Source organism: Xanthomonas sp. XNM01, from assembly GCF_014851915.1.
In the GTDB taxonomy this organism is placed as follows: domain Bacteria; phylum Pseudomonadota; class Gammaproteobacteria; order Xanthomonadales; family Xanthomonadaceae; genus Pseudoxanthomonas.
In genome coordinates, this window is the sequence record NZ_JACVAP010000001.1 from 1,521,207 (window position 1) to 1,574,989 (window position 53,783).

Annotated in this window: 56 protein-coding genes (2 of these 56 cut by a window edge); 28 read left to right on the forward strand and 28 right to left on the reverse strand. The window is 71.1% G+C overall.

The genetic code is table 11. The annotated features are described in order from the left end of the window. The 6 genes from IB242_RS07020 to IB242_RS07045 form a co-directional block, all read right to left on the reverse strand. Positions 1–2,409: the 5' portion of a PAS domain-containing protein gene (locus IB242_RS07020; RefSeq protein ID WP_192277371.1), read on the reverse strand. It extends 762 nt beyond the left edge of the window; the window shows 2,409 of its 3,171 coding nt (coding positions 1–2,409); it begins with the start codon at positions 2,407–2,409; its stop codon lies off the left edge, out of view. 81 nt (positions 2,410–2,490) lie between these two features. Next, on the reverse strand, positions 2,491–2,631 hold the full coding sequence (locus IB242_RS07025; protein ID WP_192277373.1) for a hypothetical protein: 141 nt from the start codon (positions 2,629–2,631) through the stop codon (positions 2,491–2,493). A gap of 111 nt (positions 2,632–2,742) precedes the next feature. Then, positions 2,743–3,627: an SDR family oxidoreductase gene (locus IB242_RS07030; protein WP_192277375.1), complete on the reverse strand. Its 885-nt coding sequence runs from the start codon at positions 3,625–3,627 to the stop codon at positions 2,743–2,745. 337 nt (positions 3,628–3,964) lie between these two features. Then, entirely contained in the window at positions 3,965–4,129 is a 165-nt protein-coding gene (locus IB242_RS20405) for a KGG domain-containing protein (protein ID WP_225540291.1), read from the reverse strand. Positions 4,130–4,509: 380 nt separating this feature from the next. Then, positions 4,510–4,803: a hypothetical protein gene (locus IB242_RS07040; protein ID WP_225540064.1), complete on the reverse strand. Its 294-nt coding sequence runs from the start codon at positions 4,801–4,803 to the stop codon at positions 4,510–4,512. Between the two features lie 668 nt (positions 4,804–5,471). Beyond that, on the reverse strand, positions 5,472–6,518 hold the full coding sequence (locus IB242_RS07045; RefSeq protein ID WP_192277379.1) for an NAD(P)-dependent alcohol dehydrogenase: 1,047 nt from the start codon (positions 6,516–6,518) through the stop codon (positions 5,472–5,474). Between the two features lie 345 nt (positions 6,519–6,863). Between IB242_RS07045 and paoA the strand changes: the two genes are divergently transcribed. The 5 genes from paoA to IB242_RS07070 all read left to right on the forward strand — a co-directional run bounded on the left by paoA (position 6,864) and on the right by IB242_RS07070 (position 12,459). After that, the gene (paoA, locus tag IB242_RS07050; protein WP_192277381.1) at positions 6,864–7,505 is read left to right on the forward strand and encodes an aldehyde dehydrogenase iron-sulfur subunit PaoA; all 642 of its coding nucleotides are present in this window, start codon (positions 6,864–6,866) and stop codon (positions 7,503–7,505) included. Then, on the forward strand, positions 7,502–8,452 hold the full coding sequence (locus IB242_RS07055) for a xanthine dehydrogenase family protein subunit M (RefSeq protein ID WP_192277383.1): 951 nt from the start codon (positions 7,502–7,504) through the stop codon (positions 8,450–8,452). Before paoA ends, IB242_RS07055 begins: the two co-directional genes overlap by 4 nt. Positions 8,453–8,456: 4 nt before the next feature. Further along, entirely contained in the window at positions 8,457–10,655 is a 2,199-nt protein-coding gene (gene paoC, locus IB242_RS07060; RefSeq protein ID WP_192277385.1) for an aldehyde oxidoreductase molybdenum-binding subunit PaoC, read from the forward strand. 132 nt (positions 10,656–10,787) lie between these two features. After that, entirely contained in the window at positions 10,788–11,843 is a 1,056-nt protein-coding gene (locus IB242_RS07065; protein ID WP_192277387.1) for an XdhC/CoxI family protein, read from the forward strand. Then, positions 11,836–12,459, forward strand: coding sequence for a nucleotidyltransferase family protein (locus tag IB242_RS07070; protein ID WP_192277389.1), 624 nt, complete (start codon positions 11,836–11,838; stop codon positions 12,457–12,459). The genes IB242_RS07065 and IB242_RS07070 overlap by 8 nt, the downstream gene beginning before the upstream one ends. Positions 12,460–12,532: 73 nt before the next feature. Here the strand turns inward: IB242_RS07070 and IB242_RS07075 are convergent, their stop codons facing one another. Beyond that, entirely contained in the window at positions 12,533–12,997 is a 465-nt protein-coding gene (locus tag IB242_RS07075) for a cupin domain-containing protein (protein ID WP_192277391.1), read from the reverse strand. A gap of 250 nt (positions 12,998–13,247) precedes the next feature. Here IB242_RS07075 and IB242_RS07080 point away from each other — a divergent pair, with 250 nt between their 5' ends. Both IB242_RS07080 and IB242_RS07085 read left to right on the forward strand, forming a co-directional pair. Further along, the gene (locus tag IB242_RS07080; protein ID WP_192277393.1) at positions 13,248–14,147 is read left to right on the forward strand and encodes a LysR family transcriptional regulator; all 900 of its coding nucleotides are present in this window, start codon (positions 13,248–13,250) and stop codon (positions 14,145–14,147) included. 113 nt (positions 14,148–14,260) lie between these two features. Continuing rightward, positions 14,261–14,644: a DUF6165 family protein gene (locus IB242_RS07085; protein WP_192277395.1), complete on the forward strand. Its 384-nt coding sequence runs from the start codon at positions 14,261–14,263 to the stop codon at positions 14,642–14,644. Positions 14,645–14,695: 51 nt separating this feature from the next. Here IB242_RS07085 and IB242_RS07090 read toward each other — a convergent pair whose 3' ends face one another. After that, positions 14,696–15,061 (reverse strand): DUF6164 family protein, encoded by a 366-nt coding sequence (locus IB242_RS07090; RefSeq protein ID WP_192277397.1) that lies wholly within the window; start codon positions 15,059–15,061, stop codon positions 14,696–14,698. An 86-nt stretch (positions 15,062–15,147) separates the two neighbouring features. On the opposite strand from IB242_RS07090, the gene IB242_RS07095 reads away from it, so the two are divergent. Continuing rightward, on the forward strand, positions 15,148–15,591 hold the full coding sequence (locus IB242_RS07095; RefSeq protein ID WP_192277399.1) for an FKBP-type peptidyl-prolyl cis-trans isomerase: 444 nt from the start codon (positions 15,148–15,150) through the stop codon (positions 15,589–15,591). Between the two features lie 3 nt (positions 15,592–15,594). Then, positions 15,595–16,833, forward strand: a complete 1,239-nt coding sequence (locus tag IB242_RS07100) for a TIGR03862 family flavoprotein (protein WP_192277401.1) — start codon at positions 15,595–15,597, stop codon at positions 16,831–16,833. Between the two features lie 20 nt (positions 16,834–16,853). Here IB242_RS07100 and IB242_RS07105 read toward each other — a convergent pair whose 3' ends face one another. Both IB242_RS07105 and IB242_RS07110 read right to left on the reverse strand, forming a co-directional pair. Continuing rightward, the gene (locus tag IB242_RS07105) at positions 16,854–17,465 is read right to left on the reverse strand and encodes a 2'-5' RNA ligase family protein (protein WP_192277403.1); all 612 of its coding nucleotides are present in this window, start codon (positions 17,463–17,465) and stop codon (positions 16,854–16,856) included. 6 nt (positions 17,466–17,471) lie between these two features. Continuing rightward, entirely contained in the window at positions 17,472–17,816 is a 345-nt protein-coding gene (locus IB242_RS07110) for a RidA family protein (protein WP_192277405.1), read from the reverse strand. Between the two features lie 262 nt (positions 17,817–18,078). Here IB242_RS07110 and IB242_RS07115 point away from each other — a divergent pair, with 262 nt between their 5' ends. From IB242_RS07115 to IB242_RS07135, 5 genes are all read left to right on the forward strand, one after another. After that, positions 18,079–18,387, forward strand: a complete 309-nt coding sequence (locus tag IB242_RS07115) for an HPF/RaiA family ribosome-associated protein (RefSeq protein WP_192277407.1) — start codon at positions 18,079–18,081, stop codon at positions 18,385–18,387. Between the two features lie 93 nt (positions 18,388–18,480). Continuing rightward, complete coding sequence (motA, locus tag IB242_RS07120) at positions 18,481–19,335, forward strand: flagellar motor stator protein MotA (protein ID WP_192277409.1); 855 nt, start codon at positions 18,481–18,483, stop codon at positions 19,333–19,335. Between the two features lie 10 nt (positions 19,336–19,345). Further along, positions 19,346–20,335, forward strand: a complete 990-nt coding sequence (motB, locus tag IB242_RS07125; RefSeq protein WP_192277411.1) for a flagellar motor protein MotB — start codon at positions 19,346–19,348, stop codon at positions 20,333–20,335. A 75-nt stretch (positions 20,336–20,410) separates the two neighbouring features. Then, complete coding sequence (locus IB242_RS07130) at positions 20,411–20,884, forward strand: LEA type 2 family protein (protein WP_192277413.1); 474 nt, start codon at positions 20,411–20,413, stop codon at positions 20,882–20,884. A gap of 51 nt (positions 20,885–20,935) precedes the next feature. Continuing rightward, positions 20,936–22,066: a tetratricopeptide repeat protein gene (locus IB242_RS07135; protein WP_192277415.1), complete on the forward strand. Its 1,131-nt coding sequence runs from the start codon at positions 20,936–20,938 to the stop codon at positions 22,064–22,066. Between the two features lie 84 nt (positions 22,067–22,150). Here the strand turns inward: IB242_RS07135 and IB242_RS07140 are convergent, their stop codons facing one another. Beyond that, positions 22,151–22,303, reverse strand: coding sequence for a hypothetical protein (locus IB242_RS07140; protein WP_192277417.1), 153 nt, complete (start codon positions 22,301–22,303; stop codon positions 22,151–22,153). A 325-nt stretch (positions 22,304–22,628) separates the two neighbouring features. Between IB242_RS07140 and IB242_RS07145 the strand changes: the two genes are divergently transcribed. Beyond that, on the forward strand, positions 22,629–22,850 hold the full coding sequence (locus tag IB242_RS07145) for an RNA-binding S4 domain-containing protein (RefSeq protein WP_192277419.1): 222 nt from the start codon (positions 22,629–22,631) through the stop codon (positions 22,848–22,850). Between the two features lie 50 nt (positions 22,851–22,900). Here IB242_RS07145 and IB242_RS07150 read toward each other — a convergent pair whose 3' ends face one another. Genes IB242_RS07150 through IB242_RS07160 form a run of 3 tightly spaced genes read right to left on the reverse strand, consistent with a single transcriptional unit; the run spans position 22,901 to position 24,904 of the window. Then, the gene (locus IB242_RS07150; protein ID WP_192277421.1) at positions 22,901–23,803 is read right to left on the reverse strand and encodes a DUF4097 family beta strand repeat-containing protein; all 903 of its coding nucleotides are present in this window, start codon (positions 23,801–23,803) and stop codon (positions 22,901–22,903) included. A gap of 4 nt (positions 23,804–23,807) precedes the next feature. Beyond that, positions 23,808–24,347: a hypothetical protein gene (locus tag IB242_RS07155; RefSeq protein WP_192277423.1), complete on the reverse strand. Its 540-nt coding sequence runs from the start codon at positions 24,345–24,347 to the stop codon at positions 23,808–23,810. After that, positions 24,344–24,904: a sigma-70 family RNA polymerase sigma factor gene (locus IB242_RS07160; RefSeq protein ID WP_225540306.1), complete on the reverse strand. Its 561-nt coding sequence runs from the start codon at positions 24,902–24,904 to the stop codon at positions 24,344–24,346. The genes IB242_RS07155 and IB242_RS07160 overlap by 4 nt, the downstream gene beginning before the upstream one ends. Positions 24,905–25,060: 156 nt before the next feature. Here IB242_RS07160 and IB242_RS07165 point away from each other — a divergent pair, with 156 nt between their 5' ends. Then, complete coding sequence (locus IB242_RS07165) at positions 25,061–25,288, forward strand: hypothetical protein (protein ID WP_192277427.1); 228 nt, start codon at positions 25,061–25,063, stop codon at positions 25,286–25,288. 103 nt (positions 25,289–25,391) lie between these two features. After that, positions 25,392–26,039, forward strand: coding sequence for a mechanosensitive ion channel family protein (locus IB242_RS07170; RefSeq protein WP_192277429.1), 648 nt, complete (start codon positions 25,392–25,394; stop codon positions 26,037–26,039). 14 nt (positions 26,040–26,053) lie between these two features. Here the strand turns inward: IB242_RS07170 and IB242_RS07175 are convergent, their stop codons facing one another. After that, complete coding sequence (locus tag IB242_RS07175) at positions 26,054–26,323, reverse strand: DksA/TraR family C4-type zinc finger protein (protein WP_192277431.1); 270 nt, start codon at positions 26,321–26,323, stop codon at positions 26,054–26,056. A gap of 147 nt (positions 26,324–26,470) precedes the next feature. Between IB242_RS07175 and IB242_RS07180 the strand changes: the two genes are divergently transcribed. Continuing rightward, entirely contained in the window at positions 26,471–26,716 is a 246-nt protein-coding gene (locus IB242_RS07180) for a DUF2789 domain-containing protein (RefSeq protein WP_192277433.1), read from the forward strand. Between the two features lie 30 nt (positions 26,717–26,746). Here IB242_RS07180 and IB242_RS07185 read toward each other — a convergent pair whose 3' ends face one another. Both IB242_RS07185 and IB242_RS07190 read right to left on the reverse strand, forming a co-directional pair. After that, positions 26,747–27,085 carry a zinc ribbon domain-containing protein YjdM gene (locus tag IB242_RS07185; protein WP_192277435.1) on the reverse strand — a complete coding sequence of 113 codons (339 nt, stop codon included), beginning with the start codon at positions 27,083–27,085 and terminating at the stop codon, positions 26,747–26,749. 234 nt (positions 27,086–27,319) lie between these two features. Then, positions 27,320–27,853, reverse strand: a complete 534-nt coding sequence (locus IB242_RS07190) for a riboflavin biosynthesis protein RibA (RefSeq protein WP_192277437.1) — start codon at positions 27,851–27,853, stop codon at positions 27,320–27,322. 224 nt (positions 27,854–28,077) lie between these two features. On the opposite strand from IB242_RS07190, the gene IB242_RS07195 reads away from it, so the two are divergent. Beyond that, positions 28,078–28,488 carry an MliC family protein gene (locus tag IB242_RS07195; RefSeq protein ID WP_192277439.1) on the forward strand — a complete coding sequence of 137 codons (411 nt, stop codon included), beginning with the start codon at positions 28,078–28,080 and terminating at the stop codon, positions 28,486–28,488. A 125-nt stretch (positions 28,489–28,613) separates the two neighbouring features. Here the strand turns inward: IB242_RS07195 and IB242_RS07200 are convergent, their stop codons facing one another. Continuing rightward, positions 28,614–28,787 carry a DUF1328 domain-containing protein gene (locus IB242_RS07200; protein ID WP_192277441.1) on the reverse strand — a complete coding sequence of 58 codons (174 nt, stop codon included), beginning with the start codon at positions 28,785–28,787 and terminating at the stop codon, positions 28,614–28,616. 186 nt (positions 28,788–28,973) lie between these two features. On the opposite strand from IB242_RS07200, the gene IB242_RS07205 reads away from it, so the two are divergent. Beyond that, positions 28,974–29,432: a hypothetical protein gene (locus IB242_RS07205; RefSeq protein ID WP_192277443.1), complete on the forward strand. Its 459-nt coding sequence runs from the start codon at positions 28,974–28,976 to the stop codon at positions 29,430–29,432. 9 nt (positions 29,433–29,441) lie between these two features. Here the strand turns inward: IB242_RS07205 and IB242_RS07210 are convergent, their stop codons facing one another. Then, a complete protein-coding gene (locus IB242_RS07210; RefSeq protein WP_192277445.1) occupies positions 29,442–30,359 on the reverse strand; it encodes an NAD(P)/FAD-dependent oxidoreductase in 918 nt (305 codons plus the stop codon). Positions 30,360–30,498: 139 nt separating this feature from the next. Continuing rightward, positions 30,499–30,963 carry an Rrf2 family transcriptional regulator gene (locus tag IB242_RS07215; protein ID WP_192277447.1) on the reverse strand — a complete coding sequence of 155 codons (465 nt, stop codon included), beginning with the start codon at positions 30,961–30,963 and terminating at the stop codon, positions 30,499–30,501. A gap of 133 nt (positions 30,964–31,096) precedes the next feature. Here IB242_RS07215 and IB242_RS07220 point away from each other — a divergent pair, with 133 nt between their 5' ends. Next, entirely contained in the window at positions 31,097–32,134 is a 1,038-nt protein-coding gene (locus IB242_RS07220; RefSeq protein ID WP_192277449.1) for a sensor domain-containing diguanylate cyclase, read from the forward strand. A 121-nt stretch (positions 32,135–32,255) separates the two neighbouring features. Here the strand turns inward: IB242_RS07220 and IB242_RS07225 are convergent, their stop codons facing one another. Next, complete coding sequence (locus IB242_RS07225) at positions 32,256–33,122, reverse strand: DNA ligase (RefSeq protein ID WP_192277451.1); 867 nt, start codon at positions 33,120–33,122, stop codon at positions 32,256–32,258. A gap of 267 nt (positions 33,123–33,389) precedes the next feature. Between IB242_RS07225 and gph the strand changes: the two genes are divergently transcribed. Both gph and IB242_RS07235 read left to right on the forward strand, forming a co-directional pair. Further along, the gene (gene gph / locus IB242_RS07230; protein ID WP_192277794.1) at positions 33,390–34,076 is read left to right on the forward strand and encodes a phosphoglycolate phosphatase; all 687 of its coding nucleotides are present in this window, start codon (positions 33,390–33,392) and stop codon (positions 34,074–34,076) included. A gap of 236 nt (positions 34,077–34,312) precedes the next feature. Then, positions 34,313–36,127: a DUF885 domain-containing protein gene (locus IB242_RS07235; protein WP_192277453.1), complete on the forward strand. Its 1,815-nt coding sequence runs from the start codon at positions 34,313–34,315 to the stop codon at positions 36,125–36,127. A 21-nt stretch (positions 36,128–36,148) separates the two neighbouring features. Here the strand turns inward: IB242_RS07235 and IB242_RS07240 are convergent, their stop codons facing one another. The 5 genes from IB242_RS07240 to IB242_RS07260 all read right to left on the reverse strand — a co-directional run bounded on the left by IB242_RS07240 (position 36,149) and on the right by IB242_RS07260 (position 44,039). Further along, positions 36,149–37,333, reverse strand: coding sequence for a GDSL-type esterase/lipase family protein (locus IB242_RS07240; RefSeq protein ID WP_192277455.1), 1,185 nt, complete (start codon positions 37,331–37,333; stop codon positions 36,149–36,151). Between the two features lie 182 nt (positions 37,334–37,515). After that, positions 37,516–38,271 carry a glucose 1-dehydrogenase gene (locus IB242_RS07245; RefSeq protein ID WP_192277457.1) on the reverse strand — a complete coding sequence of 252 codons (756 nt, stop codon included), beginning with the start codon at positions 38,269–38,271 and terminating at the stop codon, positions 37,516–37,518. Between the two features lie 28 nt (positions 38,272–38,299). After that, positions 38,300–39,592 (reverse strand): MFS transporter, encoded by a 1,293-nt coding sequence (locus tag IB242_RS07250; protein WP_192277459.1) that lies wholly within the window; start codon positions 39,590–39,592, stop codon positions 38,300–38,302. Then, a complete protein-coding gene (locus tag IB242_RS07255) occupies positions 39,589–41,823 on the reverse strand; it encodes an alginate lyase family protein (RefSeq protein WP_192277461.1) in 2,235 nt (744 codons plus the stop codon). Before IB242_RS07255 ends, IB242_RS07250 begins: the two co-directional genes overlap by 4 nt. Continuing rightward, complete coding sequence (locus IB242_RS07260; RefSeq protein WP_343237094.1) at positions 41,820–44,039, reverse strand: polysaccharide lyase 6 family protein; 2,220 nt, start codon at positions 44,037–44,039, stop codon at positions 41,820–41,822. The genes IB242_RS07255 and IB242_RS07260 overlap by 4 nt, the downstream gene beginning before the upstream one ends. 280 nt (positions 44,040–44,319) lie before the next feature. Here IB242_RS07260 and IB242_RS07265 point away from each other — a divergent pair, with 280 nt between their 5' ends. Both IB242_RS07265 and IB242_RS07270 read left to right on the forward strand, forming a co-directional pair. After that, entirely contained in the window at positions 44,320–47,193 is a 2,874-nt protein-coding gene (locus IB242_RS07265) for a TonB-dependent receptor (protein ID WP_225540068.1), read from the forward strand. Between the two features lie 106 nt (positions 47,194–47,299). Next, positions 47,300–48,043 carry a FadR/GntR family transcriptional regulator gene (locus tag IB242_RS07270; RefSeq protein ID WP_192277465.1) on the forward strand — a complete coding sequence of 248 codons (744 nt, stop codon included), beginning with the start codon at positions 47,300–47,302 and terminating at the stop codon, positions 48,041–48,043. A 381-nt stretch (positions 48,044–48,424) separates the two neighbouring features. On the opposite strand, the gene IB242_RS07275 is transcribed toward IB242_RS07270, so the two are convergent. Both IB242_RS07275 and IB242_RS07280 read right to left on the reverse strand, forming a co-directional pair. Then, positions 48,425–49,840 (reverse strand): pitrilysin family protein, encoded by a 1,416-nt coding sequence (locus IB242_RS07275; protein ID WP_225540070.1) that lies wholly within the window; start codon positions 49,838–49,840, stop codon positions 48,425–48,427. Between the two features lie 11 nt (positions 49,841–49,851). Then, on the reverse strand, positions 49,852–51,234 hold the full coding sequence (locus tag IB242_RS07280) for a pitrilysin family protein (protein WP_343237095.1): 1,383 nt from the start codon (positions 51,232–51,234) through the stop codon (positions 49,852–49,854). Positions 51,235–51,419: 185 nt separating this feature from the next. Here IB242_RS07280 and IB242_RS07285 point away from each other — a divergent pair, with 185 nt between their 5' ends. From IB242_RS07285 to IB242_RS07295, 3 genes are all read left to right on the forward strand, one after another. Continuing rightward, positions 51,420–51,806, forward strand: a complete 387-nt coding sequence (locus tag IB242_RS07285; RefSeq protein WP_192277469.1) for a BlaI/MecI/CopY family transcriptional regulator — start codon at positions 51,420–51,422, stop codon at positions 51,804–51,806. Between the two features lie 3 nt (positions 51,807–51,809). After that, positions 51,810–53,465: a M56 family metallopeptidase gene (locus IB242_RS07290; protein ID WP_192277471.1), complete on the forward strand. Its 1,656-nt coding sequence runs from the start codon at positions 51,810–51,812 to the stop codon at positions 53,463–53,465. Between the two features lie 99 nt (positions 53,466–53,564). After that, positions 53,565–53,783: the 5' portion of a glutathione S-transferase family protein gene (locus IB242_RS07295; protein ID WP_192277473.1), read on the forward strand. The gene runs 747 nt beyond the window's last position; the window shows 219 of its 966 coding nt (coding positions 1–219); its start codon is at positions 53,565–53,567; its stop codon lies beyond the right edge, outside the window.

The following is a 53,783-nucleotide window of genomic DNA, read 5'->3' on the forward strand; positions in this document are numbered from 1 at the left end:
GACCCGATACTCGACATCGAATCCACCACGCGCCGGCGCCTCCTGCCAGGCCGTGCGGGCCAGCTCGCGGTCGTCCGGATGCAGCGCATCGAGCCAGCCCCAGCCATGGCTGGCGGCCTCGTCCTGGCCGGTGTAATCGGTCCACTGCGGGCTGGCCCAGGCCCAGACCCCGGCGGTGACCGCCCGCCAGACCAGCTGCGGCATGCCCTCCACCAGCAGCCGGAACCGGCGCTCGGCATCGTGCAGATCGGTGGCGTCGTGGCTGATGCCGCCGACCAGCGCGACCCTACCTGACGCATCCAGGATCGGGAAGTCGGTGTTGCGCAGCCAGCGGATCGCGCCATCGATCGGCCGGCGCACGCGGTACTCGAATGTCACCTGCTCGCCCCGGCGCACGCGCTCGATGTTGGCGGCCACGCGTTGCCGGTCGATCGGCAGGACCAGGTCCAGCCACGCGGCGTAGGTATCGGCACCGGCGAGCGCGTGCGCGCGCGGCAGCCCGTAGACCGGTTCGAACGCCTGGGTCAGGTAGCTCCACTGCAGGGTGTCTGCGTCGCGGATCCACAGCACGTCCTGCGACGCCTCGCCGAAGCGACGCAGCCGCTCCTCGCTCTCGCGCAGCGCGTGCTCGGCGCGCGCACGTTCCTCCGCCTCCTGCGCGCGCGCGATGATGATGCCCGCCGAGCGCGTCATCACCGCGGCCAGTTCGTGGTCGCGCGGCACCGGCGTCCGCGGTTGCCGGAAGTACATCGCGAACGTCGCGCCGACACGCCCGCCGAAGGTCTTCACCGGAAACGACCAGACTCCCTGGAAGCCATGCTCGTGCGCCATCCACATCCAGGGCTGCCAGCGTGGCTCGAGCGCGACATCGGGCGTGATCACCGCCTCGCCCAGATGGACCGCGAGCCCGCAGGCAAACGAATCGGGGCCGATGCGCAGCCCGTCGACGCACAGCGCATACCGTTCGGGCATGCCCACCAGATGCCGCAGCGCGCTGCCGGCGGGGTCGGCCATGTAGAACGCGCAGCGCACGCCGTCGTCCTGGTGCTCGAGCACGGTCCGCACCAGGATGCCGAGCGACTCCTCCAGGCTGGCCCCGTTCAACGCAGCCTGGAACGCATCGCGCTGCCCGGCCAGCCATTCGGTGCGCTCGCGCAGGGCGGCATCGGCGCCGGCCCGCTCCAGTGCCAGCCAGGTGCGTTCGGCCGTTTCCAGCGCCAGCGAACGCTCGGCCTCGGACCACTCGCGCGGCACGTCGGCCTCCAGCCTCACCACCGCGACCACATGGTCGTGCATGGTCAGCGGGATCGCCAGCCGTCGCCCGGGCGGCGCGGGCGACGTCGCATCGCCGGTATCGCCGGCATCGACATCGGCATGCCGTGCAGCATCGCCGCGCATGGCGTCGTCGAACACCGCCCCATCGGCATCCAGTCCCAGGTGCCCGGCCAGAGCCTGCATCGCGCTGGCGCGGATCCGCTCAGGTGCATGCAGTGGCCGCAACGCATCACTGAGGTGCAGGTAGGCCTGACGCTCTTCGTCCAGTCGCAGCGTCGACTCGGCCCATCTGCGTTCGGTGATGTCGATGACGGCTACCGATGCGCCGACGATGCCCAGCCCGGGCGTGCGCCGCGCGTGGACGACCAGCCGATGCCAGCGCGGGAACGCCTCGACGCCGGTCCGCAATTCGCTCGCGAAACCACTGCCGGTCTGCAGCAGGTGCGCGAACCGGCGTGCGTACTGCGGCCAGTCCGCGGGGTGGATGATGTCCCGGAGCGGCTGCCCGACCAGGTCGCCCCAGGAGGCGCCCGCGCTGCGCGCCAGGCCGGCGTTGGCCCACAGCACGCATCCGGCGGTGTCCACGGTGAGGATGCCGACCTCCGCCTGGCTGGCGAGCGCGCGCAGGTTGCGTTCGGTGTCCTCCAGCGCATGCCGCGCCCGCACCTGCTCGCTGAGGTCCAGCACCGTGCCGATGAAGCCGACGATCGGGCCGGCCGCCATGCGAACCGGGCTGCAGGACAGGTCGATCAGCGTGTCGGCGGCCTCGTCGCCCGGCGCGGCAGGCGCATGCCATCTGACCGAAAGCGATTCGCCCCGCGTCATCCGCGCGACCATGTCGTCCAGCGACGTCCACGGCAGCGCCCACAGCCGCGCCAGCGGTGTGCCCATGACATCGGCGTCATCGGCGAGCAGGGGGAGCAACGCATCGTTGGGCACGATCAGCAGCTGCGGCCCGAACATCAGCAGCGACGGCAGCGCGCTCTCCAGCACGTACGACGCGGCCCAACCCAGTTCGGGACACCACCCTGGCGGCGGACCTGACGGACCTGCGTTCCAGCGATGCGCCCGGAAACGCTCGCCCATGCGCCCGCCGCTGGGCGCGCTGTCGGGTGGGGATGCGTCGACATTCATCGCATGCACGCCATCGGCGTCGCCGTCATGACGCGTTCCTCCTCACGCGGCCGCCCGACCCGCGATGCCGGTCCGGTGCGATCAGTGGACCTGACGCTGCTCCGGATCGCCCTCGCGCTGTTCGCGCGGGTCGTTGGGTTGCTGGCGCTGCTTGTCGCGGAACTGTTGTTCCTGGCGCTCCTGGTCGGGCGTGTTGCGGGTCGGATCTTCGTTGCGGGACATGGAAGTCTCCCTGTCTGGCCTCGTCGAAGCTGCAGTCTGCCGCCGGCCGTGTTGCCTTGATGTGGACGCGCGCCAGCGCGCTGCTGCCATCCTGATGATTCCGGGATCGCGTCAACGCGGTCCGTCGCCATGGATGCGCCCGCCATGACTGGGCCGATGCAGCGCGCCGCCGCGCTCGCGCACCGGCCCCTCGGCTTGCTGCCGGTCGAGCTGCAGTGCGGCCATGCGATCGGCCAGTCGCGGGACCCAGCGACTCAGTGTGGTGTTGAGCATGGACATGGCACCGACGGTGACGTCGCGCCCGCCATGTTCGGCCGCATGCAGGATCGCGCCGGCGACACGTTCGGGCGCGATCAGTGGCGCCGGCAGCTTCGGTTCGCCATCCAGATAGTTGCAGGCGTGCCGGGGATACGGCGTGTCGACCGCGGTGGGCTGCACCAGGACCACCGACACGCGGCTGTCGGCCACATGCGCCTCCTCGATCCGGAGCGCATCGATGAAGCCTTTTACCGCGTGCTTGGAGGCCGAGTACATGCCCTGCAGCGGCAGTACCGCATCGGACACCTCGCTGCCCAGGTTGATCAGTGCGCCGGCCTGTTGGCGCAGGAACGGCAGCGCAGCCAGCGAGCCGTGCACCACGCCCCAGAAGTTGACGTCGAACAGGCGGCGGCTGTCTTCGTCGCTGACCTGGTCGAGGCGGCCATAGATCGAGACACCGGCGTTGTTGATCCAGGTATCGATGCGGCCGAAACGCTCCATGATGCGCGCCAGCGCCGCATCCACGTCCGACCGGTTCGCCACGTCCACGCCGCAGGCCATGGCCTCTCCGCCATCCTCGCCGATCGTGGCGGCGACCTCGTCGAGGACGCCGATGCTGCGTGCCAGCAGGACCACGCGTGCGCCGCGTTCGGCGGCCAGCAGCGCGGTGGACAGGCCGATGCCGCTGGAAGCGCCTGTGACGACCACGACCTGGCGATCGAGAGGCGGGTGCTTCATGACGCGCTCCACTGGCAGGAAGAAGCTGCACTCTGCGCCGCCGTGGCCTTCGGTGCCGGCGAAACCAGGGGTGTTCCTGCACGGACATCGGCGACTCACGCCACGGCAGTCCCGCGGTGACATGCCACCGCGACGACGGAGTCCGCCATGCCATCGAGCGCATGCACCCGCGTGGGCCGGGGCCCGGTTGCCTCGATCGAAGGCATCGACCACGAAGCGATCGCTTCATGGCCGATGCGTCCGGACGTCACGGCAGCGCATGCGGACCATCATCGATCAGGCCCGCCCACGCTGTCGCCGGCATGTGGGCGACGCGGGCCGGGCAGCCCGCGGCAACTCACTCTTCTTCACCGCCGCTGCCGCGATTGCCGCCACCACTGGCCTGCCCGCCTTTCCTGCCGGCTTCGCGGGCTTCTTCCGAGTCGAACTCGTGTGCGTTGCCGCTCTGGTGAGCGGCCCGACCACCTTCGCTGGCGATCTCGCGCTGCCGATCCTCGTCCATGCCGGCGAAACCACGGCCTCCCTGACCGCCTTGTCCGCCCTGACCGCCGCCCTGACCGCCACCACCCTGGCCGCCGCCTCCCTGTCCCTGTCCTTGATTCTGGTTCTGGTTCTGGTTGGCCATTGCCTGTCTCCTGTACGGACGCGATGCTGCGCCCACTGCAGACAACGCAACGAGCGTGCCAGCGCCACGCCCCTGATTTCCTTCGCGCTGTGCAGCATGCGCTTCGCCGGAGCCTGCAGCTCCTGCATCACCGCGCAGCCTTTTCCATCAAGCCGGCATGCATGCGGTGCCGCACGTTGCGGGACTGCCGAGGATGCGCACGCGAAGAGGAGACATGCGGTCGTCGCGACAGCGTCGAATGCGTCGGCACGGCGCTGTCAGGAGGTAATGCGCATCCAGACCTGCGCGAACACCATGCCCGCTTCGCGCTCTGTCAGCGGACTGGCGATCACCGCGTCGCGGAGCAGGTAGCGCTGCAGGTTGTCCGACGGGGCGGCGTGCGGGTGGCGCAGGTAAACGTCATAGCCCTCGCGGATCACCGGCCAGTAGCGCTTGAAGCTGCGCATCGCGCTGGCACGCGGCAGCGTGCGCCATGCCTCGCGCCAGTGCATGGCTTCCTGATCCAGATCGACCATCTGCGCCCGTGCCGGCGCCTCCGTGCGTGCGTCCATCGTCTTCTCGCAATGCGGCTGCCATGCAGCCGACCGATTCGATCGTCAGCGCATGTCGAGGCACAGGCCGTGACCGCGGCCGCCGGCATCGTCGCAAGCCGCACTCCACACCGTCGCCATGCACGGCGTCCAGCAAGACGCCTCAGGCGTACGCGCGTACGGCAACCTGCTGGCGTGCGCGCTCGACGATGGCCAATGGACGGGCGGATGACGCACCTGCGCATCGGCCGGATCCGGTCGCGGTCGAGCCCCGAAAATGCGCGCAGATTGTGCGAAGGAAAAACGTCAACCAGGCGTCAAGATTCGCGCCGTTTCTGCATGCGTTTGCGTGCTGCTCCGACGTGCAGCCGGTCGGGAGTCGAGGGAGCCCGCCGCGCACGCCGCGCTCCGATATGGCATCACGGTCGGCGACGAGGCCATGAATGCTGCGAGCGCCGGAAGCGTGGCTTCGAACCGGGCGATCTCCACAGCGACACCAACGTGGGGCGCGGGCGAAGCGGCACATGTGATGCGAGCGCATGACGCCACGGGATGACCTCGTGCATGGCCTGCACGCTGGCGACCGCACCGTCGCCGGCCGAGATCGGTGATCCGTCCGGAAGGGACCGGCGCGCCAGCCTCACCCTGACGAACGCCACGGCCGTTGCGGCCGTGGCGGGGGGCAACGATCAGCCCTGCAGCGACGCCATGTCGATGACGAAGCGGTAGCGCACGTCGGAGCGCTCCATCCGCGCGTAGGCGGCGTTGATCTCGTCCATGCGGATCATCTCGCAGTCCGGCAGGATGTTCTTCTCCGCACAGAAGTCGAGCATCTCCTGGGTCTCGCGGATGCCGCCGATCGGCGAGCCGGCGACGCGGCGGCGGCCCAGCAGCAGCGGTACCGAATTGATCTCGTCCATCGGGCCGACCTGGCCGACGATCACCAGGGTGCCGTCCACGTCCAGCAGCGGCAGGTACGGATCGAGCGCGTGCTTGACCGGCACGGTGTCGATGATCAGGTCGAAGCCGTTGGCGGCCTGTGCCATCGCCTCCGGGTCCGACGACACCAGCAGGCGGCTGGCGCCCAGGGCCAGCGCATCGGCCTGCTTGTCGGGGGTGCGGCTGAGCACGGTGACCTCGGCGCCCAGGCCGACCGCCAGCTTGACCGCCATGTGGCCCAGCCCGCCCAGGCCGATCACGCCGACCCGGCTGCCCGGACCCACGTTCCAGGTCTTCAGCGGCGACCAGGTGGTGATGCCGGCACACAGCAGCGGCGCGGCGCGGGCCAGGTCCAGGCCGTCGGGCATGCGCAGGCAGAACTCCTCGCGCACGACCAGATGCTTCGAATAGCCGCCCTGCGTGTTCTCGCCGGTGATGCGGTCGCGGCCGGCGTAGGTGCCGGTCATGCCCTCGCGGCACAGCTGCTCCTCGCCCTTCCCGCACTGGTCGCAGTGCTGGCAGCTGTCGACCATGCAGCCGACCGCGACGTGGTCGCCGACCTGGTAGCGGACGACGTCCGCACCGACCTCGGTGACCCGGCCGACGATTTCGTGGCCCGGCACGATCGGGTAATAGCTCCAGCCCCAATCGTTGCGGGCGGTGTGCAGGTCCGAGTGGCAGACGCCGCAGTAGAGGATCTCCATCACCACGTCGTTGGCGCGCGGGGCGCGGCGCTCGAACGTGTACGGGGCCAGCGGCGTGTCGTGGGAATGGGCGGCGTAGCCGAGGGTCAGCATCGAAAGGTCCTTGGTCGGTAAAGCGCGGACGCCATGGTAGGCGCTGCGTCGCGCCGCATTAAGACGTGCTGGCCGCTTGGACTGTTGCACCGCGCTCATCAATCCGGGCGATCCATGCGGCTTCCGTGCCTGCGCCGCGCCGGGCCCGCGGTCGACGGCCATCGCCGGATTGATGAATCCGATCGATAGGACCGATCTGGGCAGCGCCCTCTTTCCCGCGACGCCCGCTGGGTAGGATCGGGACCCCTGGCGCGTCCGTCACGCGTCCCCCATGGCATGCACGCGATAGTGCGACGCGCACGCCAGCCAGCCGGGCCCCGTCCCGCCAGCCCAAGGAGCCAGACCGTGGACCGCGATCCCGCCCTCACCCTGTCCCGACGCGACCTGATCAAGGCCGGCGTCGGATCGGCCTCGCTGTTGTCGCTGCCGCTGGTCGCCCAGGCCGACGCCTCCGCGGCGACCGCCGCCGCCCCCGTGATGGCCGAGGTGTCCCTCGAGGTCAACGGCACGCCACGCACGCTGAACGTCGATACCCGCACCACCCTGCTCGACGCGCTGCGCGAGCACCTGCACCTGACCGGCACCAAGAAGGGCTGCGACCACGGCCAGTGCGGCGCCTGCACGGTGATCGTCGATGGCCGCCGGATCAATGCCTGCCTGACCCTGGCGGTGATGCACGACGGCGACCGCATCACCACCATCGAAGGACTGGGCACTCCCGAGGCGCTGCATCCGATGCAGGCCGCGTTCGTGAAGCACGACGGCTACCAGTGTGGCTACTGCACGCCCGGCCAGATCTGCTCGGCGGTGGCGGTGCTGGACGAGATCGGCCAAGGCATCCCCAGCCTGGCCAGCGAGAGCCTCACCGCGCGCGTCCGGGTGAGTCCGGACGAGATCCGCGAGCGCATGAGCGGAAACATCTGTCGCTGCGGCGCCTACTCCAACATCGTCGACGCGATCGCCGAGGTCGCAGGGAGCCGCACATGAGGGCCTTCAGCTACGAGCGCGCCGCATCGCCCGCCGAAGCCGCCGCCGCGGCCGCGCGTACGCCCGGCGCGAAGTTCATCGCCGGCGGCACCAACCTGCTGGACCTGATGAAGCTGGAAATCGAGACGCCGGCGCATCTGATCGACGTCAATGCGCTGGCCCTGGACCGGATCGAGAAGACCGACGACGGCGGGATGCGGATCGGTGCGCTGGTGCGCAACACCGACCTCGCCGCCGATACCCGCGTGCGCCGCGAGTACCCGCTGCTGTCGCGAGCCCTGCTGGCCGGCGCATCCGGCCAGCTGCGCAACAAGGCCACCACGGCCGGCAACCTGCTGCAGCGCACGCGCTGCCCCTACTTCTACGACACCGCCCAGCCCTGCAACAAGCGCCTGCCGGGCAGCGGCTGCGCCGCGCTGGAAGGCGTCAGCCGGCAGCTGGCGGTGATCGGCGGCAGCGCGTCCTGCATCGCCACCCATCCCAGCGATATGGCGGTGGCCATGCGGGCGCTGGATGCCACGGTCGACACGGTGGCGCCGGACGGCAGCGTGCGGCATCTGCCGCTGGAGGGGTTCTATCGTGCGCCGGGCACCACCCCGCATCTGGAGACCGTGTTGAACAGGGGCGAGCTGATCACCTCGGTGACCCTGCCCGCGCCGGTCGGCGGCACCCACGTCTACCGCAAGGTGCGCGACCGCGCCTCGTATGCGTTCGCGCTGGTGTCGGTGGCCGCGGTGGTGCAGCGCGACGGCAGCGGCCGGGTCGCGGTCGGCGGCGTCGCGCACACACCCTGGCGGTCGAACGAGGCCGACGCGCAGCTGCCACAGGGCGCGCGCGCGGTCGCCGCGCGCCTGTTCGCGGGGGCCGACCCGACCCCGCAGAACGCCTTCAAGCTGCAGCTGGCCGAACGCACCCTGCATGCCGTCCTGGCCGAAGCGAAGGGATGACCCGATGAAATTCGACACGCCCGCCACACAGAACCCGATCGACCAGCTCAAGGTGGTCGGCAAGCCGCTGGACCGCATCGACGGCCCGGCCAAGACCACCGGCCGCGCCACCTACGCCGCCGAGTGGCACGACGTCGCGCCCGACGCGGCACACGCCTGGATCATCGGTGCCGGCATCGCCAAGGGCCGCATCGTCGACATGCGCCTGGACGAGGCCCGGCGCGCGCCGGGCGTGCTGGCGATCGTCACCGCGCAGAACGCCGGCAAGCTCGACAAGGGCCGCTTCAACACCGCGCGCCTGCTCGGCGGGCCGGAGATCCAGCATTACCACCAGGCCGTGGCCGTGGTGGTGGCCGAGACCTTCGAGCAGGCGCGCGCCGCCGCCGGCCTGGTCCGCATCCGTTACCAGCGCGCCGAGGGCGCCTTCGACCTGGCGGCGGAAAAGCAGCGCAACCGCAACATGCAGAAGGTCGATCCGGACGCGCGCGTCGGCGATTTCGAACGCGCCTTCGCCGCCGCCGAGGTCGGTCTGGACGCCACCTACCACACGCCCGACCAGTCGCACGCGATGATGGAACCGCACGCGACGCTGGCGATGTGGGAAGGCGACCGGCTGACGGTCTGGACCTCCAACCAGATGATCGACTGGAGCCGCGGCGATCTGGCCAAGACGCTGGGCATCGCCAAGGACAAGGTGCGGCTGGTGTCGCCCTACATCGGCGGCGGCTTCGGCGGCAAGCTGTTCCTGCGCGCCGATGCGCTGCTGGCGGCGCTGGCGGCGCGCGAGGCCGGCCGGCCGGTGAAGCTGGCCCTGCCCCGCCCCTTCATCGCCAACAACACCACGCACCGCCCCGCCACGATCCAGCGGATCCGCATCGGGGCGGCGCGCGACGGGCGGATCACCGCGATCGGTCACGAGAGCTGGTCGGGCGATCTACCCGGCGGCAGCCCCGAGGTCGCCACCCAGCAGACGCCGCTGCTCTACGCCGGCGAACACCGTCTGGCCGGGCTGCGCCTGGCAACGCTCGACCTGCCCGAGGGCAACGCGATGCGCGCGCCCGGCGAGGCGCCGGGCATGATGGCGCTGGAGATCGCGATCGACGAGATCGCCCACAAGCTCGACATGGATCCGGTCGAGTTCCGCATCGTCAACGACACCCGGACCGAACCCGGCAATCCGGACAAGCCGTTCTCGCAACGGCAGCTGGTGCAGTGCCTGCGCGAGGGCGCGCGGCGCTTCGGCTGGGACAGGCGCGATCCCACCCCCGCCACCCGCCGCGACGGACGCTGGCTGGTGGGCCTGGGCGTCGCCGCCGGATTCCGCGGCAGCCCGGTGATGAAGTCGGCCGCGCGGCTGCGGCTGCGGCCGGACGGCATGGTCGTGGTTGAAACCGACATGACCGACATCGGCACCGGCAGCTACACGATCATCGGCCAGACCGCGGCCGAGGTCATGGGCGTGCCGATCGAGCGGGTGCAGGTACGGCTGGGCGATTCGGACTTCCCGGTCTCGGCCGGCTCCGGCGGCCAGTGGGGCGCCAACAGCGCGACCTCCGGCGTGTACGCGGCGGCGATGAAGCTGCGCGGGATGGTGCTCGCAAAGCTCGGTGTACCAGGCGATGGCGCGCAGTTCGCCGACGGCCGGGTGCGAGCCGGTGGACGCAGCATGGCCCTGGCGGACGCTGCCCGCGACGGCGAGCTGGTGGCCGAGGACGCGATCGAGTTCGGCGACCTGTCCAAGCGCTACCACCAGTCCACGTTCGCCGCGCATTTCTGCGAGGTCGGCGTCGACCGCTACACCGGCGAGACCCGGGTCCGGCGGATGCTGTCGGTCTGCGCGGCCGGACGCATCCTCAATCCCAAGCAGGCGCGCAGCCAGGTGATCGGCGCGATGGCGATGGGCATCGGCGGTGCGCTGTCGGAAGAACTGGCGGTGGACAAGCGCTTCGGCTTCTTCGTCAACCACGACCTGGCCGGCTACGAGGTCGCCGTGCATGCCGACGTGCCGCACACCGAGGTGGTGTTCCTGGACGAGGCCGACGCGACCTCGTCGCCGATGAAGGCCAAGGGCATCGGCGAGCTCGGCCTGTGCGGGGTCGGCGCGGCGATCGCCAACGCGGTCCACAACGCCACCGGCGTGCGCGTGCGCGAGTACCCGCTGACCCTGGACAAGCTGCTGCCCGGCCTGCCGGCGCTGACGTGATGGCACTGGCATGAATCCGGCCCCCGCCATATCCACCGCGCCGCGCGCGTGCACGATCACCGGGCCCTGCCCGGAACCTGCCAGCGCCGCCCCGGCACTACCACCGGCGCGCATCGGTGAGGCCCGGTCGCCATGAGCGCGCTCGCGCACGCGCCGCGCCTGCCGGCCCCGGCCCGTCCGCCGGGCGTGTCGACCGGGCGCGCAGGGCCGCTACCGGTCTGCGAAGGCAATCCACGCCAGGTGCTTCAGGCGGCACTGGCCGCCTGCGCTGCCGCGGTGCCGGCGACGCTGGCGGTCGTACTGGAGACCGAAGGCTCGACCTACGTGCGCGCCGGCACCTTCGCCCTGTTCTCCGCGGGCGCGCACGTCGGCTGGCTCAGCGGCGGCTGCCTGGAGCCGGAGATCGAACGGCGCGCCGCCCGCGCCGCCGCCGGCGGGTGCATCGACTGGCTCGAGATCGACAGCCGCGACGACGATGCCCTGTTCGGCGGTGCCGCCACCGGCTGCCGCGGAATGCAGCGGATCGCGCTGCTGCCGCTGGCGGCCCTGCCCGGCTGCGGGGCGGTCCTCTCGGCATGGCTGGACGGCCAGTGCACGCTGCGGCTGGCGGTGTCGGCCGACGGGAACCTGCAGCTTGCCGCCGGCGCCGCGAGCGCGCACTGGCAGCTGCCGGCCGCGGTACCGGACTGGACCGCGGCGGCGGGCACATGGCGGGTGCGGCTGCCGCGGGCGCCTGACGCCTGGGTGCTGGGGGCCGGCCCGGAGGCGACCACGCTGCTGCCGCTGCTGCGCGACCTCGGCTGGCGCGTGCGCCTGCATGAGCCGCGTGCGCGCTGGCTGGCCATGCACGGCGAGGGATGCGGCGACGCCGGGCTCGGCAGCGGCTTGGCCGACGCGCTCGCATCGCTGCCGGTGCCGGACGTCGCGCTGGTGATGCACCACAGCTTCGAACGCGATCGCGACGCGCTCGAACTGCTGGCCGACGCAGCCGTGCCCTTCATCGGGCTGCTCGGCCCGCCGCGCCGCCGCGACGACCTGTTCCGGCTGTTGTCCGAGCCCCGGCGCAACGCCCTGCGGCATCGGCTGCATGCACCGGTCGGCGCCGACCTCGGCGGCCGTGGCCCGCAGGCCATCGCACTGAGCATCGCCGCCCAGCTGCAGGCCTGGCGCCACGGCGCCGATGCCTGAGCCGCACACCGTGGGCGACGATGCGCATGCGGTGGTGGTGCTGGCGGCCGGCGGCAGCCGTCGCCTCGGCGTCCCCAAGCAGTTGCTGACCCGCGGCGGCGAACCGCTGCTGCGTCGCTGCGTGCGTCTGGCAGCGGGGACCGCACCGGCCCGGCTGCTCGTGGTGCTGGGGGCGCAGGCGGAGCGGATGCACGCCGCGCTGGAGGGACTGGACTGCCGGCCCGTGCACAACAGCGACTGGGCACGCGGCATGCAGGCCAGCGTGCGGGCGGCGGCGTCCGGGGTCGACACGTTCGGACGGGTGCTGGTGCTGGGCTGCGACCAGCCGGCGCTGGAACGCGCGCATCTGCAGCACCTGCTCGACGGCGCAGCCGCCGCAGCGTCCGGCTGCGCGGCGACCCTGGCCGAAGACGCCGCACCCGGCATTCCGGCCGTGGTCCCCGGACACTGGTTCACGCACCTGGAGGACGCCGGTCAGGACCGCGGCTTCGGACCGCGTCTGCGCGCGCTGCCGCGCGCCTCGCTGCATCTGCTGCATGCGCCCGCGCTATGGCTGGACCTGGATACGCCGGCACAACTGGAGATCGCACGGCATCGTGGCCTGGTCGACGCCTGAGCCGGCAGAGCGGTCGGGCGGTGCGCCTGCGAACCCCTGTCTGCCGGCGCGCGACCGCACCACCCCACCACGCTCAGCGGCCGCTGTACTGGCTGTCGTCCACCTGCTCCAGCCATGCGACCGGGCTGCCATCCACGCTCTCGGCGATCGCGATGTGCGCCATCGCGGTGACGCTGGAGGCCCCGTGCCAATGCTTGACGCCGGGCGGAATCCAGACCGTGTCGCCAGCGCGGATCTCCTGCGCATCGCTGCCCCACTGCTGCACCCAGCCCCGGCCGGACGTGACGATCAGGGTCTGCCCGAGCGGATGCGTATGCCATGCGGTACGCGCACCCGGCTCGAAGGTCACCAGGGCCCCGCCCGCACGCGCCGGGGCCGGTCCGCCGAACGGGGCATCGATACGGACGCGACCGCTGAAGTGGGCGGCCGCGCCGGCCACCGACGGCTGGCTGCCGGCAGCGGTGACGCGCACCGGTGGATCGGACGACGCGCTGGCTGCCAGGGACAGGGCCAGCGCGGTCGCGGCGATATGGCTCATCGTGGGTTTCCTCCGGGCAGGAACGGGCGGGGCCGTCATCCGCACGCGGGACGGCGCGGCAACCAGTCTGGGCCGACCACGCCGACGCCGGTAGACCGCCACGCTGCATGGCCCCATGCGGCATGCTCATCAATCACCGCAATCGGCACGCACCACGCTGGCCAGCGTCGCTCCCGCCCGCGACCGGGCGGGGCGCGGCATGCGGATGCCGGTGCTACCCTTCGCCCGCATTCATGATCGAGCGTCACCCGTGCCCCGCAAGGACTTCGACGATCTGGTCGCCTTCGTCGCGATCGCGCGCGAGCGCAGCTTCACCCGGGCCGCCGCCAGACTCGGCACCTCGCAGTCCGCGCTCAGCCACGCCATGCGCGCGCTCGAGGCGCGGCTCGGCGTGCGCCTGCTGACCAGGACCACGCGCAGCGTCTCGGTCACCGAAGTCGGCGAGCGCCTGCTGCAGACCGTGGCGCCGCGCCTGGACGAGATCGAGGCCGAGCTGGCCGCGCTCGGCGACATGCGCGACAAACCGGCCGGCAACCTGCGCATCACCGCCACCGAGCACGCCACCAACACGCTGCTGCGCCCGGCCCTGGCCCGGCTGCTGCCGCACTACCCCGACATCCATGTCGAGGTGGTCATCGATTACGGTTTCACCGACATCGCCGCCGAGCGCTTCGATGCGGGCATCCGCCTCGGCGAGTCGGTGGCCAAGGACATGATCGCGATGCCGATCGGGCCGGAGTTGCGGATGGCGGTGGCGGCATCGCCCGCCTACTTCGCCCGGTATCCGGCACCAGCCACGCCACAGGACCTGACCGCGCACAACTGCATCAACCTGCGCTTCCCCACGCGCGGCGGCTTGTACGCCTGGGAGTTCGACAAGGACGGCCGCGAGATCCGGGTCAGGGTCGAGGGGCAGCTGGTGTTCAACGCGGCGCCGCCGGCGCTGGAGGCGGCGCTGGCCGGGCTCGGCCTGGTCTGGCTGCCCGAGGACATGCTCGCCCCGCACGTGGCCAGCGGCGCGCTGGTGCGCGTGCTGCAGGACTGGTGCGAGCCGTTTCCCGGCTACCACATCTACTACCCGAGCCGGCGCCAGCGCTCGCAGGCCTTCAGCCTGCTGCTGGACGCGCTGCGCCTGCCGCAGCCCGGCTGAGCCGGGTTGCACCGTCGGGCGCGACGACCGCCTTTCCGCGCGAGGCCGGCGGCGCGTCCCGATCATGGCCACGCGGTACCATGGCCGGCCCTGCTGAACGAAAGAACGTGTCCGTGAACTCGATCCTGGTGCCGGTGGCCGTCGGCGAACTGCTCGACAAGATCACCATCCTCGAAATCAAGAACGACCGCATCGACGACGCCGACAAGCGCCGCAACGTGCGGGTCGAGCTCGATGGGCTGTGGCCGCTGTGGGAAGGCCTGCGCGCGCGGCATCCGGAGATGGATGGGCTGAAGCAGCAGCTGCGCGCGGTCAACGAGCGCATGTGGGACGTGCAGGACGCGCTGCGCGCGAAGGAAGCCGCGCAGACCTTCGATGCGGAGTTCATCACCCTGGCCCGCGCGGTGGCGACCACCAACGGCGAACGCGTCGGCCTGAAGAACGCGATCAACCGGGTCGCCGGCTCGCGCTTCGTCGAGGAGAAGCAGTACCGCTGATCGCCGCGGCGCGCAGCCGTCCGTACCGCCGGCGCCGTGCCGGCGGCGGGCTCAGCGCAGCAGCAGTGCCGGCAGCAGCAGGACCAGGCCCAGGATCGCGACGATTCCCAGCAGCCGCGACAGCACGAAGCCCGGGCGCGCGCGCAGCAGCGCGGTGAAGGTCTCGGCGCTGCCGTCGCGCTCGGCCTGTTCCTGGAGCGCGCGTGCGTCCGCGCGCCGCTGCGCCTGGTAGTCGTCGATCAGGGCGCGCGCGGCCGGATAGGCGTCCTTGTCGCGCAGCCAGTAGCCGCCGGCCGAGATGCCGAACAGGCCGATCGGCGTCTCGTAGAAATCGACCTTGTGCTCCTCCAGCAGGGCGCGCACGTCGGCGGCCTCGTCGTCGGGCACGTTGCGCAGGTTGAAGAGCAGTTTCGCCATCGCGCCATGATAGCCGCGGCTCGCCGCCGATGCCGATCGGTTACCCTTGCGCGCCTTTCCGCCAGCCGACCTTCCGGAACACGCCCATGCGCCGCCTGCTCACCGCCCTGCCCCTGCTGCTGTGCCTGCTGCTCGTGTCCTGCGCCGCCGACCAGGGCCCGCCGCCGGGCGGCAGCGTGGCCGAGCTGCAGCGCATCGACGAACGCGTCGGCGACGGCGCCACCGCCGTTGCCGGGCAGGACGTCAGCGTGCACTACACCGGCTGGCTCTACGACGAGAACGCGCCCGACAAGCGCGGCCGCAAGTTCGACAGCTCGCGCGACCGCGGCGAGCCGTTCACCTTCCCGCTCGGCGGTGGCCGCGTGATCCGCGGCTGGGACGAGGGCGTGGCCGGCATGCGCGTCGGCGGCCAGCGCACCCTGCTGATTCCGGCCGCGTACGGCTACGGCAGCCGCGGCGCGGGGCGGGTGATCCCGCCAGGCGCCTCGCTGGTGTTCGAGGTCGAGCTGCTCGACGTCGCCCAGCCCTGACCGATGCGGACGCATGTTCCCTCCGTTGCCGTGGTCGGCGGCGGTCCGGCCGGGCTGTTCGCAGCCGAGACGCTGCGCGCGGCCGGGCTCGAGGTCGACCTGTACGAGGCCAAGGGGTCGGTCGGCCGCAAGTTCCTGATCGCCGGCAAGGGCGGCCTCAACCTCACCCATGCCGAGCCCAGGGCCGGTTTCGTGACGCGATACGGCATGCACCAGGCGGCAGTCGGCGGCTGGCTGGACGACTTCGACGCCGATGCCCTGCGCGACTGGGCACGCGGCCTGGGCGTGGATACCTATGTGGGCACCTCCGACCGCGTGTTTCCGGTCGACCGCAAGGCCGCGCCGCTGCTGCGTGGCTGGGTGCGGCGGCTGAAGGACCAGGGCGTGCGTTTCCACGTGCAGCACCGCTGGACCGGCTGGACCGACGACGGCGCGCTGCGCCTGGCCACGCCCGACGGCGGACGCACGGTCGCTGCCGATGCCGTGGTACTGGCACTGGGTGGCGGCAGCTGGCCCGAGCTCGGCTCCGATGGCGCCTGGCTGCCGCTGCTGGCGGCGCGCGGGATCGACGTGGCGCCGCTGCTGCCCAGCAACTGCGGCTTCGACATCGGCTGGAGCGCGCACCTGGCGGAGCGTCACGCCGGCGCCCCGCTGAAGCCGGTCGTCGCCCACTGGCACGACGATGCCGGCGTGGAGCAGGCGCTGCAGGGCGAATGCGTGGTCACTGCGACCGGCATCGAGGGCAGCCTGGTCTATGCGCTCTCGGCGATGCTGCGCGACCGCATCGCCCGTGATGGCGGCACGACGCTGTTGCTGGACCTGGTCCCGGGGCGTGCGGCCGAGCGGCTGCGGGCCGACCTGGCCAGGCCGCGCAACGGGCGCAGCCTCAGCGAGCACCTGCGCCGCCAGGCCGGCATCGTCGGCGTGCGCGCCGCGCTGCTGCGCGAGGTGCTGCCACGCGAGGCGCTGGACGACATGGACGCCGTCGCGGCCACCCTCAAGCGCTTTCCGCTGCGGCTGCTGCGCCCGCGCCCGATCGCCGAGGCGATCAGCAGCGCCGGTGGCGTCCGCCTGGAAGCGATGGACAGGCAGCTGATGCTGGACGCCCTGCCCGGCACCTTCTGCGCCGGCGAGATGCTGGACTGGGAGGCCCCGACCGGCGGCTATCTGCTCACCGCCTGCTTCGCCAGCGGCCTGCGCGCGGCCCGCGGCGTCATCGACTGGCTCGACCGCCGCGGCTGATACCACAGGGGCGGCGGCGCTCAGTTCGCCTGCGTCCTCGCCAGCGGCCAGTGACCGAGCGTGTGGTAGTCGACACCGGCATCGGTGCGCTCGCTGTGGATCAGGGCGAACCCGTCCACGGGCCAGGACACCGGACCGGCCGGCCGCGGCTCGAACGCGGTGGCAGCGCGCCGGCGCAGGCTGACATGCGGCGAGAAGGCGTGCCCGCCCGCCGGGCGCAGGCCCTGGCGCAACATCGCCTGCACCAGTGCCTGCTGCAGGGCGGCCAGCGCCGCCGGCGGCGCCGACGGACGCAGCACCCAGACCACCTCGCCGCGGCCGAAGCACGCCGCCGCGTCCAGCTGCAGGACGAACCCGGCCTGGTCGAGGCCGGTGGCCGCGTGCCGGGCCCCCTGCAGCGCGGCCGGCGGCAGCACCGCCCATTCGCCCAGCCAGGACAGCGTCAGATGCAGCCGCTGGGGCGGCACCGGCCGGCCCGGTTCGGCGGGAAGCCCGGCTTCCAGCGACCGCCGGGCGGCGTCGATCGCCTCGATCGCCGCTGCGGGCGGGACCAGCGCGAAGAACAGGCTGTGCCGCGGCTCGGCGGCACCGAACAGATCGCCGCCCGCCGCGCTGGCGCCGCGTCGTGCCATCGCCGCTCAGACCGCGGCGGTGACGACGATCTCGACCTTCCAGGACGGATCGGCCAGCGCCGCCTGCACGGTCGCCCGCGACGGCGTATGGCCGGCCGGCACCCACGCATCCCAGGCCTGGTTCATGCCCGGGAACTCGCCGATGTCGGCCAGGAAGATCTCCGCGCGCAGGATCCGGGTCTTGTCGGTGCCGGCCTGGGCCAGCAGTGCGTCGATCGCCTCCAGCACCTGCCGGGTCTGGTCGACGATGTCGCCGCTGGTATCTTCCGGGATCTGCCCGGCCAGGTAGGCGACGCCGTTGTGCACGGTCATCTCGGACATGCGGGGACCGACCTCGAAACGCTGGATCATGGGAACTCCTGTGAACGGGCTGCCGCGTGCGATGCGGTGGCGCAGCATACAGCGGATCCCCGCCGCACAAGGCCCGCCGCGGGTGGATGACCGTCCAGCAGCATGCCGGCCGGCGGTGCCGCGCCACCTTGATCTTGCTCATGGCGTCACGGCCGACCCGGTATGAGGATGGAACCAGGCCGAGACGGAACACCCCGCGGCCCGGCCGCCGGATCCCGATGCGGGATGCGGCGGATCACGCAGAGGTCCATAAGGAGGACGAATGAAGATCCAGCTCAATACCGACAGCCACGTGCAGCACGATCCGTCGGTGGTGCGTCACGTCGAGGAAGTCCTGACCGCCGCGGTCGGCCGCTTCCAGCCGCAGCTGAGCCGCGTCGACGTGCACCTGAGCGACAGCAATGGCAGCAAGGGTGGCGCGGGCGACAAGCGCTGCCTGCTCGAGGCCCACCTGGACGGCCGTCCCCACCTGACCGCATCCGACGAGGGCGAGAGCATCGCCGTGGCGGTCAACGGCGCGGCGCGCAAGCTGCAGCGGGTGATCGACAGCGCTCTGGGCAAGCTGGCCTGAGCCCTTCACGGCCGGCGCGCACCCCGCGCCGGCCGTGCTCAACTTCGCCGGCACGGCGCCGATAGGAGGACGATCCCCTCCGCGCCCCGTGCCATGCTCATCCTCGTCGGTTTCGTCGTCGTCATCCTCAGCGTGTTCGGCGGCTACGTGCTCGCGCACGGCCAGCTGGCCGCGCTCTGGCAGCCCTACGAGCTGCTGATCATCGGCGGCGCCGCGTTCGGCGCGTTCCTGGTCGCCAACCCGCTCAAGGTCGTGAAGGGTGCGATGGCCGGCATCCCGCGCCTGTTCAAGGGCCCCAAATACCGCCGCCAGGACTACGTTGACATCCTGTCGATGGTCTACGACGTGCTGGTCAAGGCGCGCCGCGAAGGCATGATCGCGATCGAGAAGGACATCGAGGACCCGGCCAACAGCGCGCTGTTCGCCAAGTACCCGAAGCTGGCCGGCGACCATCACCTGATGGAGTTCACCACCGACTGCCTGCGCCTGATGGTCAGCGGCAACCTCGAGCCGCACGAGCTGGAGCAGCTGCTCGAGGTCGAGGTCGAGACCCACCATCACGAGGCCGCCGAGCCGGCGCATGCGCTGCAGGTGCTGGCCGACTCACTGCCCGGCTTCGGCATCGTCGCCGCGGTGCTGGGCATCGTGATCACGATGGGCGCGATCGGCGGCGACGTGGCCGAGATCGGCAAGCACGTGGCCGGTGCGCTGGTCGGCACCTTCCTGGGCATCTACCTGGGCTACGGCTTCGTCGGCCCGCTGGCTGCGGCGGTCGGTCACCGCGCGCACGAGGAAGGCAAGGCCTTCGAGATCATCAAGATGGCGCTGGTGGCCAGCCTGCGCGGCTATCCGCCGACCGTCTCCGTCGAGTTCGCGCGCAAGCTGCTGTTCTCCGACGTGCGCCCGGCCTTCGCCGACCTGGAAGCGCACCTGCGCAGCAGCCGCTGAGCGACCGGCCATGGAGAAGAAGCCGCCCATCATCGTCCGCCGTGTCAAGAAGGTCGTCGGCGGCCATCACGGTGGTGCCTGGAAGGTCGCCTATGCGGACTTCGTGACCGCGATGATGGCGTTCTTCCTGGTCATGTGGCTGGTCGGCATCGCCAGCAAGGAAGAGAAGGCCGCGGTCTCGGAGTACTTCAAGAACCCCAGCGCGGTGGCCGGCAACGCGGCGGTGCCCGGCACCAGTTCGCTCGGTCCGGGCGGCGCCTCCGACAAGCTGATCCCCACCGCCAACGCGCTGTCCATCCCCGGTGGCGTCGGCCCGCAACCGGGCGAACCCGGGCAGAGCCGGACGCCCGCCGAGGCAGAGGCGGCCGCACGCGCCGAGGCCCGGGCCGAGGACCGGCGCCAGCTCGACTCGCTGCGCCGCGAGCTGGAAGCGGCCATCGAAATGAGCCAGGCGCTGGCGCCGTTCAAGGACCAGCTGCTGATCGACCTGACTCCCGAAGGCCTGCGCGTGCAGATCGTCGACCGCCTGAACCGGCCGATGTTCGACATGGGCAGCTCGAGGATGAAGGACTACGCCGGCGAGATCCTGCACGAACTCGGCGGCCTGCTGGTCGACACGCCGCACCAGATCGCGCTGGCGGGCCACACCGACGAGACCCCGTTCCAGGCGCCGCGCGGTTACGGCAACTGGGAACTGTCCAGCGAGCGCGCCAACGCCGCCCGCCGCGCGCTGCTCGAAGGCGGCCTGGACGAGGCGCGCGTCGCACGCGTGGTCGGGCTGGCGTCCTCGGTGCCGTTCGACAAGGCCGATCCGCGCAACCCCATCAACCGGCGGATCAGCATCGTGGTGCTCAACCGCGTGCTGGATGCGCCCGCCGGCGCACCGGTCGACGCGCTGGCCAGCCCGCCCGATGGCAGCGCCGCCGCGGCCGTCGCGCCGGCGCTGCCGGCCGTGCCGGCGATCGCCCCATCGCTGCCGGCCGTACCCGCCGGGGGCTGAACGCACGCGCCGGCGGCGCTTGCCGGCCCTGGCCGGCGCCGACAGACTCGGGCCATCCCGCAAGGCGCACCGCCCATGTCCGTGATCCGCATCGTCGCCGGCCTGCTGCTGGCCTCCCTGCTGGCCGGCTGTTCCAGCCTGCCCCGCCGCGATCCACCGCGGATCGACGTGGCCGGCGTCGAGATGCTGCCCGGCGAGGGGCTGGAGCTGCGGATGGCGGTACGCTTGCGCGTGCAGAACCCGAACGACGGCGAGATCCGCTACGACGGCGCCGCGCTCGAGCTGGAACTCAACGGCCGGCCGCTGGCCAGCGGCGTCAGCGCCGCCAGCGGCGTGGTGCCGCGCTACGGCGAGAGCATCGTCACCATCCCGGTCAGCGTGTCCGCGCTGAACCTGGCGCGGCAGGTCGGCCCGCTGCTGGACGGGCGCGGCCCTGCGCTGGAGTACACGGTCCGCGGCAAGCTCGAGGGCGGCCTGTTCGGGACCCGCCGGTTCAGCGGCAGCGGCCGCCTGGACGAGGCCGCATCGGCCCCGTTGCGTATGCGCTGAGCGCCGCGCGGCGGCGTAGACTCGGCGGCAGGTTCCCACCGGGAGGCTGCGATGATCGGGTTGACGCTGGCCGCACTGCTCGCGGTGGCCCCCGCGCCGCAGCCACCACTGCCCGCCGCGCCGGTCGATGCCTACGTGCCGCCGACCGCCGCCGCGGTGATGGAGATTCCGCCAGCGCTGCGCCAGCTGGTGCACGAGCGGGTCGAACTGCACGGCGGCAGCCAGGACGAGCGCCTGCAGCGCCTGGTCGCGCTGATGTTCGATGCCGATGGCCTGGGCCTGCGCTACGACCACCACGCCACGCGCAGCGTCGCCGGAATCTGGCAGCAGCGCGAGGCCAATTGCCTGTCCTACACGCTGCTGTTCGTCGCGCTGGCGCGCGAGCTCGGCTTCGACGCGCGCGTGCAGGAGGCCGGCGAGGTCCTGGCCTGGTACGAGGAAGCCGGCATCGTCTACAACGCCAGCCACGTCAACGTCAGCCTGCGCATCGGCGGGCAGCGCAAGACCGTGGATTTCGACCGCAGCATCATCGCCGCGCGCGGCACGCCGCGCCTGATCGGCACCGAGCGGGCGATGGCCCATTTCCACAACAACCGCGGCGCCGAACTGATGGCCGAAGGCCGCTTCGACGCGGCGCTGGCATCGCTGCAGGCGTCGCTGCAGGCCGACCGCGGATTCAGCCCGGCCTGGAACAACCTGGGCGTGCTGCTGCAGCGGCGTGGCGATGTAGCGGCCGCCGAGCAGGCCTTCCTCGGCGCGTTGAGGCTCGATGCCGACCACGTGGCCGCGCTCAGCAACCTGGTCGTGCTCTATCGCCGCCAGGGCAATGCGGCGCTCGAACAGCGGCATGCGTCGCGCCTGGCCAACATCCAGCGCAAGGATCCGTTCCAGCGCTTCATGCTGGCGCTGGAATGCGAACACCGCGGCGACTACTCCTGTGCCATCGAGCAGTACCGGCAGGCGCTGCGCAGCAACAGCCGCGAGCACCTGTTCCGCTTCGGACTGGCCCGCGCCTACTACCTGGCAGGCGACCTCGAGCGCGCACGCCGGGAGATGGGCAAGGCGCTCGCCTACGCCGACACCGTCCAGGTGCGCGAGGCCTACCAGCGCAAGCTCGACCATCTGCGTGGCGACGCCCGCCAGGGCGCGGTGCGGCAGCGACCATCCACGCCACCGCGTTGAGACCCGCGGCAGTACGTCCGCGACGGGATGCGACGGCAACCGGTGCTGGGCGGGCGACCGCGAAGACCCGGTGCGATACGCCGATCACGTGGCGTCGATGCGCCGGGAAATGTCGTCACTGGACCCGCCGCGCGGATCGTCGACGCGGTGGTGCGCATGGGCGTGATGCGCTTCCAGCGCGATGGAACGCGGCCTGTCGCGCCGGTGCACGCGGTCCCGGGCGAGTCCGGTGTCCACGCGATCGGTCCGGACCGCACGCCGTCGCAGGAGACATCCGGCCTCCCTGCCCGGCGCGCCGTGCGGATCGAACGCGGCCCGCAGCGCGATGCGGGCCCTGCCCGCTCCGGACCACGCAGGCCGCGACCGTCAGGTTGCGCCGTCGGCGCTCCGCCGGCGTGTCGAGGCGATCGCCGGGAAGGAACGTTCGGCGCGGGACCTCCCGTCACGCGGGGATACGCGTCGGCACCAGGCATCCGGAACGACGCATCCGGCGGCGCCGCTGCCGGTCGCCGCACGCGGTCGCGGACTATCCGCGATCCGGTCGCATCCCTACACTTGCGCGATGGAAGAGATCGATTTCGAACTTGAAGGCGACTTCGTCGAACTGAACCAGCTGCTCAAGCTGGTCGGCCTGTGCGACAGCGGCGGTGCCGGCAAGGCGCTGGTGGCCAGCGGCGCGGTGCTGGTGGACGGCGTCGCCGAGTCGCGCAAGACCTGCAAGATCCGCGCGGGCCAGCAGGTCCGCGTCGACGCTGTGCTGATCCGGGTCATCGCGGCCGGCTGAGACCCGGCGCGGCGTCGCGCCCCGGGTCCCCGCAGCCTGCCTGCGCGGGCTCAGCGCCCGCCGAAACCGACGCCGATCGCGCCGGAATGCGAGGTCAGGGTGATGTCGCCGTTGCCGCGGCCCAGCTGCGTTTCCAGCCGCCGGCCCGGCCCGTACTTCGGACGTTCGACCTCGCCGCTCGGCGCCTGGATGCCGCCGCTGAACGTGGTCGCCCGCAGCGCGGCCGAGGTGTCGGCAGGCAGGGTCAGCTCGATCCGGCCGCTGACGCTTTCGGCGGCCACGCGCCCGCCCGGCGCCAGCGCGCCGACCCGCAGCACGATCGCGCCGGAGACGCTCTGCGCCTGCAGCCGCTCGATCCGGCTGGCGCCGAGCTGGACACGCCCGGAGACGGTTTCCAGCGAGGCCTCGCCGTCGACGCCGTCGGCGTCGACCTGGCCGCTGACGCTGGTGGCCTTCAGCCGCGAGGTGGCCAGCCGCGCCAGCACCGCGCCACTGACGCTGGTCAGCTCGGACTCGCCGGCGCGCCCGGCCGCGGCGACCTTGCCGCTGACCGAACGCGCGCCCAGCCGGCGCAGGTCGACCTCGGCGATGTCCACGCCGGCGCTGACCGCCGAGACCTGCAGCTCGGCGCCCTTGGGCACGCGCAGTTCCAGCCTGGCCGAGCGCTGGCGGTCGCCGCGGCTGTCGCGCGGGTAGACCACGCGGTACTGCACGCGGTCGCGGCTGGCATCCGTCTCCAGCCGCAGGTCGGCACCGAGCTCGCCGCTCAGCGCGACCTCGTCGCGGTCCCAGCCGCGGACCTGGATCGAGCCGGCGACGTTCTCCAGTTCGATCCTGCCGCCGGCCGACAGGGCGTGGCGTTCGTCGACCCGGGTCTGGGCGCCCGCGGCCAGCGGAACGGCCAGGGCCAGGAGCCACAGGAATGCCCGTGCGGGCGTGCGTGGTGTCTGCATGTCGTCATCCTCGGTCGTGGAAGGCGGCGTCCAGCACCGCCCTCCGGGTCAGGTCCAGGCGCAGCGCGTAGGTGCGCTGCAGCTGTTCGAGCAGGAAGCCCGCGTCCGGCGTCTGCCGGATCGCGGCATGGATCGCGGCGGTGCTGCGGTCGATCTCCTCCAGCGCCGGCGCCAGTCCTTCGCCTTCGCCTGCGCCGGCGCCCGGCGCTGCCGGCAGCAGCGCCAGGGCCACGCGGTAGTCGCGGTCCAGCGCCTGTGCCTGCCGCTCGAGTGCGGTCTGCGCGGGCGGTGCGGGCGCGCCGAGCCGGTCCAGGCCGAACCCGACCGCCAGCGCGGCCAGCGCCGCAGCCGCCGCCAATGGCCAGCGCCGACGCACGCGCCGCGTCGGGGCCGGTGCGATCGCCGCGGCCGGCACCGCCGCCTCCGCGGTGATCCGCGCGGCGATCGCGTCCCATGTTCCCGCAGGCGGGATCCGCTCGCGCGGCAGGGCCTGCAGGCCGGCAACCAGGGCCTGGTCGTCGTCGTATCCGGGGTATCCACTCATGTCCGTTCTCCCAGCCAGCCGCGCAGCAGGCCACGGGCCCGGTGCAGCTGTGCTTTCGATGTTCCAACCGCCACGCCGAGTTCCTCGGCGATCTCGTGGTGTTTCCAGCCTTCGATGTCGTGCAACACCAGCACCGCCCGCGCCCGGGCCGGCAGCCGCGCCACCGCGCGCTCCAGATCCATGCCGGTGCCCTGGCAGCGGCCCGGCGCGACCAGACCGTCCAGCGCCTCCTGGTCGGCATCGTGCGGCGGCAGCTGGCCCCGCGCACGCAGCGCCATCAAGGCGGTGTTGACCGCCAGCCGGTGCAGCCAGGTCGACAGCGCGCATTCCATCCGGAACCTCGGCAGTGCCCGCCAGGCCTGGATGAAGGTGTCCTGCAGCACGTCCTCGGCCGCATGCGCATCGCCGCCGCACAACCGCCAGATCACCGCATGCAGCCGCGGCGCGTACCGCCGGTACAGGGTTTCGTAGGCGGCGGCGCCTTCGGCGCAGCCGGCGACCACCGCGCGCACCAGCGCGGCCTCGTCGCTGGGCGCGGAGTGGTCCGCCGGTGGCATGGCGCTGGCGGCAATGGCGATCGTGTCTGGCATGCACCTTCGATGCGGGCAGCGGGCGGAGGGTTGGAACCGATCGCAGCGGATGGGCGTTGCAACCATCCGCGTGCCTGCCGCATCCAAGCCGATATCACCCACATGGTACGAAGGAGCAGGCATATGTGGCAGGGTCCCGGTGCGCTGATGCTGGCGCTTTCGCTGCATCTGGCCCCGCTGCACGGCTGGTCGCTGGACCTGCCCGGCGACGACGGCGCCACCCGCGTCTGCCTGCGCCACGACGGCCACCAGCCGCGCAGCTGGTGCGTCCCCGCGCTTCCGCACGCCGATCCACTGCGGATCCTGGCGGCGCTGGGGCGTGCGGTGCCGGCGATGCACCTGCGCCGCTGAGCGCGACGCACCCGCGCGGCACACGGAAGCGGAACCGGCCACCCCCATGGCGGTGCGACCGTTAGAATGCGGTCCGCATTCGCGCCACGGGACGTACGCAACGATGAAGGAACGGCTGCCGATCTGGCTCCAGGACTGGCTGGGCATCATCGTGCCGATCGGCCAGGTGCTGCTGATCCTGTTCGCGGCCTGGCTGCTGGCGGCCGCGGCGCGCTGGCTGGTGCGGCGGATGGTCGCCCGCCACGGCCTGCCGCCGGAAATGGCGGTGGTGCTGCGCCGGCTGATCGCCTTCCTGCTGTATGCGGCGGCCACGCTGGCCGCGCTGGAGCGCTTCGGCGTCTCGGGCACAGTGCTGTGGACCGCGTTCACCGGCTTCGCGGCCGTGGGTGCGGTCGCGTTCTTCGCCGCCTGGAGCGTGCTGTCCAACATCTTCTGCACGGTACTGATCTTCACCACGCGGCCGTTCCGCCTGCACGACTACATCGAGGTCTTGGAGAACGGCGAGAAGCCGGGCCTGAAAGGCCGCGTGGTCGACGTCAACCTGATCTACACCACCCTGCAGGAAGTCTCGGCCGACCAGGGCGATGCCGGCACCGTACTGCAGGTCCCGAACAACCTGTTCTTCCAGCGCACGGTGCGGCGCTGGCGCGGCGCGACGGTACCGGCGAGCTGGCTCGCGCCCGCCATGCCGCTGTTGCCGGCACCGGCATCGGCGCCGTCGCCCAAGGACCCGCCCACGCCACCGGCCTGAGCCGCCGCACGGTCTCAGCGCAGCTGGCTGTCCTTGCTGCCGCGCCGGTTGAAACCGGAGTGCGCGGCAGCCTCGTCGGCATCGGCCGCCTCCTGGCAGGCGATGCACAGGCGCACGCCCGGAATCGCACGCTGGCGCGCCGGCGGGATCGGCGCATCGCATTCCTCGCAGCGGCTTCTGCCCGGTCCCTGCGGCAGGCGGCTGCGGGCACGCTCGATCGCGTCCTTCACCGTCGCATCGATCTGGTCCTGCACCGCGCCGTCGCCCGCCCAGCCGGTCGCCATGGCCGTGGCCTCACATGATTGGAGAACCGACAGCCTGCGCCCCGCGCGGTGAATCGCGGGCGAAGCGGAGGCGCGGGCCCGCACCTGGCGTCGACAGCGCGCCGGGCATGATCATCGCCACACCACGACCGTCGACCAGGAGCCCCCATGGAGCAGCCCGTCCATCCGTTCTCGCAGCTGTTCGAGCAGCTCGGCCTGCCGGCCGACGAAGCCAGCATCCGCCGCTTCATCGCCGACCATTCGCCGCTGGAGGCGCATCTGCGCCTGGAGGAGGCGCCGTTCTGGACGCCGGCGCAGGCGCAGCTGCTGCGCGAGGAACGCGTCGAGGACGCGGACTGGGCGATCGTGGTCGACCAGCTCAACCTCGCCCTGCGCGAGCGTCAACCCGGCTGAGGGCCGGGAGGCCTGGGCGTCACCTGGCGCTCAGGCCTTGCGCAGGAAACAGGTCTTCAGCACCAGGCCCTTGATCTTGTCCGAATTGCCCTCGATGTGCTCGGCGTCGTCCTCGACCAGACGGATGTTGCGGATCACCGTGCCCTGCTTCAGCGGAATCGAGGAGCCCTTCACTTTCAGGTCCTTGATCACCACCACCGTGTCGCCAGCGGCCAGCAGATTGCCGTTGCTGTCGCGCACCTCGACCCCGCCCTCGGCCTCTCCGTCTCCCGCGCTCCACTCATGGCCGCAGTCCGGGCAGATCCACACTGCGCCATCGGCGTAGGTGTTTTCGAGCGTGCATTGCGGACAGGCGGGAGGCGCGGGCATCGTGGATCTCGGTGAAGGGGGCTGCATAGTGTAGCGGCCACGCTGGTGCCGCCCCAGCGGACAGATGGCCCCAGCGCCGGTGCGTGGCGCATGGCGGCCGGTCCGATCGCATGCGTGTCGTCTCTATGGGGATGCCGGCGAACGGGCCTTCGTCCTGCGTGATGAGGCAATGGACACGAGAACAGCGGCGACACGTTTCCGCATCGCCGCTGGTGCCTGTCGCCGCCCTCCGGATCAGAGCGTGGTGACCGTCTCGCCGCTGCGCGCCTTCAGCAGATCGCTGGCGCCATCGCGTTCCCGGTCGTTGCGCGCATGCACGACCACGGCCGAACGCCCCTGGCGCAGCGCATCGCGCACCTTGAACAGGTAGCGGCCGTGATCCGGACGCAGCGACACCAGGCCACCGGCGAACAGGCCGAAGATGCCGCCGTAGCCGATCGTCAGTGCGCCTGCCAGCCAGGGCGACTGGGTCACCGCGGGAACGCCCGCCAGCAGCATCGCACCGAACAGCAGCGCGCCCGCAGCCAGGCCGACCAGTCCGAGCTTGCAGTGCGCGATCACCAGCGTGCGCATGACGCCGTTGCTTTCCGGCTCGAGCTTGCGAGCGGCGCGTGCCTCGCCCGGTGTCATGACCCGCACCTGGGCCTGGCTGAGCGACAGCCTGGCACGCACTTCGCGCGCCACACGCCGCGCATTCGCAGGATTGTTGAAGATGCCGGCGGCCTTGCTGTCGGAAACTTCGCCGGTCAGGGGCTGGATGATGCTCATGGCCGTGTCCTCCTCGGTGATGTGGGGACAGGGTTGGCGATCGCAGGTTCGCTGCGGGTGCAGACGCCGCGCAGATCGGGTGAAAGCGCCGGAGCGCGGGGAGACGATTCACCGGCGGGCATGGAAGCTCGACGATCGGTGAGTACCGCCCTGCTGGACCGGCACGGCATCTTCACTCCGGCGGACATAGCGTCCAAGGCCCGACACCTGACGAGGATGACCCGATGTCCAGACTCCGTCCTGCACTGTGCATCGTGCCGCTGTGCCTGGCCTTGGCCGCATGCGGCGACCGCACCCCCGCTGCCGGCGACCCCGTGGCCGCACCTGCCACGTCGGCGGCCACGCCGGCCGAGACACCTTCGGGCGACGTCAGCGGCGCGCCGGTTACCACCGAGGGTCAGGTCTACGACTGCGGCGGCAGGCCGTTGACCGCGCGCTTCGATGCCGGTGCGGGGACGGCGACGGTGATGTTCGACGGCACCAGCCTCACGATGCGCCAGGCGGTGGCTGCCTCCGGCGCGAAATACACCGACGAGGCCGGGAACACGTTCTGGACCCGCGGCAGCAGCGAGGCGACGCTGGCACTCTCGGGCGCCCCCGACATCGCCTGCAGCGCTCCGGCATCGGCCGGCTGAGCCCGCCAGCCGGGCAGGTCCGCCAGGCTGACCTGACGAGTTTCCAGGCCCATAACGCGACTGGCTCCCTTCGGGGAGCCAGTCTTCGTTCGACCATCGAGCGGCCACCGCGCTTGGCCGGCCGGCTAGGTGATCTTGCGGAAAATCGTCAGGCCGAGCACGAACAGGATGGCGGCGATCACCAGCGCGGCAATGAACAGGAATTTGGCGATGCCCATCGAGGCCCCGGCGATGCCACTGAAGCCGAGCACGCCGGCGATGAGGCCGATGACGGCGAAAATGATGGCCCACTTGATCATGCGTGATGCTCCTGGTGTTTCCCTGTCCTGCCGGATTGGCTCCGTGAATGCTGGACGCAGCGTCGTCCGCGCAACGTGAACGGGCACACGTCCTACACCACGCGCACGCATCGCACTGGCCAGAGCGTGCCGAGACCGAGCACCCGCTGGAAACCGGGCAGTTGCCCCCCTGATCGACCTGTCCGAGTGGCGGTACGCGAGCTTCCCGCGCGCCGGCGCTTCCGCGGCGCGGTGCTCGACGTGATCGACGTGCCGCTGGGCGGTGGGGTTGGCGAAGACGTCCGGGCCGACGCGTTGTTCGTCTCCAGCATCGACAGCCAGGCCGCCTTGCAGCGTGCCGACCGGTCGGCACGATCCGGCGTCGCAGGCGCAGGATCGGATGATGGCGGAGGCGTTCCACGCGGCCGCGATGGCCCGCGACGGACGCGCAGCCCCGCCGCCCAGGCGATGACGACGCCTTCGTGCTGGCTCCGGATGGCGACGACATCGATGCCGTCCGCCACGGCAACGCGCGGGGCGGCGCAGCGCCGCCCCAGTCACGGTCGAGTTCTGAATCGCAGCCACTGGCTGGCCGCGACGCTGCGGCCGGCGATGCCGCTCTCCGCCCGCACGCCTGCATGCCGGCGAAGCGAGCTTCGCCCTTGACGGCCGGCTTCAGGCTTCCTCGAGCAGCGAGCGATGTGCGGCAACGCCGGCCAGCGTACCGGCGGCGATGGCCAGCGGCGCGCTCTGCATCGCGGTCGCCAGATCTCCGGCCGCGAACACGCCTGGCACGCTGGTGCGCTGCAGGGCATCGACCCGGACGAACGGGCCGAGCGGTCCGGGCTCGGTGTCGCAGCCGAGCTGGCGGTACAGGTCGCTGGCCGGCTCGCTGTGCGGCGCAGTGAACATCGCCGCGAGCGCGACCTCACGGCCATCGGCCAGGCGTGCCGACCGCAGTGCGCTGCCCTCGCCTTCCAGCGCCACCACCGGCACATGCTCGATCGTCACGCCGCGTCGCTGCAGCGCAGCGGTCTGTTCGGCATCCGGCAGATGCACGTCCTGGCTGAAGTAGGTGGTCGGCCCCCACTCGGAAATCAGCAGCGCCTGGTGCGGACTGGCCATCGCGTTGCCCAGCACCCCCAGCGGCCGGCCGGCGACCTCGTAGCCGTGGCAGTACGGGCAGTGCAGGACCGTGGCGCCCCAGCGCTCGGCCAGGCCCGGCAGCGGCGGCAGGAGGTCGCGGATGCCGGTCGCCAGCACCAGCTTCCGGGCGGTGACGCGCGTCTCGTCGTCGCAGCCCAGCACGAATCCGCCGGCCTGCGCGTCGGCCGTCACCACGCGTGCGGTGCGCAGCGCCACCGTTGGATAGCGCAGCAGCTGCTCACGGGCCTCGCCCATCAGCTGCGCCGGCGGTTTCCCGTCGTGGCCGAGCACGCTGTGGGAATGCGCGGCGAAGCGGTTGCGCGGCTGCGCATCGTCGAACAGCAGCACCCGCTTGCGGGCCCGCGCCAGCATCAACGCGGCCTGCAGTCCGGCGAAGCTGCCACCGACGATGGCCACCTCGCAGGACGATTCCGATGTCGTGTTCATCCATCACTCCTGATCCGGCCGGGCATGGCGCCCACGGCGGATCATACGAAACTTCATTTGTTACATAAAGGGACGAGCGGTATCCGAAGGTGCTCTTCGTTCGGGATCAGCAGGCCACGCGCCGGACCGCGAGGATCGATCAGTGCCGGCCGTCTCCGGCGACGACGGCGGCGTTTCCATCGGACCACAGGGCGTCGAACTCGGCCGCCAGATCGGCCAGGGTCACCTGCGCCAGCCGCGCTTCGAGCAGGCGCGCCGCGTCCTGCAGCGCGCCGTCGATCGCGGCGTTGACCACCTTCTCGACGCCGCAGCTCGGAGTGGGGTGTTCGTTGCCGAGCGCGAACAGCACCGGGCCACCCACCGCCTGATGGATGTCCAGCAGCGTGACTTCGGCCAGATCCATCGCCAGCGTCCAGCCACCACCGTGGCCACGCGCGGAGTGCACGTAGCCACGCTGGCGCAGGCCGGCCATCGTGCGCCGCACGACCACCGGATTGGTGCCCAGCATGATGGCGATCTGCTCGGAGGTCAGTGCTCCACCCTCGTGGCGGGCCATGTGCAGCAGGACGTGGAGCATCCGCGACAGGCGGCTGTCGATACGCATCGTCGGATCCCTCGACGGAACGCACGCATGCTAATCCAGCTGGCAGGTTCTTCCAACATGAAGCGTTAACGCGTGCGCAAAAGCACGTTCCCGTGCTGGCCTCGCGGCAGCGGCCTGTAGTAGATGACTGCGCATGAACACCCTCCACACCGCACCGCCCTTCTTTTCGCAGCTCGCCGATTCGGTCGCCGCCGCGCACAACCTGGAAGAACTGGTCCGTCCGCTCCTGGAACTGCTGCAGGCGGTCACCGGGCTGGACTCGACCTACATGACCCGGATCGATGTGGACGCCGGCGTGCAGCACGTGGTCTATGCCCACAACAGCCACCGCCTGCGGATTCCCGAGGGGCTGACCGTTCCCTGGGGCGACACCCTGTGCAAACGCGCACTGGACGAAGGCCGGCCCTATACCGACGACGTTGCCGCCTGCTGGAACGACTCGGACGCTGCGCGTGCGCTCGGCATCTCCACCTACGCCAGTACGCCGATCCGCGGCCAGGACGGCGTGCTGCTCGGCACGCTGTGCGCGGCCAGCGACCAGCGCCGCCCGCTTGTCGACGGCGGCGACCGGGTGCTGCGGATGTTCTCGCACCTGATCGGCCAGCAGGTCGAACGCGAGCGGCTGATGAACGACCTGCGCCGCGCGCACGATGCGCTGGCGACCAGCGCGCTGACCGACGTGCTCACCGGGCTGCCCAACCGTCGCTCGCTGATGGACGAACTGCAGCGTCGGCTGGCGCGCGATGCCCGGGACGGCACCCGCCTGCTGGTGGCGTTCGTCGACCTGGACGACTTCAAGCGCATCAACGATCGCCACGGCCACGAGGCCGGCGACCGCTTCCTGGCCGCGATCGCCGACGCGCTTGCCGGCGCCCACCGTGCCGGCGACTTCAGCGCCCGCCTGGGCGGCGACGAGTTCGTGACCCTGGCGACCGTGCCGGGCGATCCGGCCGCGCTGGCGCGTGGCGCGGCCGGCGCGCTGGAAACACGGATCCGCGAGGCGACCACCGGGCGTTTCCGGCTCGGTCCGCAGTTGGAGGTCGACTACGCCGGACCGAGCATCGGCGTGATCGTCGCCGACGCCGGCAGCCACGACGCGGAGGCGGTGCTCAAGCAGGCCGACGCGGCGATGTACGCGATCAAGCGCGCGCGCAAGGGACAGACGCACTGAACGCAGCATCCCGGACATCGGTCCGGATGCCTGGCATGCGCCTGCAGGTGGCAGGCCATCGCAGAGCGGCCGGTCGGCGCCGGAGTGGCAGCGGATACGATGCCGGTGCGATGCGCCCGGCTCAACGCAGCGCCGGTTCGTCGTCGCGGACCCGCAGGAAGCGCGCGAAGCGTGGCAGTCCGGTGTTGGTGAGCCCGCTGTAGCGGTACGTGACGCGGGCGCCCAGCGCGGGCGGCGCGCGCCGTTGCGCGTCGCTCAGGCCGCTGCCCAGGCGCAGCCGGCGTCCGTCGGGCAGCTCGACCAGCAGCGCCCCCAGCATGCCGGTGTACTTGCCATTGCCCGGCAGATGCGCAACCACCACCGCTTCGGCGTCCTCGTGCTGCTTGAGCTTGAGCAGCCGGTCGCTGCGTCCGGCGCGGTACGTCGCCTGGTCGTGGTGCAGCATCAGGCCCTCGCCACCGGCCGCCAGCACCGCCTGCAGCCTGGCATCCAGCCAGGCCCGGTCGATGCCGCGCTGCTGCTCCACCGGCACCAGCCACGCCACCTGCGTGGCGTCCAGCAACGTGGTGATCGCCTGCACGCGCTCGCCGAACGGACCGCGATGGGCCGGCAGGTCGAACACCATGAAGCGCATCGCCGCCCAGCCGGCGGCATCGTCGCGGCCGCGCCTGACCACGGCGCTGGTCTCGTCGAAGCGGCCGCGACCGAGCCACAGTTCGCCGTCCATCGGCGTGTCCGGCCATCCGGCGGTGAACCACGCCGGCGCGTCGATCCGGTGACCGTTGCGCGTGGACAGGGTGCGGCCGTCCCAGCGCCCGCGCACGCCATCGAGCTTCTCGCTGACCCAGTACTGGCGCAGATCGCCTGGTGGGGCGCCGCTGGCGGCGAGCATCGGCGCGGGTAGCGACGGCATCGCGTGGACCTGCGCGGACTGCGCGGCAACCGACAACGCCAGCAACAGCAGGAAATGGAGGGTGATCCGGTGCATTCCGTTGCTCCAGGATGTGATCCGGCCCCAGCCTGGCAGCCGCCGCCCTGCCCCGACATCGGGCTGCGTGCCGATGCGGGGTCAGGCAACTCCGAGCGATACCCGGCCAGCGGCGAGCCGGCGCGCGGACTCGGTGGCGCTGGATGCGCGGACGCCCGTCGACATGGCTCCGCCCCCGCTCCAGCGCCGCGGTGCCGGCGCGTCCTCCGCCTTGACATCGCACGCCCCGGTCCGCCCAATGCGGGTCCTCCACACGGCGACCCCATGATGCAGCCACCGCGCTTTCCGCTGGTCATCTTCGATCTCGACGGCACCCTGGTCGACAGCGCTTCCGATATCGCCGAAGCGGTCAACCTGACCCTGGCCGGGTTCGATCTGGCCACGGTCAGCGAAGCGACGGTGCGCAGCTGGATCGGCGATGGCGTGCGCGCCCTGCTCGACACCGCGCTGCACCACGCCGGCAGCGCACTGCCGCCCGAGCAGGCGATGCCGGCGTTCATGCGTCACTACGGCGACAGCCTGCTGAAGAACCCGCGCGTCTACGATCACGTGCCCGAACTGCTGGAGGCGCTGTCCGCGGCCGGGGCGACGCTGGCCATCTGCACCAACAAGCCCGAGCGCTTCGTCGCGCCGCTGCTCGCGCATGTCGGCCTGGCCGACCGCTTTGCCGCGATCATCGGCGGCGACAGCCTCGCCGAGCGCAAACCCGATCCGCTGCCGCTGCTGCACCTGGCGCAGCGCTTCGGCCACGCGCCGGAACGCTGCGTGATGGTGGGCGACTCGGCCACCGACGCGGCCGCGGCGATCGCCGCGCACATGCCGCTGGTGCTGGTGCGCCACGGTTATGCGCGTGGCTTCGACCTGGACCAGGCCGGCGCGCTCGCGGTGGTCGACGACATGCGGCAACTGCACACCCTGCTGCAGGCGCCCGATCCCGCAGCGGCAGCGCACTGAGACCATCGCATGCGCCGGTGCATCGGTCTGGATCGATGCGCCGGATGCGGCATGCCGTTCACTGAGCTGCTCCGGCATGCATGCGACATCGGCTGCGCCGCACCGCTCCGCGCGGTCTGCACGCAAGGCGTGCCGCGCGCATCGAGGCACCACCACACGCGGTGTCGCGCGCGGCGTGCCCTCGCATGCCGGCAGCCCCTAGAATCGAACCCCCATCCGATCTTCCGGGAGCCCTCGTGCCGGCCACCTTCCGTTTCGCACCGCTCGCCCTGGCCCTCGGCCTGCTTCTCTCCGCGCCGGCAGGCGCCAGCGCTCCTGCGCCGCAGGCGACCGCCGCAGCGCACGCGACCGGGGCCAACGCGTTCTTCCGCGCGTTCACCGACGACTGGATGAAGCGCCAGCCCAATGCCGCCACCGGCAGCCGCTATTTCGAGGATCCGGCGATGCAGGCGCTGATGGACCGGCAGCTGACGCCGTCCACGGAAGCCTTCGCCGACGGGACCGTGGCGCTGGCGAGGCACGGCCTGGCCGGTCTGGCCGCGCTCGACGTGCAGGCGATGGACCCCACCACCCGCGTGTCGGCCGAACTGATGCGCTGGCAGCTGGAGACGCTGATCGAGGGCGAGGGCTACCGCGACCTGGACTTCCCGCTGCAGCAGTTCAGCGGCGTCAACGTCGGCCTGCCCAACCTGATGACCGTGGTGCATCCGCTGCGCAGTGCGCAGGACGTGGACCACTATCTGGCCCGGCTGGGCCAGTTCGACGCGCGCATGGGCGAGGCGACCGCGCGGGCGCACGCGCAGGCCGCACGCGGCATCCTGCCGCCGGACTTCATCCTGGACGCGACGATCGCGCAGATGCGCCAGTTCATCGCGCCGGCGCCGGCGGCCAATCCGCTGGTGACCACGCTGGCCACGCGCCTGCCGGAGATCGACGCGATCGCCGCCGACCGGCATGGCCCGCTGCTGGCACGCGCCGAGAGCATCGTCCGCGAGCAGGTGTATCCGGCCTGGCAGGCCGCCATCGCCGAACTCGAGGCGCAGCGGCCGCGCGCCAGCGCCGACGCCGGCCTGTGGCGCTTCCCGCAGGGCGCCGACGCCTATGCCTACCACCTGCGCCGTTTCACCTCGACCGGGCTGGACGCCGGGCAGATCCATGCGATCGGCCTGCGCGAGGTTGCACGCATCGAAGGCGAGATGGACGCGCTGCTGCGGCAGCTGGGCCGCAACGACGGCAGCGTCGAACAGCGTGCGAAGGCGCTGCGTGCGGACCTGGCCTACAGCGACGACGCCGCCGGTCGCGCGGCGATCATGCAGGACATCGAGAGGATGATGCGCGATGCCGAGCGGCGCTCCGATGCGCTGTTCGACATCCGTCCGAAGAGCGCCGTGATCGCCCAGCCCTACCCCGAGTTCCGCTGGGCGAGCGCGGCGGCCAGCTACACCGCGCCGCCGCTGGACGGCTCGCGTCCGGGCGTCTACCAGATGCCGCTGCGGCCCGACCGCCTGACCCGCTTCGGGCTGCGCACGCTGGTCTACCACGAAACCGTGCCCGGCCATCACTTCCAGGTGGCGCTGTCGGTGGAGAACACCGCCCTGCCGAAGTTCCGCCAGGTGCGCGCGCTCGGCGGCATCTCCGCCTTCAGCGAGGGCTGGGCGCTGTACGCAGAACGGCTGGCGGCCGAACAGAACTGGTACGAGGGCGACATCGAGGGCCGGCTCGGCCAGCTCGATGCCGAGCTGTTCCGCGCGCGCCGGCTGGTGGTCGACACCGGCCTGCACGCCAAGCGCTGGACCCGCCAGCAGGCGATCGATTACGGCATCCCGGCATCGGAGGTGGACCGCTACGTGGTGATGCCCGGCCAGGCGACCTCGTACATGATCGGCCAGCTGGAACTCATCCGCCTGCGCGACAAGGCCCGCGACGCGCTGGGCGAGCGCTTCGACCCGCGCCAGTTCCACAACCGCGTGCTGCTGACCGGCGTGGTGCCGATGGACCTGCTCGAGCGCGAGGTCGACGACTACATCCGCCAGGCGCGCGCGGAAGGCTGAGTCCGGATGCCGGCCCCGCGCTCAGTGGGGCTGGCAGCCGAGCATCGCCAGGTCGATCGATGCGGCCATCCGCTCCAGGCCCGCGTCGTTCGGATGCAGGCCATCGCGGGTCATCGCCTCCGGCAGCGACTCCGGCTCGGCCGGGTCGCGCACGGCCTGGTCGAAGTCGATCACGCCCGCGTAGCCGGTACCGCCGCCGCGGATCCAGGCATTGATCGCGTTGCGGGTCGCGGCGGATACCGGCTCGTAGCGCTCGGACTTGCCGAACGGGGTGATCGTGCCGGCGAACGCGCGGATGCCGTGCTGGGCCAGGCGGTCGGCGATCTGCCGGTAGGCCAGCAGCATGTCCTCGCTGCCGCGGCCGGGACGCGGGCTGGCGCCACCGCTGTGACGGATGTCGTTGATGCCTTCGAACACGATCACCTGATCGACGCCGGGCAGCGCGATCACGTCGCGGTCCAGGCGCGACAGCGCCCCATGACTGCGGCCATGGTCGAACACCTTGTTGCCGCTGATGCCCTGGTTGAGCACCACGAAGCGGCCCGGACAGGCCTGTTCCAGCCGGCTGCCGAGCAGTTCAGGCCACTGGCCGTGGCTGCCGCGCACCGCCACCGCGCCTTCGGTGATCGAATCGCCCAGTGCGACGATCACGGTCGGCCTGCTGTCACGCGCGCCGAGCACGGCCGACACCACGTTCTGCCGGTACGCGTAGCGCACGCCGTCTTCGACGTCGGCCTGGCGGCCATCGGCGATGCGCAGCGCGGTGCGGCGCACCGCCGGTGCGGCCGGCTCCGGGAAGTACAGCAGCAGGCTGATCTCGCCCAATGCCGGCACCGCCAGCGGCACCGGATCGCTGAGCAGTGCCGCGCCGACCGGCACGACGATATCGCTGCGCCCGCCGAAGCGCAGTGGCAGGCCATCGCCAGGCGCGCCCTTCCGCCGCACGCTGCCCGCACCGATCGTCAGCGGCGCATCGCCGAGCTCGTTGCTGATCCGGAACCTCAGCGACGTCGCCGAGGTTCCCATGCGCATGTCCTGGCGCACGGTCTGGTCGGCGAACCGCAGCGAGGCACCGTCCGGTCCGTCCCTGCGGTCCGGCGCGGGCGAGGCGGTCCACAGCGGCACCCAGACCTGGGCTGAAGCAGATGACGGCACAGCGGCCAGCAGGCCGACGGCCAGCGAGAACATGCACAGGATTCGCAACATGGTCCGCCTCCGCGACGGAATGCAGGCCGGGCATCCGGCGGTGTGGAACGACGGCGGGTGGGCGGATCCGCGGGCGCGCGCCGTCGCCACGACGGCGGCACGCCCTCCATGGCCGTGCCCGCGGCAGGCGCCGGACGGGCCGGCGCGATCAGGAACGACCGATCCAGGCCGCCCAGCCGGATTCAGGAGAAGTACGTGCCACCATTGACGTCGACGTTGGCGCCGGTGATGAACCCCGCGCCGTCCGAAGCCAGGAACACCGCCACGTCGGCCGGCTCGTCCGGATGGCCCTGGCGGCGCAGCGGCGTGGAGCCGGCCACCGCGGTGCGCACTTCCGGCTTGGTGAAGTCGTCGTGGAAGCGGGTGGCGATCATGCCGCAGGCCAGCGCGTTGACGCGGATGCCGCGCGGGCCCAGCTCCTTGGCCATCGCCCGGGTGAAGGTCATCACCGCGGCCTTGGCGGTGGCGTAGATCGACGCACCCGGACCGCCGCCATCGCGGCCGGCCTGCGAGGCGAAATTGACGATCGCCGCGCCCTCGCCCATGTGCGGCACCACCGCGTGCGTGGTCAGGTAGACCGAGGTCATGTTCAGATCCATCACGGTGTGGAAGAACGCCGGGTCGATCTCGGCCAGCGGCCGGCGCTGGACCATGCCGCCGGCGACGTTCACCAGCACGTCGATGCGCGGGCCGAACGCGGCCTGCGTGGCCGCGACCAGGCCGGCGACCTGGGCCGGATCGGTGACGTCGGCGCGGTGCAGGATCGCGCTGCCGCTGGCGGCCTGCACCAGGCGCAGGGTTTCCTCCGCGCTCGCCGTGTCGTTGGCGTAGTTGATGCACACCTTGGCGCCGGCCGCGGCCAGCTTGATCGAGATCGAACGGCCGATGTCGCGGCCGCCACCGGTGACGATGGCCACCTTGTCCTTGAACTGGGTCATGCGTGTAGTCCTGTTGAGCGTAGGGGAATCAGGTGTTGGATGAGCGCCCGGCGGGCCCGCCGAGGCGCTCGACGCGGCCGGTCACCAGCCAGACCGCGAGCAGCGACAGCGGCACCAGGGCCGCGACGAGGATGAAGATCGGCGCATAGGAATCGCGGGTCATCACCGGCACCAGCCAGGTGGTGATCAGCGTGCCGGCGACCGCGGCCATGCCGCCCAGGCCGGCCAGCGAGCCGACCGACCTGCCGCTGAAGATGTCGCCGGGCAGCGTCTGGATGTTGCCGATCGCCACCTGGAAGCCGAACAGCACCGCCGCGATCGTCAGCACCGCCCAGACCGGGTCGGTGGCCAGCACCGCGCCGATCAGCGCCGGCGCCATGATCACGCCGCCCAGGGTGATGACCCATTTGCGCGCGCGGTCCACGCTCCAGCCGGCGGCGATCAGCCGGCCCGACAGCCAGCCGCCGCTGAGGCTGCCGAACATCGCACCGACGAACGGAACCCAGGCGAAGATGCCGATCTGCTTGATGTCGAAGCCGAAGGTGTCGGCCAGGTAGATCGGCAGCCACGACACGAACAGCCACCAGATCGGGTCGAGGAAGAAGCGCGAGACCAGGATGCCCCAGGTCTGGCGATGGCCGAGCAGCTGGCGCATGTCCGGCACGTACGCGTCGCGGGCCGCCGCCTGCGCGGCATCCGGCGTCTCGGCGATCCAGGCGCGCTCGGCCGCGTTGACCCAGGGATGGCGGTCCGGTCCGGCGCGGTAGATCACCAGCCACGGCAGGATCCAGACGAAGCCCATCACGCCGACCAGCACGAAGGTGCCCCGCCAGCCCAGCCACAGGAACAGGAAGGCGATCAGCGGCGCCGACACGATCGCGCCGATCGACGCACCTGCATTGAAGATGCCCTGCGCCAGTGCCCGCTCGCGTGCCGGGAACCACTCGGCGTTGGCTTTCACCGCCCCGGGCCAGGCGCCGGCCTCGCTGACGCCCAGCAGCGCACGGACGATGCTGAAGGACAGGATCGAATGCGACACCGCGTGCAGCGCGATCGAGATCGACCACACCGCGATCGACAGCGCGAAACCCAGGCGGGTGCCGATGATGTCGAACAGCCGGCCGAACAGGAACTGGCCGGCCGCGTAGAACAGCATGAACACGGTGACCAGCAGCGCGTAGTCTTCCTTGGTCGCGCCGACATCCTTCGAAATCTCGGGCCACATCACGGCCAGCGCGTTGCGGTCGATGTAGTTGATGATCGTGGCGACGGCGATCAGGCCGACGATCATCCAGCGCACGGACGAGCGCAGGGTGCTCATTTGCTGCTCCCGTTGCCGCCGTCGGTGTCGAAGCGCTTCCAGCCGCCGCTCCAGCGCCAGGTCGCACCGTCGCCACTGACGCTGTGGGTGCCGGTGCCACGCGGGTCGTCGGCGATGCCGACCGCCACGGTCGCGCCGCCGGCCAGACGCAGCAGCAGCACGCTGGCATCGCCGCCGCGGAAATGCTCGATGCCATCGATGCGGCTGTTCGCGCCGCGCACGGTCTCGGCCGCGCCGTCGTACTGGCCATGCGGCTCGAGCACGCCGTAGAACGTGGTCGACGCCTGGCCTTCCACACGCTGGATCAGCGCCGGCTCGCGGCGCAGGTTGAAGTCCGGATCGTTCGCCCCGCTTTCCACCAGCAGCGCCTGCGACGGTGCGGTGCTGGCGAAACGGTAGGTATAGAAGCGTCCGTCCAGCAGCCATGACAGCGTGCGCTGCGCTGCCGAGGCCTCACTGGTCGCGTCCACCCACAGATGCTGGTAACCGTTGGCCTTGCCCAGCAGTGGTCGCTGCGCGACGTTGCGCCGTGCCTCGAAGCCGACCGTCATGATGTGGCCGTTGAAATGCAGTGGCAGGTCGTAGGTCGCGGCCTTGCCGCCTTCGACGCGCAGCAGGTCCAGCGCCACCGGCTGGCCCAGCGCCGGATGCGACAGCAACGCCTGGGTACGGTGCATCGCCACGCCGTCGTAGGCGGTGTCGATGCGGGCGCCGCTGATCCAGGTGTGTGCGTCGCTGGCGAACAGCAGCTGCTCCGGCGCGAAGCGCTCGGCCTTCTTCCAGTCGCCACCGAACTGGCTGGCACCGTCGACGACCAGCGTGTTGTGGGCGACGGTCTGCTTGGCCCAGCTGGTGTTCTCGGGCAGGTAGATGCCGCCGGCCTTGGCCTCGATGTTGAGGAAGCGGGCCGCGCCGTAGTCGGTGACCACGCGCTGGCCGTTGTCGTAGAACAGCCAGTTGAGCCTGTCGAAGTGGCCGTGGCCCATGCCCTGCATCGTGTTCTTGGCGACCAGCGCCTGGCCTTCGGCGCCGCCCATGCGCAGGATCGCCAGCGCGCCCTGGTCGCCGGCCGGGCCGTCGCGCAGCAGGGTCGAGCGGAAGTCGTAGGGCCTGGCCTTGTCGGCCGCCAGCGCCTGCGCGACCTGCAGGCCTTCCGGGGTCAGGGTCACCCTGCCCTGCAGCTGCGCGATCGACAGCAGCCGCGGATCCTGGCGGCGCGCGTAGGCGATGCCGATGCCGGCCACCAGTTCCTCGGTGTCCAGGCCCTTATCCAGGATCGCGTCGTTGATCGGGAAGAAGTAGCCGCCGTAGCTGCTCTGCACCAGCGCATCGACCGCCTTCAGCAGCACGCCGTCGCGGTAATCGAAGATGCCGCGCTGCGGCTCGTTGCGCTCGATCGCATTGGCGAACAGCACGAACGGCGCCAGCGCATAGCGCTGGTAGTACGGGCCTTCCTCGTAATAGCCGTCCGGCGAGAACAGCTGGTCGATCTGCTTCAGGAAGCCGGCCTTGCCGTCGCGGGCGCTGCCCTTCAGCGCCTGCTCGACCAGCACCGGGTCGCGCAGCATGTAGCCGGTCATGCCGGTGGCGGCCACCGCCCAGGTCGCGTGGTTGTGGATCTTGTCGAAGTTCTCGGGGGCGCCGGCGAGGAATCCGGCCATGCGCCGGAACACCTGGTTGTCGATGGTCTCGCGGCTGGCCGGATCGATCGCATCGCGCACCGCGTCGTAGCCCTGCACCGCGGTCACCAGCCAGACCGAATCGTTCAGCGTCTGCCAGAACAGGCGGCCCGGAATCTGGCCGCGCCCCTGCGGGTGCGGCCCCAGCGTCGGATACAGCTCCGCGTAGCGCAGCAGCATGTCCCTGACGAAGTCGGCATAGGCCTGGTCGCCACTGAGCCGGTACAGCGCGCCGGCGGCCTGGATGGCCTGGTAGTTGCGCTTGTGCTGTTCGTGCGTGTAGCCGCCGCCCTTGTCCTTCGGCACCGGCACGTCGATGCCGGCCTCCATCATCGCGCGCACGCGCCGTTCCGCACGCTGCGCCTCACCGGCGAACAGCGGATAGCGGCGCACCTGCTCGCGCATCTGCGCCCATTGCGCGGTGGTGACCAGCACCGGGACCAGCTCGCTCTGCCGGGCCACGCTGCCGGACGCTGTCGTGGCCGCCGATGCGATGCAGGCAGGCGCCAGGGCCAGGCCGATCGCGAGGATCAGGGGCGATGCGTTGTTCATTGGATGGCCTCGACCGGGATATCGGCCTGGATGCGTCCGCCATCGGCGAACTGGTTGCGGGAAGCCAGCAGGGACGGCTCGCCGACCCGGTGGCTGAAGTACACGTCGCCGCTGCGCCGGAAGCGGTTGCCGTCCAGCACCGCCAGCTGCACGCCGCGCAGGCGCAGCGACGCATCGTCGCGGCCGGCGTCCTCGAACACGCTGTCGCGCACGACCAGCGCGGGGCCGAAGGTGCTCTCGTCGGTGCCGCCGCGGTACAGATCGACCACCGGCCCGGCCACACGCCGGAACGTCGAATCGCTGATCTCCACGGTCTCGACGTTGTAGGTGCCCAGATCACCTGTCTCGGCCGCGGCCGACAGCACCGAGCCGGTGATGTCGGCGACCTCGACCCGCTGCAGCGCGATCAGGTCGGCCATGCTGCCCTTGCCGGTGTCGATCACGTCGAAGCCGCTGTTCGCGGTCAGGCCGTGGATGCGGCTGTCCTCGATCCGCAGCGCGTAGTTGGCCGCGTTCGAGCCGGGTGCGACACGGATCACCGCGTTGCCGGCCTCATCGGGCGCCAGCGCGCCATCGATGTCCAGATGCGCCAGGCGCAGCGAACCGCCGCGCTTGAGATCGAACAGCACCGGACGCGAGAACGCGATCCGTGCGCTACCGCGGGCGGGACCGACGATGCTCAACGGATGCTGCACGGCCAGCGTGCGCGTGACCAGGTAGCGGCCGGCGCCGAGCTGCAGACGGTCGCCCGGCGCGGACGCATCCAGCGCGGCGCTCAGGCTGTCCTCGCCGGGCACGACGGTACGTGTCCGCCCGCTGTCCAGCGCGATGCGGTCCACCGCCTTCGGATACCAGTCCACGCCAACCGCGCGACGGGCGATGAACTGCAGGTCGCGCGGTGCGCCGATGCCATCGAGATCCTGCGGATGCTGCAGGCCATTCCGGCCGCGCTGCAGCGCGACCTGGCGCCCTTCGACGCCGGCAGGGAATCCGCCTGACGCCTGCGGGCTCTGCACGTTGCCACGGAACGCGATGCCCGACAGGTCGCCGAGCGTGCGCAGCAGGTCGCGCGTGCCGCTGCCGACGAACAGATTCGAGGCGATCGTGCTGCCGACCGGCGCGGCACTGCGCTCGGCGTCGGTTCCGGCGCCGAGGAACACGCTGCGCACGTCGATGAAGCTGTTGCGCTCGATCACCGCGTTCTCCACCTGCGCATAGCGGTTCAGCGGCGCGTCCTTCGCCCCGGCCATCACCGCCAGCGCCGCGGCGAAGCCGTCGCCGGCCAGGCCCTGGAAGTAGTTGTCGCGCACGGTCTGGTCGCGGTTGATCACGCGCACGCCGCCGGTGTGCGGCTTGCCGTTGCCGATGAAGACGTTGCGCTCGACCAGGTTGCCATTGCCGTGACGCAGCACCAGCGATCCACGCGATTCGAAGAACACGTTGCCGCGGTAGGTGTTGCCGCCGGACTTGTTGGAGACGATCTCGACTTCGCCATCGCAGTGTTCGAACCAGTTGTTCTCGACCACGGTGCGCGAGTCGGACAGCGAATCGCGGCTGGTGCCGATGCGGATGGTCTCGCCACCGTTCGAGCCCAGGTTGGGACGCGGACCGAACCAGTTGTGGTCGATCCGGTGATGGTTTTCCAGGCCGCTGGTCTCGTTGCGGATCACCACCAGCGTGGTGCCGAGATTGGTCTTGCCCAGCAGCTGGCTGTGGTCGAAGCGGTTGTTGCGGCCGTACAGCGCGACCCAGTGATCGGACTGGCCGCGATCGGGCTTGTTGTAGCCGTCGATGACGATGCCGGTGACGCGGCTGTCCTCGGCCCAGTCGGTCGACGAACGCCGGAACGCGACGACTTCGCCGCCGGGCGCATGCCCATCGCGGAACACGAGGTTGGAGACTTCCAGATGCCGGCCGGCCAGGCGCAGCCGCGACTGGCCGGTCAGGACGACCTTGCCGGGCGTCTGTGAGGTCAGTCGAATTGGTTGACCAATTTCCCCTTGCGCGCGCAGCAGCAGATCGAAGTCGCGCCATTCGCCGTCCTTCAGGACGATGGTGTCGCCGGGCTTGGCCGCCTTCGCGGCCCGCACATACTCGTCCTGCGTCGCGACCAGCAGCTCGGCCGCGCAGGCAGTGTCCGCCAGGGCAAGAAAAACAAGGGAAAACAGCAGACGTCCAGTCGCCTTGAGGCCGGCGCTGCAGCGGTGCTTCGTCACGGTCTTACCCTCCCAGATGAGTTCCGTGCGGAGTGATTGCGGGCCGATGGTAGCAGAGGCGACCAGCTCGTCAACCGGAATTGCAGGCCAATTCATGCCAATGGACCAACACATTGGCTCGCACTTTTATGCTGCAACGCACAGGAAATTGCCTGAATACTGGACAGGCATATTGGCTTATTAAACTTTGGTACCAATTTATTGACATTGGTCGGAAGGCGTCGCACGCTCCGCGCCGACATCCGTGCAGACGGACCATCATCCTGGGAGGGAGATCGTCATGCAGCACCGCACCATGCGCACCGGACCGGCTGTCCTGCGCCGCACCACCCTGTGTACCGCCCTGCTCTCCGCGCTGTGCCTGGCCGTCCCGGCCAGTGCGCAGGACGCCGACCCGACCACGCTCGACGAGGTCCAGGTCCAGGGCATCCGCGAATCGATCCAGACCTCGATCAACAAGAAGCGCGACGACACGGTGATCTCCGACGTGCTGTCGGCCGAGGACATCGGCGACCTGCCCGCGGCCTCGCTGGCCGACGCGATCGAGACCCTGACCGGCGCCTCGTCCACGCGCGACAAGACCGGCGCGTCGGAGATCTCGATCCGCGGCCTGGGCGCCTACCTCAGCAACACCACGTTCAACGGCCGCGAGATCACCAACGGCAGCGGCGACCGCTCGGTGAACTTCAACATGTTCCCGTCCGAGCTGATCAACACCGTGGCCATCTACAAGACCCAGCGCGCCGACCTGATCGAAGGCGGCGTGGCCGGCTCGATGGCGCTGGAGGCGGTGCGCCCGCTGGACTACGGCAAGCGTTCGATCCAGGTCGAGGGCAAGGGCAGCTGGGCCGAGTTCGACAGCCGCTACGCGCGCAAGGACGGCATCGGCTGGCGCGGCACCGGCAGCTACGTGGACCAGTTCGAGTTCGCCGGCGGCGGCCGGCTGGGCGTGTCCATCGGCGTGCAGGCACTGGACGGCACCGATCCGGAAGAGAGCATGACCACCGGTTCGACCTGGTATCCGTGCGCCACGGTCAGCGCCGGGTCCGCCAACTGCACCACGCTCACCCCGCAGCAGATCGCCGCCGGCGCCGACTACGTGCTCGTGCCCAGCAGCCGCATCTACCGCCTCAAGCAGGAACGCAACGACCGCCAGAGCGAGTTCGCCGCGCTGCAGTGGCGGCCCAACGACCTGCTGGAAGTGAACCTGGACTACCAGCACACCGACCGCAACTGGGACGAGAACCGCTCCGACTTCAGCCTGGCCAACGGCAACCGCAACATCCGCAACGTCGTGGCCGACGGCAACGGCACCGCCACCCACCTGACCGGCAGCAGCGCCATCGACAGCAGCTCCACCGTCTACGGCCGCAACGAGGCGTTCACCGGTGGCGGCCTGAACGTGATCGTCCGCCCGAACGAGGCCTGGGAGCTGTCCGGCGACCTGTCCTACTCGCACACCGAGCGCACCGACACCCAGCGCGTGGTCCGCTTCCGCGCCAACCGCACCGACATCGACGGCAACGTCGTGCCGGGCATCAGCAGCGGCACCACCGGCTACGTCGACTACGCATGGGACTGGCACGGCGACGTCCCCAGCATCACCCTGGATCCGGCGTTCGACCGCTACGACCACGACGCCTACGCCGGCGCCGCGCGCGTGACCTCGCGGGTGACCGCGAACGACCACCGCATCCGCGCCGGCCGGTTCGACGTCAGCTACCTGCCCGCCGACGGCTTCCTGACCCGGCTCAAGGCCGGCGCCCGCGTCAGCGAGGCCGACTACAGCTACCAGGACCAGACCCTGCAGACCGACTACGCGCAGAACAACGCGGCAGGCAAGGCGCTGATCAATGCCGCCAACCGGGCCTGCCGTACGAGCTTCCCGCAGAGCGACTTCCTGGATTCGGCCAGCGGCAACACGATCTCGAGCTGGGCCTACTTCGACCCGATGTGCGCGTTCGAGGCGTTCCGCGGCACCAGCGCGCTCGGCCTGGACCCGGACGACCAGGACCCGGCCAACGTCGCTGTCACCGAGAAGACCCGCTCGCTGTACCTGATGGGCGAGTTCCGCAGCGAACTGTTCGGCATTCCCTACAGCGGCAACGCCGGCCTGCGCTGGGTCAGGACCGATGCCCGCTCGCTGGGCGTACGCTCGGAGCTGGAGCTGACCGACAACGGCGACGGCACCGTCTACCTGCGCTCGACCGGCGCCTATTCGACCTTCACCGAGAAGGCCGGCAACGACAAGCTGCTGCCCAGCGTCAACGCCGCATTCGAGCTGCGCGAGGACCTGCTGCTGCGCGTGGGCGCATTCCGCGCGATGTCGCGCCCTGACATCGCCGCGCTCGGCGCCGGCCTGGACCTGGGCATCAGCGAAGCCGGCGGCGACTACACCAGCCTGGCCGAAGCGCTGGCCAACGTGGACGCCAAGGGCAACCCGGGCGCCAGGCCGATGATGTCGTGGAACGGCGACCTGTCGCTGGAGTGGTACGTCAACGCCGACACCCTGCTGGCCGGCGCGGTGTACTGGAAGCAGTTCAACGGCGGCACCGAGATCGTGCAGTTCAACGAGACGTTCGTGATCGATGGCGACAGCGTGGTCGTGCCGGTCGCGCGCGAGATCACCACCGACGCCGACAGTACGCTCACCGGCTTCGAACTCACCGCCGCGCACCGCTTCTCCTACCTGCCCAAACCGTTCGACGGCCTGGGCCTGAAGTTCAGCTACAACTACGCCGACACCGACTACCAGACCCAGGACTTCAGCCTGGGAGAACGCACCACCGACGACGGTACCGTGCTGCCGGCGATCGTGGCGCCGGCCGGCCTGAGCGGCTCGTCGCGGCACGTCGCCTCCGGCTCGGTGTACTGGGACATCGGCCGCTTCAACATGCAGGTAATCGGCAAATACCGCTCGCAGTACTACCAGGACTTCACCGGCAACGCCTCGCAGCACAACCGCTACTACGACGACAACTTCAGCGTCGATTTCCGCGCCCGCTACAAGGTCAACCGCAACCTGTCGCTGTCGCTGGAACTGATGAACCTGACCGACGAACCGCGCGTGGCCTACCAGCCCGCGTACGGCAACTTCCGCGAGTACGTCAGCTACGGGCGACGCGCATTTTTGGGTGTACGATACCGGTTCTGAACGCAGCGGCGCGGCCCTCCGGCCGCGCCGTTTGTTCGAGTCGGATCAGACCCAGGCGCCGTGTCCCAGGGCTGATGCGCAAGACACCAGACAGGGTCCAGCTCGAATGTCCGAGAACCGCCTCTACCAGACCATCGCCAGCGAGATACGCAAGCTGATCGACCGTGGCGAATTTCCGCCCGGCTCGCGCCTGCCCGGCGAACGTGACCTGGCCGAACGCTTCGGCGTCAGCCGGGTCACGGTGCGCGAGGCGGAGATCGCCCTGGAAGCACAGGGGCTGATCAGCATCCGCATCGGTTCGGGCGTCTACGTCAAGGCGCGTCCGGCGCAGATACCGGGCGGACTGCCGGATGTCACCGCGTTCGATCTCACCGCCGCGCGCGCGGTGATCGAGGCCGAGGCGGCGGCAATGGCGGCCAGCCGCGTCACCGATGCCGACCTGCGCGAACTCGAGGCGCTGGTCGTGGCGCTGTCCAGTCCCGACGCCAGCACCGAGGCGGTCAGCGAGGCCGACCGCCAGTTCCACCTGGCCATCGCCCGCATCGCCGGCAATCCGGTGGTCGAGCACTGCGTGCAGCTGATCTGGCGCATCCGCGGCGAGGTGCCGCGCGTGCGCGAGGTACACGCCAAGGTCTGCCACGACGACGGCGACACCCGCCGCGAGGAACACATGGCGATCTTCGACGCGCTGCGTCGCCGCGATCCCGCCGGCGCGCGCACGGCGATGCGCAACCACTTCAAGCGTCTGTTCGAGGCGATGCTGGAAGCCACCGAGAGCCAGGCGCTGGAAGAAATCCGGCGCCGCACCCAGGCCGACCGCGAGCGTTTCATCGCCGCGACCAGCATCTGAGCGAGGGCGTCGGCACCGCGCCAACCTGCGTACCGGCCGCGCGCGAACCGGCCGCGGGATCGACGTTTCCGAGGCCCGCTGGCCTCTCTCCACACCAGCACACCGGCGTCGGACCGCAGCGCGGCGAATGCGCCGGACGAGGTGCGGTGATGCCTGTGGCGGCGCAGCTGGAACGCGGCCACCCGCGCATGCGGACGCGGCCGTCCGCCTCCGCCATTCCGCATCGGCGGCCCGCGACGCTGCCTGCGTCATGCATCGCATCGCCGCCATGGCGGTGCAGCAGTCGGACCGGCGCACGCCGCTGGACGCGCACCGCTGCGCCCACAGCCGCCACATCGCCATGGGCGACGCCGGGCGGTGCCGGCGCCGCGATCGGCGCACTCACTCGGCCGGCGTGAACGTCCCGTAGGCCTTCAGCTGCTCGGCGATCGCCGCCGCATCGCCGACCACCACGATCGACTGCTGGTCCGGGCGCAGGTACTTGCCGGCCATTCGCTGCACGGTGGCCGCGTCGACCTGGCGGATCCTGTCGACATAGGTGCCCAGGTACTCCGGCGGCAGCCCGACCAGCCAGTTGCTGGCCAGGGTGACCGCGACCGTGCCCTGCAGCTGGTTGCTGATCATGTAGCCGCCGGCGACGTAGCGCTTGGTGTCTTCCAGCTCCTGCGCCGGCACCGGCTCGCTGGCCAGCCGCTCGAACTCGTGGAAGAACTCCTTCAGCGACGCGCCCGTGACCTCGTTGCGCACGTCGGCACCGGCCTGGAAACGCCCGCCGGCCCGCGCGGGCGAGAAGCCCGCGCTGGCCCCGTAGGTGTAGCCCTTGGCCTCGCGCAGGTTCTGGTTGACCCGGCTGCTGAAACCGCCGCCGAGCACGGTGCCGGCCAGGCCGGCCGGCAGGTAGTCCGGGTCGGTGGCGGCGATGGCCGGGCTGCCGATGCGCAGCGTCGACTGCACGCTGCCGTCGCGCTGCAGCAGCACGTGCGCCGGCGTGGCTTGGCGGCGCGTGGCCGGGGTTTCCGGCGCCTCCTCGCCCAGCCCCTTCCAGTCGCCGAAGGCGGCCTCGGCCAGACGGAAGCCGTCCGCGGCCGATATCCGCCCGGTCACCACCAGCAGCGCGCGGTCGGGATGGAAGCGGCGCGCATGCTCCTGCTTCAGCGTGGCCCCGGTCAGGCCGGCGATGGTCGCCTCGGTCTGCTGGACCCGCGCATACGGATGGTCGCCATAGGTCGCCGCCAGCAAGGCGCGCGTGGCACGGAACGACGGCTGCGCTTCCGCCGCCTTCAGCGCCTGCGCGGCATTGGCCTGGGCCAGGCGCACCTCGCCGGCCGGGAAGGCCGGATTGCGTGCGACATCGGCCAGCAGTTCGATCATCGGCGCGGCATGGCTGGCCAGCGCGCTGGCGCTGAGGGTGATGCCATCGTTGCCCGCGCCGCCGGCGATGCTGCCGCCATGCGACTGCGCGGTCTCGGCGATCAGGCGCGAATCGCGGGTGGCGGTACCTTCGGTGAGCAGGCCTGCCAGCAGCGAGGCGAAGCCCGGCGTGGCCGCCGGATCGGCGGCGAAACCGGCATTGCGCACGGCCAGTACGTAGTCCACCCGCGGCAGGCCATCGCGCGGCACCACCCACACTTCCAGGCCGTTGGCCAGGGTCCTGGTTTCGATCTGCGGCACCGGCAGCGGCCGGTCCGGCGCGTACGGCGGCAGGTCCCTGGGCAGGATGGCCTGCGGGCCGGCGAGCGCGCCGCCACACAGGGCCAGCGACACCGCAAGCACGGCGAGTTTCATCGAGGTCTTCATCGTGGCGTTCCTCATTCCCTGGATCCGGCGGCCTTCAGCATGGCCTCGGGCTTGCGGTCGATGACGGTGCGGTTGGCGGCGGTCAGATAGGTGCGCGCGGCGCGCTGCACGTCGGCCGAGGTCACCGCGTCGATCCAGCCGGGGATGCGGTTGACTACATGCGCATCGCCCCACAGCAACTGCAGCTTGGCCAGGGTGTCGGCGCGCGACATGAAGGACTCCATCCCGTCGTACCAGTCCGACAGCAGCTGGATCTTGACCCGGGCCAGCGTGGCGTCGTCGACGCCCTCGCCGACGATGCGCGCGATCTCCTCGTCCACCGCCTCGACCACGCTGTCGGCATCGGTATCCGGCTTGTACAGCGCGAACACGGTGAACAGGGTCGGGCCGTTGTACTCCCACTCGCTGGTCAGGCCGTACAGCGGCTCGACGTTGAGCGCGAGCTCGCGGCCCTTGACCACGCCCTGGTAGAGCCGCGACGCGTCGCCGTTGGCCAGCAGCGAGCCGAGCACCGCCATCGGCGCCTGGTCCTTGCTGCCGCGGTCGGGCATCTTCCAGGACAGCGCGATCGCCGGCACCTGGGCCAGCCTGTCGCCCTGCTGGATGCGCTTCTCCTCGGTGTTCAGGCCTTCGCTGAAATCCGGCGCCGGCGGCGTGGGACGCGCCTGGATGTCGCCGAAATACTTCTGCGCCAGCGCGAATCCCTGCGCCGGCGTGAGGTCGCCGGCGATCGACAGCACAGCGTTGTTCGGTCCGTAGTAATCGCGGTGGAACGCCTTCACGTCGTCCAGCGTCGCCGCTTCCAGGTCCTCGAAGCTGCCGTAGCCGTCGTGGTTGTTCTCCCACTTCTGGAACGCATGGAAGCCGGTGTCCAGCCACATGAAACCGCCGTAGGGCTGGTTCTGCACGTTGTTGCGGATCTCTTCCTTCACCACGTCCTGCTGGTTCTTCAGCGTTTCGGGGTTGAAGTCGAGCAGGCGCATGCGGTCGGCCTCGAGCCACAGGATCGGCTCGAGCGCGGTCGACGGCGCGGTCTCGATGTAGTTGGTGAAGTCGGCACGGGTGGAGCCGTTGTTGCGGCCGCCGCCGCCGGTGATCACCCGGTCGAACACGCCTTCGGGCGCATTGGCCGAGCCTTCGAACATCAGGTGCTCGAACAGATGCGCGAAGCCGGTACGGTTGCGCGGTTCCAGGCGCATGCCGATGCCGTAGACCACGCTGACGCCGACCACCGGCGCGCTGCGGTCCTCGGAGACGACCACGGTCAGGCCGTTGTCGAGCTTCTTCACCGCGACCGGGACATCCCAGCGGTCGGCGGACGCGGCGCTGGCGGCCAGCGGCAATGCAAGGGTCAGCGCGAGCGCGATGCGCGCGCGGAAGCGGATGGCGGACACGGAGGGTCTCCCTGACAGGTGGGTCCAGTGCGCCCACCCTACCGGCTGCCGCGCCGGCCAAGACGGGCCGGAAGTCATGCCGGCCGCTCCGCCGCGGCCCTCCTGCCCCTGCCATCGGTCATGCTTGACTACAGATGTCGTCAGGCGCAGATTGACGACATCTGTAGTCACCCGGGAGTTCAGTCATGAAGGGCAAGAGCATCGGCGACCAGGAACTGGCGCTGCTCCAGCATCTGGGCCAGCACGGCGAGGCCAGCGTCGGCGAGGTCGCCGCCGCCTACGGCGAGACGCGCGGCCTGGCGCGTTCGACCGTGCTGACGATGATGGAGAGGCTGCGGACCAAGGGGTATCTGGCCCGGCGCCAGGTCGACGGCGTGTACCGCTATCGGCCGACCCGCGACGAGGGCGACGTGGTCCAGGGGGCGGTCGCGGCCTTCGTCGAGAAGACCCTGCAGGGCTCGGTGAGCCCGTTCGTGGCGTGGATGTCGCAGCGCACCGAGGTCAGCGACGACGAACTGGCCGAGCTCGAGGCGCTGGTCAGCAAGCTGCAGTCGCAGCGCCGCGAGGACTGAGCGATGCAGACCCTGCTGCCTGTCCTGATCGAGCGGCTGTGGGCCACCGGCCTGCAGACCGCAGTGCTGACCGCGCTGGTGTGGGCGCTGTGCCGCGCCCTGCCCCGGCTGCCGGCCGCCAGCCAGTGCTGGCTGTGGTGGCTGGTCGCGCTGCAGGCCGTGCTCGGCCTGTTCGCACCGGCGCTGGAGCTGCGCTGGCTGCCGGCGCCGGACGCCGCCACGGTGACGACCCTCGGCGCAGCCGGTGCCGACGCGGCCGGCGTGGCGCTACCTGCGCTCATCGCCGCAGATCCCCTGTCCGCCGCCGGCACGGCGCTGCCGCTGTGGATGCTGGCCCTGGCCGCCGGCTGGATCGCCGGTGTCGGCCTGATGGCATGGATCACGCTGCGCGACTGGCATGCCGCACGCCGGCTGGTGCGCGAGGCCTGGCCCTGCACCGACCTCGCCCTGACCGACGCTCTGGCGCTGGCCGCCGAGGCACATGGCCTGCGCCGCGCGCCGGTGATGAAGGTGTCCGCCGCGATCAGCTCGCCGCAGCTGGTCGGCCCGTGGCGACCGGTGCTGCTGCTGCCGGCCGACGCCACCCTCGACGCCGACGAGCTCGACCTCGCCCTGACCCACGAACTGCAGCACCTGCGCCGTGGCGACCTGGGCTGGGGGCTGCTGCCCGCGCTGGCCCGCCACCTGTTCTTCTTCCATCCCTGCGTGCACCTGGCCGTGCGCGAGTACGGCATCGCCCGCGAGGCCGCCTGCGACGCCGCGGTCGTCGCGCAGAACGTTGGCTGCCGTCACGACTACGGCCGCCTGCTGCTGCGCCTGGGGGTCGCACCGTCGCGGCGGACCTGCCTGGCCAGCGCCTCCCCCACCTTCCTGAGCCTGAAGAGGAGATTGACCATGCTGCAGAACACCTCGCGCTTCCCCCGCCTGGCCAGCGCCGTGCTGGTGGCCGCCGTCGCCGTCGGTGGCGTGCTGCCCCTGCGCCTGGTCGCTGCCGAAGCCGACGTCGCCAGCGCCCATGAGCGCGACCATGGCAGCCTGCGCAACGCCGGCACGACCAGCATCGTCCACGGCCGGTTGAGTCTGTCCGGCACCTCGGCTGACGAGGCCTACGTGCGGATCCTCGACCGCCAGAAGGCGGTGATGGATGGCAGCCTGGACGATCTGGAGGACGCGCGGCACGCATCGGCCGGCGGACAGGTGCTGTGGGTGCGCCGCGGCGATGCGCGCTACGTGATCCGCGATGCGGCGACCCTGGCGCGCTTCGACGCGATCCAGGAACCGGTACGGCGCCTGGCCGAGCAGCAGGGCGACCTCGGTGAGCGTCAGGGCAAGCTGGGCGAGCAGATGGGCCGGATGGGACGCGAGCAGGGCGAGCTCGGGCGCCGCGATGCGGAACGTGCGCTCGAGCAGGCGCGCCGTGCGCTGGCAGGCGAGGCATCGACGCCGGCGCCGCACGACCGGGACGCCGCCAGCGCCAGACGCCAGCAGGAACTGGGCGACCGGATGGAAGCGCTGTCGGGGAAGATGGAAGTACTGGGACGCGAGCAGGAAGGGCTGAGCCTGAAGATGGAAGCCGCGCACCGGCAGGCCAACCTGCAGACGCGGCAGCTGCTGGACCAGGCGATCGCCGGCGGCCTGACCACGTCGGTCGCCGACTGAGATCGCCGCCGCGCCACCGGTGAGCGTGCCGATGCACGGACATCGCCTGCACACGCTCCGGCGCAGACTGCGCCGGAGCACACGCAGGGAGAACCGCCGATGGGCATGCTGGTCGATGGTCGCTGGACGACCGACACCGATACGCTGGTCGACGAGGACGGACGCCTGCAGCGTCCGTCGTCGGCGTTCCGCCACTGGGTCACCGCCGATGGCAGTGCCGGCCCGACCGGCGATGGCGGCTTCCGCGCCGAGCCGGGCCGCTACCACCTCTACATCGCACGCGCCTGTCCCTGGGCGCACCGCGCCGCGCTGTTCCGC

What these genes read in the sequence shown, in the direction of transcription:
- IB242_RS07025 (WP_192277373.1), bottom strand. Translation starts at nt 2,631, where the DNA reads ATGTCCCGCAACGAAGATCCGACCCGCAACACGCCCGACCAGGAGCGC.
- IB242_RS07030 (WP_192277375.1), bottom strand. Translation starts at nt 3,627, where the DNA reads ATGAAGCACCCGCCTCTCGATCGCCAGGTCGTGGTCGTCACAGGCGCT.
- IB242_RS20405 (WP_225540291.1), bottom strand. Translation starts at nt 4,129, where the DNA reads ATGGACGAGGATCGGCAGCGCGAGATCGCCAGCGAAGGTGGTCGGGCC.
- IB242_RS07040 (WP_225540064.1), bottom strand. Translation starts at nt 4,803, where the DNA reads ATGGACGCACGCACGGAGGCGCCGGCACGGGCGCAGATGGTCGATCTG.
- IB242_RS07045 (WP_192277379.1), bottom strand. Translation starts at nt 6,518, where the DNA reads ATGCTGACCCTCGGCTACGCCGCCCATTCCCACGACACGCCGCTGGCC.
- IB242_RS07055 (WP_192277383.1), top strand. Translation starts at nt 7,502, where the DNA reads ATGAGGGCCTTCAGCTACGAGCGCGCCGCATCGCCCGCCGAAGCCGCC.
- paoC (WP_192277385.1), top strand. Translation starts at nt 8,457, where the DNA reads ATGAAATTCGACACGCCCGCCACACAGAACCCGATCGACCAGCTCAAG.
- IB242_RS07065 (WP_192277387.1), top strand. Translation starts at nt 10,788, where the DNA reads ATGAGCGCGCTCGCGCACGCGCCGCGCCTGCCGGCCCCGGCCCGTCCG.
- IB242_RS07070 (WP_192277389.1), top strand. Translation starts at nt 11,836, where the DNA reads ATGCCTGAGCCGCACACCGTGGGCGACGATGCGCATGCGGTGGTGGTG.
- IB242_RS07075 (WP_192277391.1), bottom strand. Translation starts at nt 12,997, where the DNA reads ATGAGCCATATCGCCGCGACCGCGCTGGCCCTGTCCCTGGCAGCCAGC.
- IB242_RS07090 (WP_192277397.1), bottom strand. Translation starts at nt 15,061, where the DNA reads ATGGCGAAACTGCTCTTCAACCTGCGCAACGTGCCCGACGACGAGGCC.
- IB242_RS07095 (WP_192277399.1), top strand. Translation starts at nt 15,148, where the DNA reads ATGCGCCGCCTGCTCACCGCCCTGCCCCTGCTGCTGTGCCTGCTGCTC.
- IB242_RS07100 (WP_192277401.1), top strand. Translation starts at nt 15,595, where the DNA reads ATGCGGACGCATGTTCCCTCCGTTGCCGTGGTCGGCGGCGGTCCGGCC.
- IB242_RS07105 (WP_192277403.1), bottom strand. Translation starts at nt 17,465, where the DNA reads ATGGCACGACGCGGCGCCAGCGCGGCGGGCGGCGATCTGTTCGGTGCC.
- IB242_RS07110 (WP_192277405.1), bottom strand. Translation starts at nt 17,816, where the DNA reads ATGATCCAGCGTTTCGAGGTCGGTCCCCGCATGTCCGAGATGACCGTG.
- IB242_RS07115 (WP_192277407.1), top strand. Translation starts at nt 18,079, where the DNA reads ATGAAGATCCAGCTCAATACCGACAGCCACGTGCAGCACGATCCGTCG.
- motA (WP_192277409.1), top strand. Translation starts at nt 18,481, where the DNA reads ATGCTCATCCTCGTCGGTTTCGTCGTCGTCATCCTCAGCGTGTTCGGC.
- motB (WP_192277411.1), top strand. Translation starts at nt 19,346, where the DNA reads ATGGAGAAGAAGCCGCCCATCATCGTCCGCCGTGTCAAGAAGGTCGTC.
- IB242_RS07130 (WP_192277413.1), top strand. Translation starts at nt 20,411, where the DNA reads ATGTCCGTGATCCGCATCGTCGCCGGCCTGCTGCTGGCCTCCCTGCTG.
- IB242_RS07135 (WP_192277415.1), top strand. Translation starts at nt 20,936, where the DNA reads ATGATCGGGTTGACGCTGGCCGCACTGCTCGCGGTGGCCCCCGCGCCG.
- IB242_RS07145 (WP_192277419.1), top strand. Translation starts at nt 22,629, where the DNA reads ATGGAAGAGATCGATTTCGAACTTGAAGGCGACTTCGTCGAACTGAAC.
- IB242_RS07150 (WP_192277421.1), bottom strand. Translation starts at nt 23,803, where the DNA reads ATGCAGACACCACGCACGCCCGCACGGGCATTCCTGTGGCTCCTGGCC.
- IB242_RS07155 (WP_192277423.1), bottom strand. Translation starts at nt 24,347, where the DNA reads ATGAGTGGATACCCCGGATACGACGACGACCAGGCCCTGGTTGCCGGC.
- IB242_RS07160 (WP_225540306.1), bottom strand. Translation starts at nt 24,904, where the DNA reads ATGCCACCGGCGGACCACTCCGCGCCCAGCGACGAGGCCGCGCTGGTG.
- IB242_RS07165 (WP_192277427.1), top strand. Translation starts at nt 25,061, where the DNA reads ATGTGGCAGGGTCCCGGTGCGCTGATGCTGGCGCTTTCGCTGCATCTG.
- IB242_RS07170 (WP_192277429.1), top strand. Translation starts at nt 25,392, where the DNA reads ATGAAGGAACGGCTGCCGATCTGGCTCCAGGACTGGCTGGGCATCATC.
- IB242_RS07175 (WP_192277431.1), bottom strand. Translation starts at nt 26,323, where the DNA reads ATGGCGACCGGCTGGGCGGGCGACGGCGCGGTGCAGGACCAGATCGAT.
- IB242_RS07180 (WP_192277433.1), top strand. Translation starts at nt 26,471, where the DNA reads ATGGAGCAGCCCGTCCATCCGTTCTCGCAGCTGTTCGAGCAGCTCGGC.
- IB242_RS07185 (WP_192277435.1), bottom strand. Translation starts at nt 27,085, where the DNA reads ATGCCCGCGCCTCCCGCCTGTCCGCAATGCACGCTCGAAAACACCTAC.
- IB242_RS07190 (WP_192277437.1), bottom strand. Translation starts at nt 27,853, where the DNA reads ATGAGCATCATCCAGCCCCTGACCGGCGAAGTTTCCGACAGCAAGGCC.
- IB242_RS07195 (WP_192277439.1), top strand. Translation starts at nt 28,078, where the DNA reads ATGTCCAGACTCCGTCCTGCACTGTGCATCGTGCCGCTGTGCCTGGCC.
- IB242_RS07200 (WP_192277441.1), bottom strand. Translation starts at nt 28,787, where the DNA reads ATGATCAAGTGGGCCATCATTTTCGCCGTCATCGGCCTCATCGCCGGC.
- IB242_RS07210 (WP_192277445.1), bottom strand. Translation starts at nt 30,359, where the DNA reads ATGAACACGACATCGGAATCGTCCTGCGAGGTGGCCATCGTCGGTGGC.
- IB242_RS07215 (WP_192277447.1), bottom strand. Translation starts at nt 30,963, where the DNA reads ATGCGTATCGACAGCCGCCTGTCGCGGATGCTCCACGTCCTGCTGCAC.
- IB242_RS07220 (WP_192277449.1), top strand. Translation starts at nt 31,097, where the DNA reads ATGAACACCCTCCACACCGCACCGCCCTTCTTTTCGCAGCTCGCCGAT.
- IB242_RS07225 (WP_192277451.1), bottom strand. Translation starts at nt 33,122, where the DNA reads ATGCACCGGATCACCCTCCATTTCCTGCTGTTGCTGGCGTTGTCGGTT.
- gph (WP_192277794.1), top strand. Translation starts at nt 33,390, where the DNA reads ATGCAGCCACCGCGCTTTCCGCTGGTCATCTTCGATCTCGACGGCACC.
- IB242_RS07240 (WP_192277455.1), bottom strand. Translation starts at nt 37,333, where the DNA reads ATGTTGCGAATCCTGTGCATGTTCTCGCTGGCCGTCGGCCTGCTGGCC.
- IB242_RS07245 (WP_192277457.1), bottom strand. Translation starts at nt 38,271, where the DNA reads ATGACCCAGTTCAAGGACAAGGTGGCCATCGTCACCGGTGGCGGCCGC.
- IB242_RS07250 (WP_192277459.1), bottom strand. Translation starts at nt 39,592, where the DNA reads ATGAGCACCCTGCGCTCGTCCGTGCGCTGGATGATCGTCGGCCTGATC.
- IB242_RS07255 (WP_192277461.1), bottom strand. Translation starts at nt 41,823, where the DNA reads ATGAACAACGCATCGCCCCTGATCCTCGCGATCGGCCTGGCCCTGGCG.
- IB242_RS07265 (WP_225540068.1), top strand. Translation starts at nt 44,320, where the DNA reads ATGCAGCACCGCACCATGCGCACCGGACCGGCTGTCCTGCGCCGCACC.
- IB242_RS07270 (WP_192277465.1), top strand. Translation starts at nt 47,300, where the DNA reads ATGTCCGAGAACCGCCTCTACCAGACCATCGCCAGCGAGATACGCAAG.
- IB242_RS07275 (WP_225540070.1), bottom strand. Translation starts at nt 49,840, where the DNA reads ATGAAGACCTCGATGAAACTCGCCGTGCTTGCGGTGTCGCTGGCCCTG.
- IB242_RS07285 (WP_192277469.1), top strand. Translation starts at nt 51,420, where the DNA reads ATGAAGGGCAAGAGCATCGGCGACCAGGAACTGGCGCTGCTCCAGCAT.
- IB242_RS07290 (WP_192277471.1), top strand. Translation starts at nt 51,810, where the DNA reads ATGCAGACCCTGCTGCCTGTCCTGATCGAGCGGCTGTGGGCCACCGGC.